Source organism: Rahnella sp. RcJ3 (genome assembly GCF_009498575.1).
Taxonomy (GTDB): Bacteria; Pseudomonadota; Gammaproteobacteria; order Enterobacterales; family Enterobacteriaceae; genus Rahnella; species Rahnella aceris.
Genome location: NZ_QSNX01000001.1, coordinates 1 through 57,420, shown reverse-complemented (window position 1 = coordinate 57,420; position 57,420 = coordinate 1). Strand labels below are relative to the sequence as shown.

The 57,420-nt window shown below is 52.1% G+C and carries 56 protein-coding genes (1 of these 56 only partly in view); 20 read left to right on the top strand and 36 right to left on the bottom strand.

Going from position 1 to position 57,420, the window contains the following annotated elements:
* The 4 genes from sbcC to DXU84_RS00265 form a co-directional block, all read left to right on the top strand.
* Window positions 1-643, top strand: partial view of an exonuclease subunit SbcC gene (gene sbcC / locus DXU84_RS00280; protein ID WP_153374564.1) — the 3' portion only. It extends 2,606 nt beyond the left edge of the window; 643 of the gene's 3,249 nt are visible here — the last part of the coding sequence; its start codon lies beyond the left edge, outside the window; the stop codon is at window positions 641-643.
* Window positions 644-882: 239 nt separating this feature from the next.
* Window positions 883-1,896, top strand: a complete 1,014-nt coding sequence (locus DXU84_RS00275) for an ABC transporter substrate-binding protein (RefSeq protein ID WP_037036793.1) — start codon at window positions 883-885, stop codon at window positions 1,894-1,896.
* A gap of 11 nt (window positions 1,897-1,907) precedes the next feature.
* Window positions 1,908-2,672 carry an ABC transporter permease gene (locus tag DXU84_RS00270; RefSeq protein ID WP_037036792.1) on the top strand — a complete coding sequence of 255 codons (765 nt, stop codon included), beginning with the start codon at window positions 1,908-1,910 and terminating at the stop codon, window positions 2,670-2,672.
* Window positions 2,669-3,490 carry an ABC transporter ATP-binding protein gene (locus DXU84_RS00265; protein WP_037036791.1) on the top strand — a complete coding sequence of 274 codons (822 nt, stop codon included), beginning with the start codon at window positions 2,669-2,671 and terminating at the stop codon, window positions 3,488-3,490. Before DXU84_RS00270 ends, DXU84_RS00265 begins: the two co-directional genes overlap by 4 nt.
* On the opposite strand, the gene DXU84_RS00260 is transcribed toward DXU84_RS00265, so the two are convergent.
* Both DXU84_RS00260 and DXU84_RS00255 read right to left on the bottom strand, forming a co-directional pair.
* A complete protein-coding gene (locus tag DXU84_RS00260) occupies window positions 3,487-4,572 on the bottom strand; it encodes an AraC family transcriptional regulator (RefSeq protein WP_119261899.1) in 1,086 nt (361 codons plus the stop codon). The two genes, DXU84_RS00265 and DXU84_RS00260, sit on opposite strands and share 4 nt — an antisense overlap.
* Before the next feature lie 184 nt (window positions 4,573-4,756).
* Window positions 4,757-5,767 (bottom strand): phosphotransferase enzyme family protein, encoded by a 1,011-nt coding sequence (locus DXU84_RS00255; RefSeq protein ID WP_112198706.1) that lies wholly within the window; start codon window positions 5,765-5,767, stop codon window positions 4,757-4,759.
* 278 nt (window positions 5,768-6,045) lie between these two features.
* On the opposite strand from DXU84_RS00255, the gene DXU84_RS00250 reads away from it, so the two are divergent.
* A complete protein-coding gene (locus DXU84_RS00250) occupies window positions 6,046-7,359 on the top strand; it encodes an aspartate aminotransferase family protein (RefSeq protein WP_153374562.1) in 1,314 nt (437 codons plus the stop codon).
* Window positions 7,360-7,426: 67 nt separating this feature from the next.
* Here the strand turns inward: DXU84_RS00250 and mak are convergent, their stop codons facing one another.
* Window positions 7,427-8,347, bottom strand: coding sequence for a fructokinase (gene mak, locus DXU84_RS00245; protein WP_013576686.1), 921 nt, complete (start codon window positions 8,345-8,347; stop codon window positions 7,427-7,429).
* Window positions 8,348-8,556: 209 nt separating this feature from the next.
* Between mak and rdgC the strand changes: the two genes are divergently transcribed.
* Complete coding sequence (rdgC, locus tag DXU84_RS00240) at window positions 8,557-9,471, top strand: recombination-associated protein RdgC (protein WP_112151734.1); 915 nt, start codon at window positions 8,557-8,559, stop codon at window positions 9,469-9,471.
* A gap of 58 nt (window positions 9,472-9,529) precedes the next feature.
* On the opposite strand, the gene ppnP is transcribed toward rdgC, so the two are convergent.
* The 8 genes from ppnP to DXU84_RS00200 all read right to left on the bottom strand — a co-directional run bounded on the left by ppnP (window position 9,530) and on the right by DXU84_RS00200 (window position 16,646).
* Window positions 9,530-9,820 carry a pyrimidine/purine nucleoside phosphorylase gene (ppnP, locus tag DXU84_RS00235; RefSeq protein ID WP_013576688.1) on the bottom strand — a complete coding sequence of 97 codons (291 nt, stop codon included), beginning with the start codon at window positions 9,818-9,820 and terminating at the stop codon, window positions 9,530-9,532.
* A 179-nt stretch (window positions 9,821-9,999) separates the two neighbouring features.
* Window positions 10,000-10,677 carry an AroM family protein gene (locus DXU84_RS00230; RefSeq protein WP_013576689.1) on the bottom strand — a complete coding sequence of 226 codons (678 nt, stop codon included), beginning with the start codon at window positions 10,675-10,677 and terminating at the stop codon, window positions 10,000-10,002.
* A gap of 4 nt (window positions 10,678-10,681) precedes the next feature.
* Window positions 10,682-11,611, bottom strand: a complete 930-nt coding sequence (locus DXU84_RS00225; RefSeq protein ID WP_153374558.1) for a DUF1177 domain-containing protein — start codon at window positions 11,609-11,611, stop codon at window positions 10,682-10,684.
* 135 nt (window positions 11,612-11,746) lie between these two features.
* A complete protein-coding gene (locus DXU84_RS00220; RefSeq protein WP_037036782.1) occupies window positions 11,747-13,324 on the bottom strand; it encodes an OPT/YSL family transporter in 1,578 nt (525 codons plus the stop codon).
* 76 nt (window positions 13,325-13,400) lie between these two features.
* The gene (locus DXU84_RS00215) at window positions 13,401-14,183 is read right to left on the bottom strand and encodes an IclR family transcriptional regulator (protein WP_037036780.1); all 783 of its coding nucleotides are present in this window, start codon (window positions 14,181-14,183) and stop codon (window positions 13,401-13,403) included.
* 548 nt (window positions 14,184-14,731) lie between these two features.
* A complete protein-coding gene (gene aroL, locus DXU84_RS00210) occupies window positions 14,732-15,256 on the bottom strand; it encodes a shikimate kinase AroL (protein ID WP_013576694.1) in 525 nt (174 codons plus the stop codon).
* Between the two features lie 275 nt (window positions 15,257-15,531).
* Entirely contained in the window at window positions 15,532-16,110 is a 579-nt protein-coding gene (locus tag DXU84_RS00205; RefSeq protein WP_013576695.1) for a class I SAM-dependent methyltransferase, read from the bottom strand.
* 260 nt (window positions 16,111-16,370) lie between these two features.
* A complete protein-coding gene (locus DXU84_RS00200) occupies window positions 16,371-16,646 on the bottom strand; it encodes a DUF1471 domain-containing protein (RefSeq protein WP_013576696.1) in 276 nt (91 codons plus the stop codon).
* Between the two features lie 394 nt (window positions 16,647-17,040).
* On the opposite strand from DXU84_RS00200, the gene DXU84_RS00195 reads away from it, so the two are divergent.
* Entirely contained in the window at window positions 17,041-17,961 is a 921-nt protein-coding gene (locus DXU84_RS00195; RefSeq protein WP_013576697.1) for a DUF808 domain-containing protein, read from the top strand.
* A gap of 56 nt (window positions 17,962-18,017) precedes the next feature.
* Here DXU84_RS00195 and DXU84_RS00190 read toward each other — a convergent pair whose 3' ends face one another.
* Window positions 18,018-18,788 (bottom strand): class I SAM-dependent methyltransferase, encoded by a 771-nt coding sequence (locus tag DXU84_RS00190; RefSeq protein ID WP_013576698.1) that lies wholly within the window; start codon window positions 18,786-18,788, stop codon window positions 18,018-18,020.
* A gap of 138 nt (window positions 18,789-18,926) precedes the next feature.
* On the opposite strand from DXU84_RS00190, the gene DXU84_RS00185 reads away from it, so the two are divergent.
* From DXU84_RS00185 to sseA, 3 genes are all read left to right on the top strand, one after another.
* Window positions 18,927-19,718, top strand: a complete 792-nt coding sequence (locus DXU84_RS00185) for a helix-turn-helix transcriptional regulator (RefSeq protein WP_126125085.1) — start codon at window positions 18,927-18,929, stop codon at window positions 19,716-19,718.
* 292 nt (window positions 19,719-20,010) lie between these two features.
* Window positions 20,011-20,559, top strand: coding sequence for a GNAT family N-acetyltransferase (locus tag DXU84_RS00180; RefSeq protein WP_013576700.1), 549 nt, complete (start codon window positions 20,011-20,013; stop codon window positions 20,557-20,559).
* Window positions 20,560-20,593: 34 nt separating this feature from the next.
* On the top strand, window positions 20,594-21,439 hold the full coding sequence (gene sseA / locus DXU84_RS00175; protein ID WP_153374556.1) for a 3-mercaptopyruvate sulfurtransferase: 846 nt from the start codon (window positions 20,594-20,596) through the stop codon (window positions 21,437-21,439).
* Window positions 21,440-21,485: 46 nt separating this feature from the next.
* Here sseA and DXU84_RS00170 read toward each other — a convergent pair whose 3' ends face one another.
* The 6 genes from DXU84_RS00170 to purL form a co-directional block, all read right to left on the bottom strand.
* A complete protein-coding gene (locus DXU84_RS00170; protein WP_153374554.1) occupies window positions 21,486-22,292 on the bottom strand; it encodes a phosphate/phosphite/phosphonate ABC transporter substrate-binding protein in 807 nt (268 codons plus the stop codon).
* Between the two features lie 12 nt (window positions 22,293-22,304).
* Window positions 22,305-23,312, bottom strand: a complete 1,008-nt coding sequence (locus DXU84_RS00165) for a fatty acid desaturase (RefSeq protein ID WP_153374552.1) — start codon at window positions 23,310-23,312, stop codon at window positions 22,305-22,307.
* A gap of 100 nt (window positions 23,313-23,412) precedes the next feature.
* Window positions 23,413-24,714 (bottom strand): bifunctional glucose-1-phosphatase/inositol phosphatase, encoded by a 1,302-nt coding sequence (gene agp / locus DXU84_RS00160; RefSeq protein ID WP_370461698.1) that lies wholly within the window; start codon window positions 24,712-24,714, stop codon window positions 23,413-23,415.
* 170 nt (window positions 24,715-24,884) lie between these two features.
* A complete protein-coding gene (pagP, locus tag DXU84_RS00155) occupies window positions 24,885-25,505 on the bottom strand; it encodes a lipid IV(A) palmitoyltransferase PagP (protein ID WP_013576705.1) in 621 nt (206 codons plus the stop codon).
* Between the two features lie 196 nt (window positions 25,506-25,701).
* Complete coding sequence (gene pagP, locus DXU84_RS00150; protein ID WP_013576706.1) at window positions 25,702-26,325, bottom strand: lipid IV(A) palmitoyltransferase PagP; 624 nt, start codon at window positions 26,323-26,325, stop codon at window positions 25,702-25,704.
* A 275-nt stretch (window positions 26,326-26,600) separates the two neighbouring features.
* The gene (purL, locus tag DXU84_RS00145) at window positions 26,601-30,494 is read right to left on the bottom strand and encodes a phosphoribosylformylglycinamidine synthase (protein ID WP_370461709.1); all 3,894 of its coding nucleotides are present in this window, start codon (window positions 30,492-30,494) and stop codon (window positions 26,601-26,603) included.
* A 275-nt stretch (window positions 30,495-30,769) separates the two neighbouring features.
* On the opposite strand from purL, the gene mltF reads away from it, so the two are divergent.
* On the top strand, window positions 30,770-32,230 hold the full coding sequence (mltF, locus tag DXU84_RS00140; RefSeq protein ID WP_013576708.1) for a membrane-bound lytic murein transglycosylase MltF: 1,461 nt from the start codon (window positions 30,770-30,772) through the stop codon (window positions 32,228-32,230).
* A gap of 18 nt (window positions 32,231-32,248) precedes the next feature.
* Here the strand turns inward: mltF and tadA are convergent, their stop codons facing one another.
* Genes tadA through murQ form a run of 4 tightly spaced genes read right to left on the bottom strand, consistent with a single transcriptional unit; the run spans window position 32,249 to window position 35,798 of the window.
* Window positions 32,249-32,806, bottom strand: coding sequence for a tRNA adenosine(34) deaminase TadA (gene tadA / locus DXU84_RS00135; protein ID WP_015690318.1), 558 nt, complete (start codon window positions 32,804-32,806; stop codon window positions 32,249-32,251).
* A 41-nt stretch (window positions 32,807-32,847) separates the two neighbouring features.
* Complete coding sequence (gene yfhb / locus DXU84_RS00130; RefSeq protein ID WP_013576710.1) at window positions 32,848-33,486, bottom strand: phosphatidylglycerophosphatase C; 639 nt, start codon at window positions 33,484-33,486, stop codon at window positions 32,848-32,850.
* A 4-nt stretch (window positions 33,487-33,490) separates the two neighbouring features.
* Window positions 33,491-34,864 (bottom strand): PTS transporter subunit EIIC, encoded by a 1,374-nt coding sequence (locus DXU84_RS00125; RefSeq protein ID WP_037037465.1) that lies wholly within the window; start codon window positions 34,862-34,864, stop codon window positions 33,491-33,493.
* 28 nt (window positions 34,865-34,892) lie between these two features.
* Entirely contained in the window at window positions 34,893-35,798 is a 906-nt protein-coding gene (gene murQ / locus DXU84_RS00120) for an N-acetylmuramic acid 6-phosphate etherase (RefSeq protein WP_013576712.1), read from the bottom strand.
* Window positions 35,799-35,941: 143 nt separating this feature from the next.
* Between murQ and DXU84_RS00115 the strand changes: the two genes are divergently transcribed.
* A complete protein-coding gene (locus tag DXU84_RS00115; RefSeq protein ID WP_037036757.1) occupies window positions 35,942-36,790 on the top strand; it encodes a MurR/RpiR family transcriptional regulator in 849 nt (282 codons plus the stop codon).
* A gap of 113 nt (window positions 36,791-36,903) precedes the next feature.
* On the top strand, window positions 36,904-37,158 hold the full coding sequence (locus tag DXU84_RS00110) for a YfhL family 4Fe-4S dicluster ferredoxin (protein WP_013576714.1): 255 nt from the start codon (window positions 36,904-36,906) through the stop codon (window positions 37,156-37,158).
* Between the two features lie 34 nt (window positions 37,159-37,192).
* Here DXU84_RS00110 and acpS read toward each other — a convergent pair whose 3' ends face one another.
* From acpS to lepA, 7 genes are all read right to left on the bottom strand, one after another.
* Window positions 37,193-37,573 (bottom strand): holo-ACP synthase, encoded by a 381-nt coding sequence (gene acpS / locus DXU84_RS00105; RefSeq protein ID WP_013576715.1) that lies wholly within the window; start codon window positions 37,571-37,573, stop codon window positions 37,193-37,195.
* Window positions 37,573-38,304, bottom strand: coding sequence for a pyridoxine 5'-phosphate synthase (pdxJ, locus tag DXU84_RS00100; RefSeq protein ID WP_013576716.1), 732 nt, complete (start codon window positions 38,302-38,304; stop codon window positions 37,573-37,575). The genes acpS and pdxJ overlap by 1 nt, the downstream gene beginning before the upstream one ends.
* Before the next feature lie 103 nt (window positions 38,305-38,407).
* On the bottom strand, window positions 38,408-39,145 hold the full coding sequence (recO, locus tag DXU84_RS00095; RefSeq protein WP_013576717.1) for a DNA repair protein RecO: 738 nt from the start codon (window positions 39,143-39,145) through the stop codon (window positions 38,408-38,410).
* Between the two features lie 11 nt (window positions 39,146-39,156).
* The gene (gene era / locus DXU84_RS00090; RefSeq protein WP_013576718.1) at window positions 39,157-40,062 is read right to left on the bottom strand and encodes a GTPase Era; all 906 of its coding nucleotides are present in this window, start codon (window positions 40,060-40,062) and stop codon (window positions 39,157-39,159) included.
* Complete coding sequence (gene rnc / locus DXU84_RS00085; protein WP_015698392.1) at window positions 40,059-40,739, bottom strand: ribonuclease III; 681 nt, start codon at window positions 40,737-40,739, stop codon at window positions 40,059-40,061. The genes era and rnc overlap by 4 nt, the downstream gene beginning before the upstream one ends.
* Before the next feature lie 211 nt (window positions 40,740-40,950).
* Window positions 40,951-41,928, bottom strand: coding sequence for a signal peptidase I (gene lepB, locus DXU84_RS00080; protein WP_013576720.1), 978 nt, complete (start codon window positions 41,926-41,928; stop codon window positions 40,951-40,953).
* A gap of 28 nt (window positions 41,929-41,956) precedes the next feature.
* Window positions 41,957-43,756 carry a translation elongation factor 4 gene (gene lepA, locus DXU84_RS00075; protein ID WP_037036754.1) on the bottom strand — a complete coding sequence of 600 codons (1,800 nt, stop codon included), beginning with the start codon at window positions 43,754-43,756 and terminating at the stop codon, window positions 41,957-41,959.
* Between the two features lie 424 nt (window positions 43,757-44,180).
* Here lepA and DXU84_RS00070 point away from each other — a divergent pair, with 424 nt between their 5' ends.
* Window positions 44,181-44,999, top strand: a complete 819-nt coding sequence (locus DXU84_RS00070; protein ID WP_112151743.1) for a hypothetical protein — start codon at window positions 44,181-44,183, stop codon at window positions 44,997-44,999.
* A gap of 60 nt (window positions 45,000-45,059) precedes the next feature.
* Here the strand turns inward: DXU84_RS00070 and rseC are convergent, their stop codons facing one another.
* Genes rseC through rpoE form a run of 4 tightly spaced genes read right to left on the bottom strand, consistent with a single transcriptional unit; the run spans window position 45,060 to window position 47,788 of the window.
* A complete protein-coding gene (rseC, locus tag DXU84_RS00065) occupies window positions 45,060-45,536 on the bottom strand; it encodes a SoxR-reducing system protein RseC (RefSeq protein WP_037036752.1) in 477 nt (158 codons plus the stop codon).
* Between the two features lie 48 nt (window positions 45,537-45,584).
* Entirely contained in the window at window positions 45,585-46,535 is a 951-nt protein-coding gene (gene rseB, locus DXU84_RS00060) for a sigma-E factor regulatory protein RseB (RefSeq protein WP_013576724.1), read from the bottom strand.
* Entirely contained in the window at window positions 46,535-47,182 is a 648-nt protein-coding gene (gene rseA / locus DXU84_RS00055) for an anti-sigma-E factor RseA (RefSeq protein WP_126125089.1), read from the bottom strand. Before rseA ends, rseB begins: the two co-directional genes overlap by 1 nt.
* A 30-nt stretch (window positions 47,183-47,212) precedes the next feature.
* Window positions 47,213-47,788: an RNA polymerase sigma factor RpoE gene (gene rpoE / locus DXU84_RS00050; RefSeq protein ID WP_013576726.1), complete on the bottom strand. Its 576-nt coding sequence runs from the start codon at window positions 47,786-47,788 to the stop codon at window positions 47,213-47,215.
* A 214-nt stretch (window positions 47,789-48,002) separates the two neighbouring features.
* Between rpoE and nadB the strand changes: the two genes are divergently transcribed.
* Window positions 48,003-49,604, top strand: a complete 1,602-nt coding sequence (gene nadB, locus DXU84_RS00045) for an L-aspartate oxidase (protein ID WP_015690322.1) — start codon at window positions 48,003-48,005, stop codon at window positions 49,602-49,604.
* 63 nt (window positions 49,605-49,667) lie between these two features.
* Here the strand turns inward: nadB and DXU84_RS00040 are convergent, their stop codons facing one another.
* Window positions 49,668-50,327 carry a tRNA1(Val) (adenine(37)-N6)-methyltransferase gene (locus DXU84_RS00040; RefSeq protein ID WP_228388936.1) on the bottom strand — a complete coding sequence of 220 codons (660 nt, stop codon included), beginning with the start codon at window positions 50,325-50,327 and terminating at the stop codon, window positions 49,668-49,670.
* 243 nt (window positions 50,328-50,570) lie between these two features.
* Between DXU84_RS00040 and srmB the strand changes: the two genes are divergently transcribed.
* A complete protein-coding gene (srmB, locus tag DXU84_RS00035) occupies window positions 50,571-51,899 on the top strand; it encodes an ATP-dependent RNA helicase SrmB (RefSeq protein ID WP_013576729.1) in 1,329 nt (442 codons plus the stop codon).
* A 92-nt stretch (window positions 51,900-51,991) separates the two neighbouring features.
* On the opposite strand, the gene grcA is transcribed toward srmB, so the two are convergent.
* Window positions 51,992-52,375: an autonomous glycyl radical cofactor GrcA gene (gene grcA / locus DXU84_RS00030; RefSeq protein ID WP_013576730.1), complete on the bottom strand. Its 384-nt coding sequence runs from the start codon at window positions 52,373-52,375 to the stop codon at window positions 51,992-51,994.
* Between the two features lie 339 nt (window positions 52,376-52,714).
* Between grcA and ung the strand changes: the two genes are divergently transcribed.
* Window positions 52,715-53,395, top strand: a complete 681-nt coding sequence (ung, locus tag DXU84_RS00025; RefSeq protein WP_112150831.1) for a uracil-DNA glycosylase — start codon at window positions 52,715-52,717, stop codon at window positions 53,393-53,395.
* Between the two features lie 60 nt (window positions 53,396-53,455).
* Here the strand turns inward: ung and grpE are convergent, their stop codons facing one another.
* A complete protein-coding gene (grpE, locus tag DXU84_RS00020; protein ID WP_013576732.1) occupies window positions 53,456-54,043 on the bottom strand; it encodes a nucleotide exchange factor GrpE in 588 nt (195 codons plus the stop codon).
* Between the two features lie 137 nt (window positions 54,044-54,180).
* On the opposite strand from grpE, the gene nadK reads away from it, so the two are divergent.
* The 3 genes from nadK (at window position 54,181) to bamE (ending at window position 57,274) form a co-directional block, all read left to right on the top strand.
* Window positions 54,181-55,059 (top strand): NAD(+) kinase, encoded by an 879-nt coding sequence (gene nadK, locus DXU84_RS00015; protein ID WP_013576733.1) that lies wholly within the window; start codon window positions 54,181-54,183, stop codon window positions 55,057-55,059.
* 96 nt (window positions 55,060-55,155) lie between these two features.
* Complete coding sequence (gene recN, locus DXU84_RS00010) at window positions 55,156-56,817, top strand: DNA repair protein RecN (RefSeq protein ID WP_194286502.1); 1,662 nt, start codon at window positions 55,156-55,158, stop codon at window positions 56,815-56,817.
* Between the two features lie 112 nt (window positions 56,818-56,929).
* A complete protein-coding gene (gene bamE / locus DXU84_RS00005; RefSeq protein WP_015690323.1) occupies window positions 56,930-57,274 on the top strand; it encodes an outer membrane protein assembly factor BamE in 345 nt (114 codons plus the stop codon).
* Window positions 57,275-57,420 lie beyond the last annotated feature (146 nt).

Here is a 57,420-nt window from a genome sequence, read left to right as displayed (position 1 = left end):
GCTGGCACAACAACTGAAAGTCCTGCAACAACGTCTGGGCGAAGTGAAAAATCAGCTGGAAAGCGACAAGCAACGCCACCATGGTCAGCAGACGCTGATTGCACAGATTGCGCAGGCGCAGCGAACCTGTGATGACTGGGGTTATCTCAACCAGATGATTGGCTCCAGCGACGGCGCGAAATTCCGTAAATTCGCGCAGGGTCTGACGCTCGATCATCTGGTGTATCTGGCCAACCGCCAGCTGGAAAAATTGCACGGACGTTATCTGTTGCAGCGCAAAACCAGCGATGCGCTGGAACTGCAAGTGGTCGATACCTGGCAGGCCGATGCCGTGCGCGATACCCGCACGCTATCCGGCGGCGAAAGCTTCCTGGTCAGCCTGGCACTGGCCCTGGCGCTGTCCGATCTGGTCAGCGATAAAACCCGTATCGACTCGCTGTTCCTCGACGAAGGTTTCGGTACGCTCGATGCCGACACGCTGGATACCGCGCTGGATGCGCTCGACAGCCTGAATGCCTCGGGTAAAACCATCGGCGTGATCAGCCATGTCGAAGCAATGAAAGACCGCATTCCGGTACAAATCAAAGTCACCAAAGTGAATGGTCTGGGCATCAGCCGCCTGAGCAGTGAATTTAAAGTCTGATCCCTCGCCACTGCCGGGCAGGTTGCTAGATAAATTGCTAGCTGCATGCCCTGCGGTGGATCCTTTTTGTGAAAGCGTGCACAAAAATCGCACCAGTTCAGTGCGCGCTTTTTCCTCAACCTGCTGAATTTACGTTTATTCCCGCTGCCGGAACGAACTGGCACGCCCTGTGCTTAACGTTATGTATACAAGTTGCAGTACAAGTTGCAACGTCCTCATAACCGCTTAGGGAACCGCCAATGAAAAACATCAAACCTGAAGTTGATAAAAAACGTCGCCAGCTGATGAAATGGCTCGCCATTACCGGCGGAGTGTCCACCCTTGGCGGAATGATCCCGACGTCAGTTTTTGCAGCCGACGACGATGAAATTCGTATTGGTTACTGGCCGATTGTCGGTGGTTTGCCGCTGTATGTGGCACTGGAACAGGGCTTTTTTAAACAAGCCGGGCTGAATGTGAAAGGCGTTAAATTCGCCAGTGCCCAGCAAATTGTCGAAGGGATGATCACCGGCAGGATCCACGGCTGCGCCAACGGCACGGCAACCGGCGCGCTGGGACTCGGGGCGATCACCTCACCGGGTCTGTTCAAAATTATCTGTTCTAACCCGTCAAACCATACGCTGGTGTTAGATGAATTTCTGGTGCCGCTCAACAGCCCGGCAAAAGCTATCAGTGACCTGAAAGGCAAGAAAATCGCCTGCGGTCCGGGGATCCAGAACGTCACGATGGCGAAAATTATTCTGGAGAAAAATGGCTTCACTAATCCGTCAGTCATTGAACTGCCGGTCGGACAACACGCGCCTGCTCTGGCCGCCGGGCAAATTGACGGCGTATATACGCTCGAACCGACCGGCACTGTCGGACGCATGAAAAACCTTTCGCGCACACTCGAAACCGGCGTTATTTCTAAATACGTGCTTGGCAACGCCGACGCCCCGTGGTTCGGCGGCGCAGCGGCACTGAACGCCAGTTTTATCGCCAGCAAGCCGGAAGAAACCAAAAAGTTTATTGCCGCTTATCAGAAAGCGGTGGAATTCATTGCGGCTCACCCTGATAAAGCGCGCGAAAACGTCGCCGGTTACACCAGCATTGAACCGGCGCTGGTCAAAGAAGTGCCGCTGCCGGGCTTCGTGATGTATCCCGATTTGAAAGGCGACAACCTGCAATGGTTCCAGAAGTTTTATGACGTCTTTACGGAAAGAAAAATCTTCAGCAAGCCGGTGGATGTCGCTTCGCTGATCTATCAGGGATAAGGAGAAACAGGATGACTTCACGCTGGTCTTCAAGGTTACTGCCGCTGGTCGGCCCGGTACTGCTGTTTTTATTCTGGCAACTGGCCGTCAGCGCAAAATGGCTGAATCCCGTGCTTCTGCCCTCGCCGGTCGAGACAATCGGCTACATGTTCCAGTCATTTTCCGACGCGTCCATGCGCACCGACATCGGCGCAACCCTTTACCGCACGCTGGTGTCTTTTGCCTTTGCCGCCGTAATTGGCGTGCCGCTGGGCGTAATTTTGGGCAGCAATGAAAAGGTTTACCGCAGCCTGGAATTTTTGATCGACTTCTTCCGCTCCACACCGTCGTCAGCGCTGATCCCGCTGTTTATGCTGATTTTCGGGATTACTGACGCCAACAAAATCGCCATTGCTGCCTTTGCCGCTGTGCTGGTCATCCTGTTCAACAGCGCATACGGCGTGATGAATGCCAAAAAAACGCGCCTGATGGCCGCCAAAGTAATGGGAATTTCCCGCTGGCATATTTTCAAAGACATCATGCTGATGGAAAGCCTGGCACAAACCTTTGTCGGCCTGCGCACCGGCGTGTCGATCGCGCTGGTGATCGTGATCGTCGCCGAAATGTTTATCGGATCAGAAACCGGACTCGGCCACCGGATCATCGATGCCCAGCAGGTGTTTAACATCAAAGATATGTACGCCTCGATCCTGATCACCGGCGCGCTGGGTTATCTGCTCAATCTGGCTTTTTTGCTGATCGAGAAAAAAACCGTCCACTGGAGTAGCAAAGCATGACGCACCCTCTCTCGCTGAACCCTGATTATAAAGGCCCGCAGTTGCCGCAATATGCCACGCGACCGGACACCCATGTGACGATCCGCGGACTGAGCAAGGCGTTTGCCGGACAGCCGCTGTATACCGACCTGAATCTCGACTTACCGCGTGGAAAAATCGTGTCGATCTTCGGGCCGAACGGCTGTGGTAAATCGACCTTAATGAACATGATCGCCGGTCTGATCCCGGTAGATAAAGGCGACATTCTGTTCGACGGCAAAACGCTGGCGCAAACCACCATCGGCTATGTGTTTCAGAACTACCGCGACGCGCTGTTTCCATGGATGAGCGCCCGCGCCAACATCGCCTATCCGCTGATACGCCACGGCATGAGCAAAGCGGATGTGAATGCGCGGGTCGAAGAACTGACGCAGATGTTTGATATCCGTTTCGACCTGAAACGCTATCCGTATGAGCTTTCCGGCGGACAACAGCAAACTGTGTGCATCATGCGGGCGCTGGCGACGCGTCCGGAAGTGATGTTCCTCGATGAGCCTTTCTCGGCGCTGGATTTCGAGATGACGCTGTTTATCCGCGATAAATTACAGGAAGTGCAACTGGCGACCGGCGTCACTATGCTGATTGTTTCGCATGACCTGGAAGATGCGGTATTTCTGGCGGATGAGATTTTACTGCTGACGCGGCGGCCGACGCAGATTGCGGAAATCGTGCCGTTCGACCTGCCGCGCCCGCGAGGGTCGGAAATCATGAGCCACCCGGAATTTATCCGCGTGAAGGCGCACACGCTGGAAGTCTTTAAACGGGAGATGGCGCTTTAGCTGGCGGCAGTCTGCCGCCACTGACGCGGGCTGACGCCAAACCAGCGGCGGAAAGCCCGCGAAAAGGCACTGACTTCGGAATACCCTAGCAGCAACGCCATTTCGGAAATCGGCAGTTGTTGCTGTTGCAGATAATGCGTCGCCAGTTCGCAACGGACGTTATCCACCAGTTGGGTAAACGTCAGGTTCTGTTCGCGCAGGCGGCGTTGCAGCGAACTCGGCGACATACCCATTTTTTCGGCCACTTCATCAAGCACCGGCTCGCCGCGTAATAACGCCTGACGTACCCGCGATCGCACGCTGTCGGTGAGCGACTGCTGCGACGGCGCATCCGCATTCAGACGGCGGATCGCATCCTGCATGACCAGCAACAGCGTCTGATCCCGTTCCGGCATCGCCCGCTGTAAATCGCGTTTGACGATCAGCAGGGAATTGTACGGCTGATCGAAATACACCGGCGCATCAAATACTTTGCAGTGTTCATGCCATTGCTGCGGACGCGGATGCTCAAAATGCACCTCACGCGGCGCCCAGTTTTTCCCCAGCCCGTGACGCAATAAATTGAGGATCATCCCCAGCGTCAGTTCCGCATCCTGCCGTCTGCACAGAATGCTGCCGTGCCGCACCTGATAATCGAACCGGTAATGATCCCCCTTATCCACCAGCCGCGTCAGCGTATTGTGCTGATGAAAGGGAAAGGCATTCACTACGTTTTGCAGCGCGGTTTCTGCCGAAGAAGAACATAAACCGATGTAGCCAATCAGCCCTAATGACTGCGGTTTGAACTGTTTCCCGTAATGCAAACCGAAGTTATCACAACCTGACTGCGCCGCCGCTTCTTCCAGAACCTGACAGTAATTAGTCAGCCCGAGACTCAGCGTAGGTTGTTGCAGCAATTCAGGATTGATGTGGCAGATGCCTAGCACACGATCGACATCTGCCCCTTTGGCCTGAATAAAATCGCTCAGGCCGCTGGCGGCTGCGGCCAGCACCCCCCGGTGGCTGTCATTGCTGCGCGTCAGCGCGTTCAGCGCATTGCTGAAACCGGCTCCGGAAGCCGTTGAAGAAAGGCCTGTCTGCATCGTCTTTTACTCCCTTTATGTCGGCAATAAAAAGTGTCGGTGATAAAAGAGAATTGCAAGTTCCGTACCAGCACCTTGCTTCACATCTCCGGGTGATAAACCAATGCAATACAATGAGATAAATTTTCGGCAGTTTTGCCAGCCGCGCCTGCGCCCTGCTACGGCGCCCGCTTTTCGTGCAGCTTCATCCGATCACAAAGGGATGATGCGCCTTCGCCAGATACTCACGGCACAGGCGCAGGCTCTCTTGTTCCCATTCATTGCCAAGGCTTTGCGCCATTTCCGTGGTGGCATGCGATCCGCGCCAGGCCAGCAACTGAATCCGCCGCTGAATAATCAGTGTCGGGATCACCGCCAGATCGGCATCGCTCACGTGACAAATACGTGCGTAACCTTCCAGCCAGTGGCGGACCCACGCCTGCGCCCGCGGATGATGTTCAACAAAACTGATCGCCGCCGCCGCATCATGCAGATACCAGCCCATACCGCAGTCATCAAAATCGATCACCCGGGTTTCACCTTTGTGCAACAGTAAATTCGTCAGGCGCAGATCGGCGTGGATCAGCCCGTAGCGCTGTGCACTCTTGCCGTAACTTTTCAGCACGCTGCCGGTGTGCGCCAGCGTCTCTTCAATCAGCGGGATCCCGGCCGCCGTCATGCCCGGCGCATCCTGCCAGCGGCCCCAGTGACCGTGCGGGCCGACCATGGTATCGCTGTCCCAGATAATACGGCGAAACCCGGCCGGATGCGGCCACTGACGGCTGTGCTGATGCAGGCGCGCAGTCACTTCCCCCAACTGAGCAAACGCCCGCGGATCCACATCCGTGGTTGGCATTTCGCCCTCAATCCAGCGAAAAATCACCACATTGCGGTTTTCAGTTTCGCTCACCGCGACAGTTTGCACAGCGGTACCATCCCGCCCTTTTACTGCCTCAGGCACCTGAATCTCGCTTTCACGCAGCGCATCCAGCCACGCCAGTTCACTCTCTATTTCATCCCGCTGGTGATAGCCCCCGCGGTGAACACGCAGTGCATAACGTTCGCCGTCGGGGCAGCGCAGTAAAAAAGTGGCATTTTCCGACCGGCAGATCAGCGAAAGATGCCCTTGCAGATCAGGGGAATAGCGGCGCAATGCTTCTGTTGCCAGCAGATTCAGGCTGGTGTCATCGAGCATGTCAGATTGTTTTGCAGTCATCAGGTTCCACTCCGTACCGGTTAAATCAAATCGATATTGCGGATAGCCAGAATGGAAGGGGCGCGTTTTCGTCGCTTGACTCAGGAACAGCAAATGTTGACCGCAAAACACGCGTGACGCGCTGACGGCGAAAAGTTGACTGCAACGCACAGCAGTCAGCGCGCTGAGGTCAAGTTTTACCGCTTTCCCCGGCGCATTATCAAATCACCTTCCGCCGTCATGGCATTTTTTTGCACACCGGCAGTGACGTTGAAACCGCCTGTCAGGAGATGACTCTCATGTTGAAAACCAATGCGTTTGATGCCGCCAGCAGCGGCAATATTTCAGCCGACAATCTGGCGATGATAGAACGCCGCCGTCGTTTGCTGGGCCCGGCTTACCAGTTGTTCTACAAGAATCCAGTGCATCTGGTGCGCGGCGAAGGCGTGTGGGTGTATGACGCTGATGGCCGCCGTTATCTCGACGTCTACAACAACGTGCCTTCCGTTGGCCATTGCCATCCTCATGTGCTGGAAGCGCTGGTGCGTCAGGCATCCACGCTGAACACGCACACCCGTTATCTGCATGAAAATGTCCTGAACTTCGCCGAAAAACTGGTGGGCACCATGCCCGCTGAGCTGAGCCAGGTAATGTTCACCTGCACGGGCAGCGAATCTAACGATCTGGCGCTGCGTATCGCCGAAGATTTTACCGGCGGCACCGGCGTTATCGTCACCGAATTCAGCTATCACGGCATGACCAAAGCGATTGCCGGGCTATCGGCCTCGATGGGGCCATACGTTAAAGTGAACGGTGATGCGCGGGTGATTCCGGCACCGGTTCACCACCCGGCTAACCCGGCTGAAGTTGGCAAGCGCTTTGCCAACGACATCCGTGCCGCACTGGCGGATATGGATCGCCATGGCATCAAACCGGCTGCCCTGATGATCGACACCTTCTTCACCAGCGACGGCGGTTTCTTCGATCCGGCCGGTTTTCTGAAAGAAGCCATCGACGTTATTCACGAAGCCGGGGCGTTGTATATCGCCGACGAAGTCCAGCCGGGCTATGGCCGTTCCGGCGAACATATGTGGGGCTTCCAGCGCCACGGCGTGTTGCCAGATATCGTGACGCTCGGCAAACCGATGGGTAACGGACACCCGATGGCGGGCATCACTATTCAGCCGCACATCCTGGAACGCTTCGGCAGTGAATCGAGTTATTTCAATACCTTCGGCGGCAATACCGTGTCTTCTGCGGTCGGGCTGGCGGTGCTGGAAGTCATCGAGCAGGAAAACCTGATTGCCAGTGTCGGGCTGGCGGGTAAAGCCATTCTTGACGGCATCAACGCACTCTCTCAACGCTTCCCGGCGATTGGCAGCGTGCGTGGCGCAGGGCTGTTCGTCAGCGTCGATTTCGTCAACGAAAACGGCGGGCCGGATTCCGTTACCGCGCTGGCGGTGGTCAACGCACTGCGCGAAGAAGGCGTGCTGATTGGCGCCTCCGGCCCGCATGCCAACATTTTGAAGATCCGCCCGCCGCTGGTCTTTACCGCAGAACACAGCCAGATCCTGGTCAATGCGCTGGAAAACGTTCTGAGCAAGATGTTCTGACTGAAGCGGGTTACAAACGGAAAGGGCGCAAAATCTGCGCCCTTGAAGTTGATAAACGGATAATGGCTTACAACGCGAAACGTGATTGCGGCCAAAGCCAGGCAGCGCCGCGTACGCCGCTCGAATCACCGTGTACGGCTTTGAGGATCGGCGTTTCACATTCCCCGCCAAACACCCATTGTTTAATCAGCAGCGGCACCGTCTGATACAAACGATCCACGTTACTCATACCGCCCCCAAAGACAATCACGTCCGGGTCGAGGATATTCACCACGTTCGCCAGCGCCTTGGCCAGACGACGCTCATAACGCCCGAGCGCCTGTTCTGCAGTTTCATCGCCCTGCTCCACCAGCGCAATAATCTCTGCGCCTTTGAGCCGCTGACCGGACAAACGAAAATAGTCTTCTGCAAAACCGGTGCCGGAAACAAAGGTCTCGACGCAGCCTGATTTCCCGCAGTAACACGGGACTTCACGGGCAAACTGCATTTCTTCTTCATCCTGCCACGGCAGCGGGTTATGCCCCCATTCCCCCGCATTGCCGTTGCCGCCCGCATGCGCCGCACCGTGAAGCGCCACACCGGAACCGCAACCGGTACCGATTATCACGGCAAATACGGTGTGACGGCCCGCGCCCGCGCCGTCAGTGGCTTCTGACACCGCCAGGCAATTGGCATCGTTGGCAATATGTACTTCGCGTTTTAACAGCAGCGCCAGATCCTCATCCAGCTGTTGTCCGTTCAGCCAGACCGAGTTGGAATTTTTCACCTTACCGGTAAATGGCGACAAGGTGCCGGGGATCCCCAGCCCCACGCTGCCACGTTGACCTGTGGCTTTTTCGGCGTCCAGCACCAGCCCTTCAATCGCTTTGAGCGTACGTTCGTAGTCATTTCTCGGCGTATCGACCCGTTTGCGAAACAGCTCTTTACCTTCATCAGATAACGCAATGACTTCTATTTTTGTGCCGCCTAAATCAATGCCAATTCGCACGTGTTGCTCTCCTTTTACACTTTGCAGGGTCAGTTTTTTTGAGTTTATTCAGTTTAGAAGCCAGACGCGACTGTCACCAGAATAAGCTGTTATGCAATGTTACAGGGTGCGGCGATTTCTTAACGACGGCTGACGCTCAATTGGTTATCATGCCGCCCTGCATTCATTTATTCAGCGTACCACGAGTGCGCCGGGACAGGGATAACGCCATGTTATGGTTTAAAAATTTGTTAGTTTACCGTTTGAGCCGTGAAGTTTCGTTATCTGCTGACGAAATGGAAAAACAGCTCAGTGCTTTCACCTTTACCCCGTGCGGCAGCCAGGACATGTCGAAAACCGGCTGGGTCTCACCGATGGGTTCCCACGGCGGCGACGCGCTGACGCATGTCAACGGTGGTCAGATCCTGATCTGCGCCCGTAAAGAAGAAAAAATCCTGCCTTCTCCGGTGATTAAACAGGAGTTACAGGCCAAAATTGAGCAGCTCGAAGGTGAACAACACCGCAAGCTGAAAAAGACTGAAAAAGATTCCCTGAAAGATGAAGTGTTGCACAGCCTGATGCCGCGCGCCTTCAGCCGGTTCAGCCAGACATTCATGTGGATTGATACCGTTAACGGCCTGATCATGGTTGACGCCGCCAGCGCCAAGAAAGCCGAAGATATGCTGGCGCTGCTGCGTAAAAGCCTCGGTTCGCTGCCAGTGGTGCCACTGACCATGGAAAGCCCGATCGAACTGACGCTGACCGAATGGGTGCGTTCCGGCGATACCCCTGCCGGTTTTACGCTGCAGGACGAAGCCGAGCTGAAAGCGATTCTGGAGGAAGGCGGCGTGATCCGCTGTAAGAAACAGGTGCTGGTCAGCGATGAAATCGCCACGCATATCGAGAACGGCAAACTGGTGACTAAGCTGGCGGTTGACTGGCAGGAACGTATCGCCGTGGTGCTGGCGGACGACGGCAGCATTAAGCGCCTGAAATTCAGCGACGTCATTCGTGATCAAAACGAAGATATCGACCGCGAAGACTTCGCTGGGCGTTTCGATGCAGATTTCGTGCTGATGACCGGTGAACTGGCAGCGCTGATCCAGAACCTGATCGAGGCATTAGGCGGCGAAGCGCAACGCTAAGACCGGATGCAAAACGTAAAAAAGGCGCTCATGAGCGCCTTTTCTGTGTCTGAAGAACTTATTTAGTCAGATACTTACAGAGGTATGAGGTGGTTTCGCCGACCTGTAAGTTGAATTCACTTTTACCCGGAATGTAGAACGTCTCGCCTGGCTTAAATACCTGCCAGTCCGGTGATCCCGGGATCAACACTTTCAGTGAACCGCTGATCACCGTCATTTCTTCCGGCTTTGCGGTGCCGAAAGTATATTCACCGACGGCCATCACGCCAACACTGGCTGAACCCGTGCTTTCGCTGTCAAAACCAATCGACTTTACTTTCCCGTCAAAATACTCATTATTTTTCAACATAGATTGGCCCTTTGCGATAAATTTCAGAGCCTTCATATTAGGGGCAGAAAGCGCCTTCTGTCACTGATTATTACCGCTTTATCCGCACGAGACGACACCGCCCGCAAAGCGGTAGCGCTGATTTGATTTTACGGCCGCACAGTGCCATTGTGGGTAGCTGTTCGCCCCTCAGTCATACCTCAAACCACCAGTTCCGCCGCCAGTTTTGCCATCAGTACATTCGGTAACAGCACCGGAATATTCAGATATTTTTTCAGCACATCGAGGTGATGGCGGTTAAAACCGATGCAATCAAGCACCACGACTTCCGCACCCTGTTCAGCCAGATGCATCGCCGCGTCCGTCAGCGCCTGATCGTCAGAAAGATACGGGCTGGCAACAGCAAAACAGGGCGCTTTGGCTAATTTTCGCCATTTGTTCGCCTGCTCAACCACCTGGGATTCAACCGGCACCACAATCCCCGCACGATGCTGACCGACTATTGAAGCGATCAACGGTGGAATAATGCGGTCAGGCTCCAGCAGCAGCGCATTGTTAGCATGCAGATGATGAAATTCGCCGGTGCAAAGCAGCAGAATGGTCAGGCAACCCAGGGCTTCCAGTACGTCGATTTTTTCCTGTAATCCGCTTTCCACGCGGTGCGCAGCCATCGTAACCTGCGAACCATCCAGCAGGCGGGTGACCAGTACAGCGTCGCCCTCAGCCGCCGCATAACGCTGCTCTATTTGCTCCCTGCTTAACCCGTCGAGTAAGCCCACATGGGTGACTGACCCGGCCGGCAGATGTTCCATCAGCAGCGGCATAATGTCGCTGCGTGGTGCCTGTCCGATTGTTAACGTCGCAAGGGATGTCATCATCGTGTTACTTCCGGTTTTGCAGGTGACGCAAGCTTCCGTACAGCGACAACAGGAGTTGATATTCATCGGCATCAAAGAACTGACAAGTGCCGCGGCCAAACTCTTTCGCCACTTCAACAGCAAATTTTGCCGCCAGTGCGATATCCACTTCATGACTTGCCCCGGTGCCACAGCCCGGCACAACAGATTCCGCCGTAATAGCCACACCGACCACCGGCACGGTCGTCGCCGTTGACGGTTGCAGAATACTGTTCAGATGATGCACACCGTTGCCGTAAGGCGTGATGTCCTGCGTGGTAATCGGAAAAGTGACCGCCGGTTTGCCGCTGGTCATTTCCATGATGCGCAGCAAATCTTCAGAAACACGCAGGATGTAACCCTCTTTCACCGTCGGTGAAATGGCATAACCCTTGTGATTGATGATGCGGTTGCCTTTGGTGGTGTCGATAGACAGGATCGCGTCCACGCCGTCCACCACTTCGTTGTCGTTCATGGTCACGTCATCAATCGGCGAATCCATAAAATCGACCGGATCATGCGGACGGGTCGGTGCGTTCGGGCAAATGTGGGTAGTGATAATCACATCACCGTCGAGCACATCGCCCTTGCGCTGCATATCAGCCAGTTTAAGTGCGCTGGTGACAGCGGCAATCGCACCATCGCCATCAGAGACCAGACCGATACGCGTCGGACGCGCGCCAATCCCGCCCAGACGACCGATAATCCCAAGCGTGGGTGCCGTGCCGCCACTGCTTTTGCCCTGACTGCCCGGCACAGTGATACGCACAAAATCAGTGCCACCTTTCGGGCCGTCAGCGCGGTGTGTGCTGGCGATAATCCCCGGATAACGGGCGAACAAGTCCACAATGTCCTGACCGCTGACGTGGGAGCTGTCAATCAGTTCGAATACCGTTAATGTCTGTTGCAAACTCATCACTCAGTCCTCTTAAAACATCGCGACCGGCGTATTTCACGCAGTAGCCAAAACGGTCGCGGGTGCTGTTCATCGTGGAACAGTCAGGTGTTTAATGCTGGCTGAACATCAGCCCTGGTGTTGGTGCGGTACTCACTACTTTTTGGCACTGAAGATCGACGTGAAGAAACTGTAAAGCGCGTCACCGGCAATAAAACCTGCCGCCAGCACTTCCATTGGCGTACGCCCTTTTTCACCCCAGATCCGGATAATGATAATGCGCAGCACGATGCCACAGACCACGGCCCATCCGGCCATCACGCTGTTGATCAGCAAACCGGTCGCCAGCAGTACGCCAAGCTGGCGTTTCGGTCCGCCAATCAGCTGAATCAATGCGCCCGGAATCGCCCAGATCAGCAGGCTGTGTGCAATGCCCGGCTGAGCACCGGCCTGAATGGTTTTGGCATAAACCCGCGCCACCGGCGGCACTAAATCCTGGGCGAAGTAACCGTAATGGGCGTACCACACCACCGGAATGGCGATGACAAATGCCAGCAATGCGGCGAATAACTGGATGCGGCGGCCGTAAAGTTCAGCCTGCAAATCTTTGCCGTAACCGCGCAAAATAAATCCGGCTTTCAGATCAAAACCCATATCAGCAAATGCCGGACCGGTAGCGGCGGTAAAGCCCGTCAGGACGCATAACGCCAGCGGTGGGAAACCAATCAGAATACCGATAATTAAGGTAATCAGCGCCACGGCAAAGGCAGGGAACCAGCCGGAGTGCATCGCGGCAATCCCGACAATCAGCTCGTGGAAGAAGGCGGCAAAGGCGGCGTAAATCACGAACGCAATCAGCATACTGACTGACATTTCACTGTACAGGCCGCCCGCCAGCGCCAGCAGTGCCGCGATGGCGATATAACCGAATGCGCCCAGCCCGAGTGCTTTACGCACCTCTTTCGCCGGTTGGGTAAAGGTCGTTTTGGCGTCGGCATGTTTAGCACGCACCACCTGAATCACCTGCAGCAGCGACACCAGCCCCGCGCCGACCATCATGCCGTGAGGAATATACAGCGCGTTGAGGTCCAGCCCGGCGACCGGCTGCGCATAAGCGCGGATCAGCAAGCCAATACCAAACATGCTGAGCGCCCAGATATTGCCGATAAACGCCGTGCCGAAAGCCGCCATCGGGATTTTCAGCATCGCTCCAGCCACACCAACAACCACGCCCGCGACCAGCAGCCAGGCCTGACGCCCGCCGTTATCACCGGCTTTAATCGCTTCAGCCGCCGCAACACCGGGTGGCCAGGCATTGCTGGCCGGGAACACTTTGGTGTCGAACAGGCGATAAAGCAGGTAGGCATCGAGCAACATCGCTGCGGCCACACCGGTAAACATCGGCATGATCAGTTGCGGCTGGCCCATGACATAAGGAATAGCGATCGGCATCAGCAAACTGTTTGCCGCACCAAAGGTCGCAGATGAAATGACGGTTTGCGCCAGATTCTGCGTATGAACAGAACGGTAGCGGTAAAAAGCCTGCATCGGAATGCGTGCCAGTAACATGGCAAACAGCGCGCCTATAATCGAGGTATTCGGCGTAACGCCTAAAGTAGTAATCAGCTGGACACCGATGATTGCGCCTAAAACAGACAACAGAATCATCACGATGAGAGTGCCAATATCCTTTAGCGGATTCTCCTTATTATTCTTTGCAGGTTGATCTGACATAAGGCCCCTGGTGTTGAGCAAGTATTTCACATAGCAAATAATCCGGGTCCGTTATTCGTCATTATCCTGACGGCTGCTACATGGCCGTTTTAGATAAATGCCAATACTCATCACCCAATTTTTCGGCAATTTGCCGGGTTACGGCAATCAGCCCTTCTTTTATTCCTTCCGGAATTTCTTTCCCCTGCGCCGGCGAAGGGAAAGATAAACATAATCCAACGGTTTCATTACGGTGCTTATTAAAAATACTGGTGGCTAAGGTACTTATTCCCAGCAACGTTTCGTTGTTGGCAAATGACACCCCCGTCAGGCGGACATCGGCCAGCCTGGCTAACAAAACCTCCTTGCTCTCAGGCGAATTAGCAGAATTCGCCTGATATTTTCCGCTAAACCGCGCCAGAACCTGATCATCGGTATAGCGCGAAAGGATCGCGCGCCCGATAGCCGTTTCGTGAGCGGGCAAAAGGCTTCCGGCCGGAGTAACCACTTGCAGATACGTTCTGCCGGGAAACATGCGCATCACCATAATGTCGCGCCCTTCCAGCATCGAGATATAACCCGTGCATTGCGTCAGCTGACTGAGTTGCGTCATATACGGCGACGCTAAATCCACCAGCGGGGCCGACAAATAATGGCTGGAGACGGCCAGTAATAATTTTCCGATGCGGTACAGACGGCTGTCCGGGTCACGTTCCAGCAGCCCTTGCGTTTCCATCGTCATCAGCAGACGGGACACCGTACTTTTCGGTAATTTTAAATTTTCGACCACATCACTGAATGACAAACCGGGATGCCCCTGACTAATCCCCTGTTTTGAAAATAATTTCAGTACCGCAGCCGCATTTTCTAATGTGGTCATAAAGGAGTGAGTTCCGGTATATGGAACAAGGTTCCTGTTAAGTTAAATAAAAACTAAAGCTGATACGTGTCAGCGTCAAGTCGTTTATTTTTCACGCACAACACGTCAGGCAAATGAATATGCTTAAAGGAATTCTTAAATAGATGAAATTAAGAGTCAGGCAAGTTAAATGCCGAGTATTAATGAGGTGACGGACGTAAAACTCAGCAGATTATCGTGATTAAATATTGCGCAAAATATACAGGGCGATGGAGGCTTCAATGAGGATGATGGTGATCGACAGGAGGGCAGGCATCACCTTGGCATGCTGATTAAAAAACGACATCAGGGACTTCATCATGGGTTCCATTGTTAGAGGTTAAAGTAATCACCTGAGTTATTATGTTACGCCCACATATACATCAGTACAATACTTAAGCATACGTGATCCCCCTCACATGACATGGCCCGTTTTGTTTACAGCGGATCCTGATTCAAGCTTGAGTCACAACGTGCTGACATAAAAAAACGAGCCACCCGGGCTCGTTTTGTCAGGAGATGAGCGGAATTCAGCGCGCCATCGGCAACGCCAGTGCATCCAAAATCAGATTCACGACAGTCTGCGGCTCCTGAGTTCCGTCGACCACATGATGGGCGGACTCCTGATAAAGCGCTTCGCGCTCATTCAGGACTTCTGTCATTTCTTCAGCGATCGGCTTGCCCGTCAGCGTCGGGCGCTGATCTTCCAGTGGTGCATCTTCCAGACGGTTTGCCAGGGTAGATGCAGGGGAACGCAGATAAATGACCGTACCATTTTCACCCATAAAATCGCGATTTTCCTGGGACAGCACCACGCCTCCCCCTGTGGCAACCACGGTCAGTGGCGAGGAAATGGCTTTTAGTGTCTCAGTTTCACGACGGCGGAAACCTTCCCAGCCTTCGCGCTCAACAATATCTGCCACGCTGAGACCAGAAGCGCACAGTAACGCCAGATCGGTATCGACAAATTTGTAGCCCAGTGCTTTCGCCAGAGCGCTGCCAACCGTCGTTTTACCTGCACCGCGTGCGCCGACCATGAAAATGGTTTGTGTCATTACCGCTATCCTTTATTCCCCGGGAGCCGTTAGCCCGCCTGATGAAAATCCATCATCAATATGAAGTGTGAGTGTCAGAAGTGGGTCATTGCACTGCCCTGCCGATGTACTCGCCAGATAGTACAACAAAAAAGCCTCACTGGCAGATTTTTGTCACCTGCCGGTGAAGCTTCTGTAGCGTTTTATTTACGCCGTTCAGGGCATCATACTGAAAAATCCTTGCTGCGCAATGGCCTGCAATAAGCTTTGCGAGCTCTATCCCCTAAGTGGCTGTATCAGCGAGGTTTACAGATATACACGAGTGCGGGCGGAAAATTCTTCACTACCCGGATTTTTTTCCAGGTGAAGTAACGTGATAACAATTTCTCTGACAGCTGGCTGTACTGGAATAAAACCAGCACGCCGTCTTTATCTTTCAGCTGTTGCCGTGTGGTCTGCAGAATCCTGATGCTGGTACGCAAAGGCATCGACAGCAGCGGCAGGCAGGAAAACACGGCGTCATACTGCGTGCTCATGTGCTCGGCAGAATGCGCCATCACCTGCAAACGACTATCTTTCATCTGATTAAGCTTACGCACAAACGCGGGCTGTATTTCAAAAGCCTCAAGCCTGGCATCTGCCCGCATACGGCTCAGGATGCGGCGGGTCAGAACACCGTCGGCCGCGCCCAGTTCGGCGATAGCCAGCGATGTTGTCCAGTCAATCTGGCTGAGCATCGCATGGCACAACCACGGCGACGAGGGCATCAGCGTCCCCATCGTGCGTGGTGAACTAATAAAATTCTGCAAATAAAAAAACTGATTCTGAATCGAAATCCCGGTGTTCTTAATCGTCATTCTTGCGGCATTTAACATTCAAACGTCCTCCTGGGGATATAGACCCTTATATCATCTTTAAATTCTTAAGAAATGATTAATAAGGGAATAAATCGCCTGAAAGGTTCATATAAAATAAATTACATGGGATGATTCTCAAAATAAATGTGATAAGAAGCGTGATACAGGGAATAGAAAAGGCCAATGTCAGGTGACATTGGCCTTCTCAACTTCATATAACGTCATTGAAACTAATAAGAATCAGACGAATTAAACGACTCGTTTAAAACACCAGATTTTTATTTATACAATTCAACGCTTGCCCGGGTCAGACTTGAATCCCCCGGTGTGTCTGCACCGATCACACGGTAGTGATTTGCACCTTTATCTGAGGCAATCTGGTTCAGCTGGTCATGCAAGCTGCCCGGAACCGTATTCGGCGCGCTCACAGACACAGTGCCCAATGACTGGTAATTACCACTTTGCGCCTGCATTTCTGTAATAGGCGTTGCAGCCAGGGCTGAGAATGAAGCAACAGTAATAGCAACAGCTGTAATTGCAGGTAACAGTTTCATATTACGCACCTTTCTTTCGTTAGTTTCGTTAATTAATGGGGCGGAAGCAATCCGTTGAATTAATTATCGGCGAATCAATGAAAGCGGACGTAATCGAATGTAAAGAAATTCAACCATTGTGGTAAAAATAAGGAGACAACGAAAGTAATCTTTTCAGTCACTCTAACTGCCGGAGAAATAGAGATATTTAATGGAGAAAGTATGGAGAGTTTTCAAAGTTATTTATAACCCGCACAACTTTTGCACAAATCGACGCCGGCATGCAATCACTGTTATGATTATTTTGTATGAATTTTCTGTTGCTGTGATCGCCTGCACTGTCAGGGCTACAGAGTTCGGTTTCCCGTGCGCGCGGAGAACCTTTGCATAATCATAATGATGAAAGGGAGTATTTATGGCGGGTGGTAGTCTTCTGGCCTTAATCGATGATATCGCATCGATTCTTGATGATGTGGCGGCAATGAGTAAAGTCGCTGCGAAAAAAACAGCCAGCGTGCTGGGTGATGATCTGGCGCTGAATGCACAACAGGTCACGGGAGTGAAAGCCGATCGCGAATTGCCGATCGTGTGGGCCGTTGCCAAAGGCTCGATGATCAACAAAGCCATTCTGGTTCCGCTGGCCTTACTGATCAGTGCGTTTATTCCCTGGGCCATCACCCCGTTACTGATGATTGGCGGTGCCTATCTGTGCTACGAGGGTTTCGAAAAAATCGCCCATAAACTGATGCCGGGCGGGCATCATGAAGAAGAAAAACCGGCAGCCGCCGAAATAAAAAATGAAACAGAGGCTAAAACGCACGAAAAAGATAAGGTCAAAGGCGCGGTGCGCACCGACTTTATTCTTTCGGCTGAAATCATCGTAATCTCGCTGGGTATTGTTTCATCGGCGCCGTTCCTTAATCAGGTTACCGTGATGGTGCTGATTGCGGTGGCAATGACTATCGGGGTTTACGGGCTGGTCGGTGCGATAGTCAAAATTGACGACGCAGGTTTGTACCTGAGCAAGCTTGCCGGTGAAAGCAGCATCATGAAAGGTGTACGCGCCTTTGGCCGCGGCATCGTGAATCTCGCCCCCTGGCTGATGAAAATGCTTTCTGTCGTCGGCACCATCGCCATGTTCCTGGTCGGCGGCAGTATCATCAGCCACGGTCTGCCATTTATGCACAGCCTGATTGAGCCTCTGACGCACGGGCACGAAAGCTGGGTGAATACACTGATTACCGGTGCCACTGATTTAGTGGTGGGTCTGATTGTCGGTGCCGCCGTGCTGGCGCTGGTGATGACTGGACAGAAGGTGTTCGGTAAAAAATCATAATGCAGAAACATTGCGCCCTTCCTTATGCCGGAGGGCGCAATTCACCGCTATTCCCTTCAGTTCTTCGATGCCACCAGCATCATGATATCGCTGGTGAATGTGCCGTCAGGCTGGATCTCAAAATGTTTTACCACGTCGTCAGACATCTTTTTTTGCAGCTCGCGGATAGCGACGGCGAAATGTTCAGGCGTGCGCATGCGGGCGATCCAACTGGTGAACTCCAGCGGCAAACGATCTGTCGTCACTTCACGCGCAACCAGCCCGGCTTCAGCCACCATGTTCAGCCATTCGCCTGGTGAATAATTGCAAACATGCGAGGTGTCGCGCAGCACTTCCACGGTTTGCAGATAAATATTCAGCAACGGATGCCCCGGCGACACCACATCCATCATGATAAATTTCCCGCCCGGCTTCAGCACACGCGCCACTTCACGCAGCGCCTGCCCGACATCATGCCAGTGGTGCGCGGAATAGCGGCTGATAATCACATCCGCGCTGCGGTCGTCGAACGGCAGCGATTCCGCCACGCCCTGTTGCACGGTGATATTCGTCAGTTGCTTATCCCGCGCAGCCTGTGCAACCACGTCCAGCATCTGTGACGACAAATCGTAAGCAATCACATTTTTAACCACACCTGCTGCGACAAAGCTGGCGTGTCCTGCCCCACAACCCAGATCAATGACCCGCGCCTCGTTATAGGGTGCCAGCAACCCCGCCAGACGGTGTAAATCAGCGCCCTGCGAGTGAACCGCACTGGTCAGATAATCCTGAGCCTGTGAACCAAACTGCTTATCTACGGCCTGACTGTGAGTATTTTTTGTGTTCATCATTGCTCCTGTCTGTCTTGTTTTTGTAATAAGAATGCGGGTTTCAAATGACCTCAAAATCACTATAGGCATTGTTCTATACGGGTACAATATGAGCGTTTATACTGGTATCAATTACACCCTGTTTAAGTGAATATTATGATTGATAACGCAGAGTCGCTCAGCGGACCGAAAGCGCTGGGCATGTTTTTACGGACTCACCGCGAACGCGTGACGCCGGAAATGGTCGGGCTTCCCGGTTCACCGCGCCGCAGAACCAGCGGTTTGCGCCGCGAAGAACTGGCACAAATCAGCGGGATCAGCGCAACGTGGTATACGTGGATTGAACAGGGGCGCGATGTGTCCATTTCCGCTGCGACCCTTGACAGCCTGGCCAAAGCGCTGCGCATGGAACCTGCGGCACGAGAGTATTTATTCAGTCTGGCGTCGGTGAAAGATCCGCAGGTATTACCCTCTTCCGGCGCACCGGACGCCAGCCTGAAAGAGTGTGTTAGTCAGTTCGCCTGCCCCGGTTATCTGCTCGACAGTAGCTGGAATGTACTGGCGTGGAATCCGCAAGCGGAGGCGTTGTTCAGTGGCTGGCTGGGGGTTGATGAACATCCTAATTTGCTGGATTTTATGTTCCTGCATCCGCTGGCACGCCAGTTGGTCACAAACTGGCCGGAACGCGCCAAACGTGTAGTGGCGGAGTTTCGTGCCGAGACCAGCCATTACGCCCATTCTGAAACAGTCCGTCAGTCGGTAATCAGCCTGCGCGATCGCAGTCACGAGTTCAATCAGTGGTGGTCGCAGCAGGAAGTGCTGGCGCGTGAAGGCGGTGAACGCCGTTTTCATCATCCGCTTCAGGGCGAAATCTGTTACCGGCAACAGACATTTTTCCCTGCCGGATATGCAGAATGTAAGCTGGTGATTCTGGTGCCGGAAGCGTAAAAAACGAGGGTGGCCAGCTTAATGCCGGTCACTTAAGCATTTTTATGAATACAAATTCATTTTTGTGCTTCAAAGGATAATGAAGGAATCAGGCTTATAGCGCTATTTTTCTTCATCGAAGGCCCAAATTCACGGGCCTCATTTCCTTAAGTGACCGGCATTAGGTGGCCAGCTTGCTGTTTTTTCTCGTTTAACTGGCGTTTTCACCAATTGACATACAGATGCCGGATATGTGAGGCTGATTTTTTTGGTTTCCTAAATAATTGGTTTCCTCCATGACAGGATAATGCCCATGATGACTCGCCAGATCTATCAGGATGAAGAATTCGAAATTCGTGTAGCGACCGAACTTGAGGCCGTCACGCATTTAGCGGCGGTTAAAGCCTCCGTGAAGGAAATTGGCGCATGGGAATCCTGGTGTACGGATAAATATTCGCTTGAAGACAGCCGGAAATATCTGGCCGACAGCGAGCAGAAACGCCATCGCGGCGCAGAATTCAATTTCTGTGTATTTGAGCGTTCAGGCGGTAATCTGATTGGCAGTGTGGGCATCAACCGCATCACGCCGGAGTATAAATTCGCCAATCTCGGTTACTGGATCCGCACCGGTTATACCGGCCGCGGACTGGCGACGCTGGCAGCCAGAACGGCGGCGCGCTTTGCGTTTACCGAGCTGGAGCTGACCCGTCTGGAAATCGTGGTAATGGAGGGCAATGACCACAGCCGACGGGTGGCGGAAAAAACGGGCGCGATATCAGAAGGTCTGCACCGCAACCGGCTTTATTATCACGGCCAGCCGCGTGACGCCTGGATGTATTCCCTGATCCCGGGCGATCTCTGAGACTGGTTTCACAAAAAAGATAAGGCAACAGAACATGACTTTTTCTACCCATACCGTATCTACCGACTGGCTGGCGAAGAATCTGAACTCACCGGACGTGGTCATTATCGATTGTCGTAAATCCAAACCGGGCATTACACCGCCCATAGATTTCCACGCAAAATATCTCGAAACGCATATTCCCAATGCGATTTATGTGGAAGTCGACAGCATCTCTGATTGCACGACCGGCCTGCCACACATGATGCCGACAGCGGAAGAATTCGCTGCGTCGATGAGCCGTTTAGGCGTGGCCGATACGCAAACCATCGTCCTTTATGACGAAGGCGATTTATTCTCCGCGCCACGCGTGTGGTGGATGCTGACCAGTTTCGGAGCCAAAAGCGTACGCGTGCTGGATGGCGGTCTGAACGCATGGATTGCCGAAGGTAAGCCGACGCAAAGTGGCGAGCACACCCGCGTGCCCACGACGTTCAACGCCAGACTGGTGCGTCCGGTGGTCGTGAGCGCAGAACAGGTCAAAGACGCCATCGGTAACGTGCAGATTATCGACGCCCGTTCACTGGCGCGTTTCAAAGCCGAGGCACCGGAACCACGTCCCGGGCTGCACGGCGGTCATATTCCCGGCAGCCTGAGTGTTCCCTTTACCGAATTGACGCAGGACGGGCACCTGAAATCGCCGCAGGATCTGAAGGCAACGTTTGAGCGTCTGGGTGTGGATCTGAATAAACCGGTGATCACCAGTTGCGGATCCGGCGTGACGGCCGCCGCACTGGCATTTGGGCTGGATTCTCTGGGTGTTAAAGACGTGCTGCTGTATGACGGTTCGTGGGCTGAATGGGGCGATATTAACGAAGATTTTCCGATCGAAACGCACTGATCCCATGATGCAGAAAAACGACAACCGGGCACCGTGCCCGGTTTTTTTATGTCGTTTTTTGCAATGCAGGCATCAGCTCACTGACGCCAAACGCCTGAGCTAATGCTTTCATCTGGCTGATGACGCGGTAAGCCTGCCGCGGCACTTCGGTAAATCCTTCAATAAGTAAGGGATGACTGATCGGTTCATCCACGATGTCATGTAACGCCTGCCGCAAAATTGCCAGATCCTCCGCAGAGGTCTCCGGAGAAGTAATCAACGGTAAACCCGGTACAGCAGCCGTTTGTCCGATCACCGCCAGCCCGCTGAGGGAGCGGGGTTCGCTACGGCGCAGGAGTTCCAGCGTCACGCAGTCAATTGCCGCGAGGTCGGCGAGATTCTGCTGAACGTAATGAAGCGATTCACGGTGGCTGCCGGTCGCCGTCGCCCGCGAGAAGAATGTCCCGTCTTTGGCCAGCGGTGCGACCAGTGCACGCAGGCTGTTATAACCTGACTGGGAGTCGGTGCTGTTAAACGCCAGCCGCCGGTGACGGAAACCGGCCAGATGCAATCCGGCATCCTCCTCACGCGCCAGCAAAAAACTACGGTAACGGAAACCGTCGCAACCGGGGGCGTGATAACTGAATGTGCCTACCAGCTGAACCTGCGGCAAGCTTTCCATCAGCGGGAAACCGCAGGTCTGGCTGAGCAGTAAATCCGATGCCTGCCAGTGTGAGAATAAATCCTGCGGCCAGTTAAGCCTGTCCGGCGTGGAGGCGAGGCCAAGTTGCCTGAGTTTTTGGCGTAACACTCCGGCGAACGCTTCCACATCAGCGCGAGAAACCGCGTACATCGGCAAAGACATCAGCATCATCTGGCCACTCCGTCAGGGGGTATCCTGCTGATAATCATAGTCGCCTGGCACGGATTGCGCCGGAGATTTCCCGGCGGCAAAAGGATGAGCTTCGACGTCAACGGGTGTCTGCGTGTGGTCACGGAACCACTGGCGATAGCCGTGCACCACAAAACCCCCGCTGCGCTGAATATAGGCTTCGCGGTCAGAGACATAGATCTGGCGCAGCGCATACCATGGCACGCCGGGTAAATCGTGATGCACCAGATGATAATTCAGATTCAGAAACAGTAAACGCCACAAAAAACCGGCTTCATTCAGCGTTGATCTGGCCTGCGGCGCATGCTCTGCGCGATGCTCAAAGAAAGAACGAACTTTGGTCAGACTGAGTGCCGGATAACTTACTGCGAAAATAAAATACAGCGGCGACAGCCCGCGTTGCGCCATCCCGCTGAACACAACCACCAGCAATGCGCCATGTATCAGCCACATCCCCACTGTGCGCCACTCACCGCGTAACACGGCTATCAGCGCGCCGGTCAGCGTACTGACGATATCCAGTAACGGGCCAATGAGCATTCTTCCCGGCAAGGTATTGCGCAGACGGACAACGGCCTTCATGGCGGGCGACAGAGTTTCCCAACTGGCGCGGCTGAAATAATAGGCTTCAGGATCATCGCCGGGCAGCGTCAGATGTTCATTGCGGTGATGTTGCAGATGCGTGTCGCGATACAGGCCATAGGGATACCAGACCGCCAGCGGCAGCGTGCCAATCAGCTGATTCAGCCAGGGTTTGCGGGTCGGATGCCCGTGGATGAGTTCATGTTGCAGCGACATATACCAGGTCGTGAACCAGATAAGCACAGGCGTTGCGAGCCATGGCCCGAGATTATTCCAGAAATACACTGCCGCAAACCAGCCGCTGTAAACCGAGACAATCAGTAGCCAGGTGGGGATTTCCCGCCGCCACCAGAAATGGTACGAACGGAGGGTGATTTTGGCCCGCTGACGGGCGCTGAGGTAAAACGAAGAGGACGCCATAATGTGCCAGAGTCAGGGAACCTGACACATTATCGGGTAACGAATGGATGCCGCTAACTAACTTAAATCACTATCTATTGCCAGCAAGCGGCTAACAGACTCAGCCCTTCATATCTTTTTGCAGTGCCTGAGTAAATTGTTCCATCGGGCAGAAGCCCTGCTTGTCGGTGGTACATCCTTCAATGTGCAGCGTCACACGTTCCGGCGGATTTTTCAGACTCAGCGCCACATTGTTGCGGATCTGACGGGCGGTCGGATAAACGTATTCAATTTTCATCAGATCCTTATCCGCTTTCTTGTCATGCCAGCGCTGGAAGACCACCGTGCCGCTGATAGGCGTCCGCTCGTACTGCCCCGGCAACTGATAATCCTGCGTTTTCAGTGCGGCCAGCAAGGAAGCGATATTCGAATCGTGCCCGACCAGCACCGCCAGTTTTGCCTGTTGCGCGGCTTTCTGATCGGCGGTTGACGCCAGTTTCGGGTCCAGCGCACCGGCAATAAAGGTCAGCAATGGTTTAGCCGCGTTGGCAGCAATCGCCGGCGAGCCGAAAAGTGTTTCGTGATACAGATTTTTGATGGTTTCCAGCTTTGTCCATTGGTCTGGCGTATCAATTTTACCCCAGGCAACATCTTTCATCGGGAAACCTTCGTAGTACTGCAACATGAACGCATCGGTCGCCCCGGTGGCCATACGCAGCGGCCCGGTAATGCCCGGTTCTTTGCCCTGTGTCAGCACCACGTCTGACGGCTGCGAAGCCAGATCGCACTGCTGTTTCTCTTTACAGATTTTACTGTTTTTATAATCGAGGATGCTTTCCAGCAACTGATAGTTCGGCTTGAGACGCTGATTCAATCCCGTCAGACCGCCCTCACCCGCGTGCTGATTAATGGAATTCAGGGTGCTGGTTTTGAAGGTATCGTTCACTTCTGCGGTAATAATCGGGTTAAACACCGGATCCATCTTGCCGATTTCTACGCGGTTAAGCACCGCGACATCGCAGCCGGGAAAAGCGCCGGTGGTGAAGTGTTTCGCGGTATCAATGGTGCGCGGCAAACTGTTGGCGTAGGTAAAGACCTGCGCATTTTCAGGGCACCCGGCGGCAGGCAGCAGTTTGTCTTTCGCCAGCCAGGCACGGAAATAATGCCCCATATGTTCGGAAACCTGACCGCCTTTCGGTGTCAGCAAACCGCCTTCGGTTTTCCATACCGGCCAGGTGTGTGTTGTCGATTCGGCCAGCACATCGCCATAATTGACCAACGGGGCGCGGATACCGTGCCGGCTAAGCACCAGAACCTGTTGCAGTTCTAAATTATCGGACTGGGCGGCCTGAGCGACGGGCAACGTGAGAGGTAAAACGCAGGCAAGTGCAGACAATGCAAAATAACGGGATGCTTTTTTCACGAGTGATCCTCTTGATGAAGTGTTTTGTAGATTCCCTGAAAACAAAAAACACCGCAGAAGCCAACAGATTGATTCCTGCGGTGAATTTTTAGCATAGTGGAATATTCATCAGAAGTGGGGGATCAGGTTCACAACCTGTGTCCGGGCTTTGTACAGTCACAAAAAACGCATCAGAACTGATAACGCAGCCACGCAAAGAACACATTGCCGTTATTGTAGGTTCCCGGAATATACGTCGCCTGGAAGGTCAGTTTGTTATAGCCGACAGAAGCCAGCGGTAAAACAATCGGGATAGGAATATATTCATAATCGTCACGCGCCGTCACCGCCGCGGTATACCCCAGCCCTAAGCGAAAGTTTTTATCTTCTGCTGGCGTCCATATTTTTTCCCAGCCGTAACCGCCGATGGGTTCCCATTTATTGTGGGAATCTTTAAACGCCATAAAATAAATGCCATTCCAGTTACCCTTTTCATCATATCTGGAAATACCATAACCTCCCCCCCACGGACGTTCGTTGTATTTATCGGTTTTCTCTTTATCGTAGGTCAGACGGTTATGCCAGGTGATTACCGGCAGATACAAATCCTGTGCATCAGAATCATTCCAGGTCGTTGATACTTTATCGGTGAAGTCTGACCACACGTTCGCAGCCAGCGATTTGTACTGAATGGTATCGGGATCGCTGACGGGGTTAGTACCACTATTATTAGCTGATGCTGACGCACTCACACTGATGGCGCCAAAAAAAATGATTTCCCTGATAACGTTTCTAATATTAACGATGTGCATTTATTGTTTTAACTCCATGTTGAAGCTCTATCATAACTCCATCATGAATGAAGAATATAAACACGGATAAAACAAAAATACTGTAAATCGTTAATCATCTGAATTTTAAGAAAATGGTTTTCCAATTATCAGATTTTTCCTGAAACCAATACAACATTTCTTACACTCACAAACATTACTTTAAAGACTATTCCTATTAAATTTGCAAACGCAGCCAGCCAAAAAGTACATTCCCCTTAGAATTTGTACCGGGAATATAGGTAGCCTGGAAAGTCAGTCTCGAGTACCCGACAGACACCAGCGGCAGGACTAACGGGAAGGGGACGTAATCATAATTATCTCGCGCCGAGACAGCGGTTATATACCCCGCCCCCAGACGAAATTTTTTATCATCCAGTGGCTGCCATATTTTTTCATAAGCGTAACCGGCCACAGGCTCCCATTTATTAAAGGAGTCTTTAAAGGCCATTGCATAAATCCCGTGCCAGTTTCCTTTTTCATCATAACGTGAAATACCATAACCGCCGCCCCACGGATGTTCATTATACCCATCAATTTGTTTTTGACTGTGTGTATGTCGGTTATGACGCGTTAATACAGGCAGAAAGAGATCCTGCTGCTGAGGTGCCATCCATGTTTCAGCAACATTATTTTTATAGGAATCCCATAAGCCTTTATCATTTTCTTGCGAGGAAACATTCTGCTGCTGAGAATTAATAACATTATCTTGCGCCTTAACATTAATTGAAAGCAATAATGAAAAGGTTAAAAATGCAAAAGCGAATGCTGCGCGATAATTCACGGAATATAAATTTTTCATTGGCGTTAAAGCCCTGTTGAGTTGACCGGGGCAGTATATAACGACAAACACATATAAATAGTTAATCATTAATTAAGCAATGATAAACCACATGAATATAATAAAGTTATTTCATTATAAAACAATGCATTAGAAATTTATGGTCGCGTGTAAACTGAAATTTTCTTTTACACAGAGCCGCTTTGGCTGAAGTTTACTTCTTTGCCGGATACCCGGATACAAAAAATCCGCAGGCTTTCGCACTGCGGATTTTTATTACTGAGGCTTATTAAGCATCAACCAAGCTGTTTACGCGCATTACGGAACATGCGCATCCACGGGCTGTCTTCGCCCCACTCTTCCGGATGCCAGGAGTTGCTGACCGTGCGGAAAACACGCTCCGGGTGCGGCATCATTACAGTGACGCGGCCTGACAGGTTAGTGACCGCGGTGATCCCGTTCGGGGAGCCGTTAGGGTTCGCCGGATAGTTTTCGGTCGCATGACCGTTATTATCCACAAAGCGCAGCGCCACCAGATTGCTGTGCTCGATTTGCGCCAGATGCGCGGCGTCACGGACTTCCACGTGTCCTTCGCCGTGGGAAACCGCGATTGGCATACGTGAACCGGCCATGCCCTGCATAAACATCGACGGGCTGGCCGTCACTTCCACCAGGCTGAAACGCGCTTCGAAGCGGTCAGACAGGTTACGCACGAAGCGTGGCCAATGCTCTGCGCCCGGGATCAGCTCTTTGAGGTTAGACATCATCTGACAACCGTTACACACGCCCAGGGCCAGCGTCTGCGGACGGTGGAAGAATTCTTCAAACTCTTCGCGCACGCGGTCGTTGAACAGGACGGATTTCGCCCAGCCTTCACCCGCACCCAGCACGTCACCGTAAGAGAATCCACCGCACGCTACCAGCGTGTGGAAATCCTGTAAATCACGGCGACCGGCCAGCAGGTCACTCATGTGCACGTCAACCGCATCGAAACCGGCACGGTGGAAAGCAGCAGCCATTTCAACGTGTGAGTTCACACCCTGCTCGCGCAGAACAGCGACTTTCGGACGCGCACCTTTGGCGATGTATGGCGCGGCTACGTCTTCATCCGGAGCGAAAGTCAGTTTGACGTTCAGACCCGGATCGAGATCGTTGGTTTTCGCCTGATGTTCCTGATCGGCACATTCAGGGTTATCGCGCAGGCGCTGCATCTGCCAGGTGGTTTCTGCCCACCAGGTGCGCAGCGTGGTACGGCTTTCGCTGTACACCGGCTTACTGCCGGAAGTGATGAAGAAGCGATCGCCGGTTTCCACGGTACCGAGGTAATGTGTGCAATCCGCCAGACCAAAATCAGCCAGGGTTTTTTCCACCGCTTCACGGTCTGATGCACGAACCTGGATCACGGCGCCCAGTTCTTCGTTGAACAATGCAGCCAGCACATCGTTGCCCAGCGCAGCAATATCTGCAGTCAGGCCGCAATGTCCGGCAAAGGCCATTTCAGCCAGCGTCACCAGCAAACCACCGTCGGAACGGTCATGGTAGGCCAGCAATTTCTGTTCAGATACCAGCGCCTGCATGGCGTTGAAGAAGCCACCCAGTTGCTCTGCGCTGCGAACGTCAGCAGGCGTGTTACCGAGCTGGCGGTAAACCTGTGCCAGCGCTGTCGCGCCCAGTGCGTTATGACCTGCCCCCAGATCCACCAACAGCAATGCGGTGTCACCCTGGTCGGTGCGCAGTTGCGGCGTCACGGTATGGCGGACGTCTTCGACACGGGCAAACGCGGTGATTACCAGCGACAGCGGAGACGTCATCTCGCGTTGTTCGTTACCTTCCTGCCAGCGGGTTTTCATCGACATGGAGTCTTTGCCCACCGGAATAGTAATACCCAGCGCCGGACACAGTTCTTCGCCCACCGCTTTTACAGCCGCGTATAAACCGGCATCTTCGCCCGGGTGACCGGCCGCAGACATCCAGTTAGCTGAAAGCTTAACGCGTTTCAGGCTGCCGATTTCCACCGCAGCAATATTCGTGAGCGCTTCACCAACGGCCATGCGACCAGAGGCAGCGAAGTCCAGCAAGGCAACCGGAGCGCGTTCGCCCAGTGACATCGCTTCGCCGTGGTAGCTGTCGAGGCTGGCGGTGGTGACTGCGCAGTCGGCTACCGGGATCTGCCACGGGCCGACCATCTGGTCGCGCGCGACCATGCCGGTGACGGTGCGGTCGCCGATGGTGATCAGGAAGGTTTTCTCAGCAACGGCTGGCAAATGCAGGACGCGATTTACCGCTTCCGCAATCTGGATGTTTTCCGCATTTAGATCGTCACCTTTCGCTTTCAATGTGGTGACGTCGCGGGTCATTTTTGGCGTTTTACCCAGCAGGACATCCAGCGGCATATCAATTGGCTGGTTGTCGAAATGGCTGTCTTTCAGAGAAAGATGCATTTCTTCGGTGGCTTCACCGATGACCGCGTAAGGTGCTCGTTCACGCTGGCAAATCGCATCGAACTGTTCAAGCTGCGCCGGAGACACCGCCAGCACATAACGTTCCTGTGATTCGTTACACCAGACCTCCAGCGGGCTCATGCCCGGTTCGTCGTTCAGGATGTCACGAAGCTGGAAACGACCGCCACGGTTGCCATCGCTGACCAGTTCCGGCATGGCGTTGGATAAACCGCCGGCACCGACATCATGGATAAATAAAATCGGGTTGGCTTCGCCCAGTTGCCAGCAGCGGTCGATCACTTCCTGACAACGGCGTTCCATTTCCGGGTTGTCGCGCTGTACGGAAGCAAAATCCAGATCGGCATCAGACTGACCGGAAGCCATAGAAGACGCCGCGCCGCCCCCCAGACCGATATTCATCGCCGGGCCGCCAAGTACAATCAGTTTCGCGCCAACCGTGATTTCACCTTTCTGCACGTGATCGGCACGGATGTTGCCGATACCGCCCGCCAGCATGATCGGTTTGTGATAACCGCGCAGTTCAGGGCCGTTGTGACTATTGACGTTTTCTTCGTAAGTACGGAAGTAGCCCAGCAACGCCGGACGACCGAATTCGTTGTTAAATGCTGCGCCGCCCAGCGGGCCATCGGTCATGATATCCAGCGCGGTAACGATACGATCCGGCTTACCGAAATCTTCTTCCCACGGCTGTTCGAAACCAGGAATACGCAGGTTTGACACGGAGAAACCGACCAGACCGGCTTTCGGTTTCGCGCCGCGACCGGTTGCACCTTCGTCACGGATTTCACCGCCGGAACCTGTGGCCGCACCCGGCCACGGAGAGATCGCCGTCGGGTGGTTATGGGTTTCGACCTTCATCAGGATATGCGCCTGCTCCTGATGGAAATCGTACAGACCGTCTTTCGCATCGGCGTAGAAGCGACCGACCTGCGAACCTTCCATCACGGCGGCGTTATCTTTATACGCGGACAGCACGTGATCGGGAGTGTGTTCGAACGTGTTCTTGATCATCTTAAACAGGGATTTCGGCTGCGTTTCGCCGTCGATAATCCAGTCTGCGTTGAAGATTTTGTGACGGCAGTGTTCTGAGTTTGCCTGTGCGAACATATACAGTTCGATGTCCGTCGGGTTGCGCCCCAACGACGTAAAGGCATCCATCAGATAATCAATTTCGTCCTGAGCCAGTGCCAGACCTAATTTGGTGTTGGCGGCTTCCAGAGCGCCACGGCCAACGCCCAGGATATCCACATGCTGCACCGGGGCCGGCTGATGCTGCGCAAACAGCGCGCTGGCGTCTTCCAGATGACCAAAGACAGTTTCCATCATGCGGTCATGCAGTAATGCGCCCAGTTCATTCCACTGTGGTTCGGTCAGTTGCGGCGCCTGCACATAAAATGCCAGACCGCGTTCCAGACGTACAACCTGCGACAAGCCGCAATTGTGTGCAATATCGGTAGCTTTGGAAGACCACGGAGAAATGGTGCCAGGGCGCGGGGTAACCAGCAGTAAACGACCAGAAGGAGCGTGTTCAGCGAGAGAAGGACCGTATTTCAGGAGGCGTTGTAACTTGGTTTGTTCGTCCGAACTCAGCGGCGCGCTGACATCGGCAAAATGTACATATTCGGCGTAGATATCGCTGACCGGAAGACGGGCTTCCTGACAACGGGACAACAATTTGTTAATGCGAAAAGCCGACAAAGCGGGCGAACCACGCAGTATTTCCATAATCACAGATCTCTCGTCTTCGAAGACACTGACCACAGTGCTTCTTTGGGCGCAACAGGGGGAAAACGCGGGCTATTATAAAGAAAGCTGACGCCCGACGAAACCGTTTGCGCAGGGAAACTTGATATTCATTTATAGCCCCACATATTTTACGGATATCATGAATAAAGTTGCAGACTGCCGTTTTGTTGAGCAAAATGCGTCAGCACTGGGGATATAGCCATACTAACTGCACAGCATAGCGTAAAAAAACAAGAGCGCCGCAGCGAGATAACTATTTGACGCGACTAAAAATTAATTATGTTCTGATGGGGATCGCCGCCCTGTTACTGGCGCTGGCTTTATGGCCGGCAGTCCCGTGGCACAGAGGTGAAGGCGACCAACTGGATCAAATAAAATCCCGTGGAGAATTGCGCGTAAGCACGCTCAATTCTCCACTGACTTTTATGAACTCCCCGGAAGGCAATCTCGGTTTCGATTACGAACTGGCTAAACGCTTTGCAGATTATCTGGGCGTGCAGCTGGTCGTGACACAGCACACCACCATTGAGAGCATGTTCGACGATCTGGATCATGATAATACTGACATGCTGGCTTCCGGTCTGGTGTACAACAATGAGCGGCTGAAAAACTACCGTGCTGGCCCGGAATACTATTCCGTTTCCCAGCAACTGGTTTACCGGCAGGGATCAGTGCGCCCGAAAAGCTTCGCAGACATCAAAGGCTCGCTGGTGGTGTCTGCTGGCAGCGCGCATATCGCCACACTGGAAGCCGCCAGCAAAAAGTATCCCGACCTCGCATGGACCACGACCGATAAGATGTCACCACGCGATCTGTTGCAGCAAGTCGAGAACGGTAAACTTGATTATACGCTGGGCGATTCGGTGACCATCGCCCTGATGCAGCGTGTTTATCCGCGTCTTGCGGTGGCTTTTGATGCGACTGACGACGAACCTGTGACCTGGTACTACCGCAAACAACCTGATGACGACAGCCTTTCTGCCGCCATGCTGGACTTTTTCAGCCAGATTTCAGAAGACGGCACCCTGGAAAAGCTGGAAGAGAAATATCTCGGGCACGTGGGCGATTTTGATTACGTTGATACCCGGACTTTCCTCAATGCCATCGACAGTACGCTGCCGGATTTACAGCCGCTGTTCGAAAAGTATGCCGGGAATATTGACTGGCGTTTACTGGCGGCTATCGCCTATCAGGAGTCCCACTGGGATCCGCAGGCAAAATCCCCGACCGGTGTACGGGGTGTGATGATGCTGACCCGCGCTACCGCTGGCGGGTTGAATGTCGACGACCGGACTGATGCCGAACAAAGCATTCGTGGCGGTGCCCAGTATCTGTCGCATCTGATGGATAAAATGCCGGAATCTGTTCCGCAGGATGAACGGATCTGGTTTGCGCTGGCAGCCTATAACATGGGTTACGGCCATATGCTGGATGCCCGCAAACTGACGGCGCAACAGAAAGCCAATCCGGACAGCTGGGCAGATGTGAAACAGCGTCTGCCGATGCTGAATCAGAAACGCTTCTTTAGCCGGACGACTTACGGTTATGCACGCGGTACACAGGCATATAACTATGTGGAGAATATCCGTCGTTATCAGCTGAGTCTGGTGGGATATCTGATGGAAAAGGAAAAACAGCAGGCACAGAAAGCGGCCTTGCAGGCTCAGTTAGGTCAGGGATATCCGGTGGTGAATGCGCAGGAAGCGCTGGCACCGTAAGACTGGCAGGCCTGTTTCTCAGGCCTGATCATCTGCCGCATCACCGGCCTGCGCGGCACGCTCTGCCAGTCGCAGCGCTTTTTTCTGGCTGCGGCGAAAACGAAAAAATGCACTCAGTTGTTCCGAACACGCTTCTGCCAGCACACCCGCCGTAATCTCCACCTGATGATTCATGCCCGGATGGCGCAATACATCGAGCAAAGAGCCCGCTGCGCCGGTTTTGGCATCAGCGGCACCATACACCACGCGACGGATCCGGCTGTGGATCATCGCCCCCGCGCACATAACACAAGGTTCCAGCGTAACGTACAATGTGGCATTGAGCAGACGATAATTTTGCACGGCGTTGCCGCCCTGACGTAATGCCATGATTTCGGCATGCGCTGTCGGATCATGATGGCCGATAGACCGGTTCCAGCCTTCACCAATCACCTGATTGTCTAAAACCAGTACCGCCCCCACAGGCACTTCACCCTCATCCTGCGCTTTCAGCGCCAGATTCATAGCCTGTCGCATCCAGTGTTCATCATCATTCATTATTGCCAACTCTGCGTCTGCCACTTCAACCTCAATCATTTTTTACCGGCAGACATTTTATCTGAATTTTGCGCTGGCGGTTATTCCAGTTGCTGTAACTCGCCCTGTTTACTGACGCGAAAACGATGCTCACAAAAGAACAACAACGGATTGTCCTGTTTGCTGTCGCTGTATCCGCTGTAAAGTTTAAGCGGTGAGCCAATGCGGCTTTCGAGTTGCACGACTTTCTCTTCACCCAGACAACGCAAGGGCAGCACCCATCCGCCTTTGCCACGGGCGATCCGGCTGCCGACCAGACGAACCTGCGGCAAAAACAGGGACGTATTATAGACCTGCTGCACCAGATTTTCCGGCGACCCGGTGATCAGCCAGACTTCGGTATCCTCGCTGTCGAGATATTCACGCAGCCTGCGCTGCACCACCGGAAACTCCACCACTTTCTCGCGAAACGCAGCGACAAATTGCAGCTCCAGTGCTTTCAGACGCGCTTCACCGTGGCCGAAAGTAATCGACCACAGCAACAGGCTCATGGGCCAGCGCGCGGCGCGCCCGTGAATAAACAGTCCGATTCCCACCAGCGGCAGAACCGGCACGACTAAAATCAGATTCTGCGGCATCCGCCTGAGCAAAAACCGCAGAAAGCTACCGAACATATCCTGCTGGTGCAGGGTGCCATCAAGATCAAAAAAGACCACCCGCCGATCAGGCTTCGTACTCAATCCGCTACTCCTCGGGATCGTTGAACCCCATCAACCAGGTAAAAATAAAACCAGCCAATACCGTAATGACTAAACCCGTCAGATACAACATCACTTTGCCGGAAATAATGGTCAGCGCCAGTGGCAGCCCGGAAATACCAAACGTGATAACTGTCGCGACTTTCCAGTAACAGATTAGCGCACCACCGACGGCTCCGCCCAGACACGCACCAATAAAAGGGCGGCCGAGCGGCAGCGTAACACCGAATATCAGCGGTTCACCGATGCCGAGAATGCCCACCGGTAGCGCCCCTTTAATCACTTTTTTCAGCCGCGGGTTTCGGGTTTTAATATAAACTGCGATTGCCGCTCCCACCTGCCCCACACCGGCCATGGCTAAAATCGGCAGCAGCGGATTAGAACCATGTGCCTGGATCAGCTCAACGTGGATCGGCACCAGCCCCTGATGCAGACCGGATAACACCAGCGGCAGAAATGTCCCTGCCAGCACCGCGCCCACCAGTAATCCGCCTTTATCAATAGCGATATTAACGCCATGTGCGATGCCGTCAGAGATATAGCCACCGATCGGCTGAAGGATGACAATCGCCAGTGTCGCAGTGATAAGTGTAGTAATCAGTGGATTGAGGATCAGTTCGACCGACTCCGGCAGCCACTGACGCAACCTTTTCTCCAGCCAGCACATCAGCGCAACGACCAGCAATACTGCGATCACACCGCCGCGACCGGGCTGTAAAGCTTCACCAAACAGGGTAATTTGCGCCAGTGCAGGGCTGGAGAGAATCCCCGCCATTACGCCGCCCATGGCCTGAGAACCGCCGAAAACGCGCGCCGCATTCACGCCAACTAAAATATTCATGATGGCAAACACAGCGCCACCAAAAATCGCCAGCAAGCCAAGCACATTAGGATAATCAAGGGCAATGGAACCGGCGATATCCGGCCGCTTGAGCAGATTGATAATGCCCATAATCAACCCCGAGGCGATAAATGCCGGGATCAGCGGGATAAATACATCAGCCAGTTTGCGCAGCGCCCCACTCATCGGCGCAGAGTATTTTGTTTTGGCGCTGGCTTTATTGCGGGCAATCTCGCTTTCATCACCTGGCGAACTCACCGTCCCGGCAGGATTAAGCAACAGACGCATCGCATCCACCACTTTTGCCGCCGCGCCAGGGCCGACAATGAACTGATGCTGGTCACCCTGCTTCAGGTAACCTTTGATACCTTCAAGCGTTTTCAGGCTGGTCAGATCCAGCCGATTATCGTCGTGCACTTCCACACGCACGCGAGTCATGCAGTTTTCCAGTTTGCTGATATTCCGTTCGCCGCCGACACCCTGCAGAATCTGGGAAGCCAGCCGCTGCGTTTTATCCATTGCCATCGCCATGCTCAACTCCTTGAGGTTAATCAGCCAGTGCGGCGCGCAGGAATCCGTTATGTTGCACCAGTCGTGCTTTCGCCTGTGATGCATCAATACCAGCCAGTAGCATGAGAATAGCCGGTTTAACGTCAAAATCAGTCTGAGACAGCGCCAGCTCAGCATCATGGCGTGCCGCGCCCGTGGCCTCGACAACGATCCGGCAGGCACGATCGACCAGTTTGACGTTGGTCGCTTTCACGTCGACCATCAGGTTCTGATAAACCTTGCCACTTTTGACCATCGCCCCGGTTGAAATCATATTCAGCACCAGCTTCTGCGCCGTGCCGGATTTCAAACGCGTTGAACCGGTCAGCGCTTCCGGCCCTACAACCGGAGAAATCGCGATGCTGGCTTCGCGCGCAATCGGAGAATCCGGGTTACAGGAAATCGCTACTGTGGCGCAGCCCATTTCTGTGGCATAGCGCAAAGCACCAATGACATAAGGCGTACGTCCGCTCGCAGCTAATCCGACAACGGTGTCCTGAGCCTTCAGATTCAGATTCTTTAAATCTTCAACACCCAGCGCTTCGCTGTCTTCCGCCCCTTCCACCGCTTTAAGCAGCGCGCCCGGCCCACCGGCAATTAACCCGACAACCATACCGTGCGGAACGCCAAACGTCGGCGGGCATTCAGACGCATCAAGAACGCCGAGGCGGCCACTGGTACCGGCACCGAGATAAATCAGACGCCCGCCAGCCTGAAATGACGCAGCGGCTTTATCGATAGCCAAGGCAATCTGCGGCAGAACCTTGTTGATGGCTTCCGGCACTTTGCGGTCTTCCTGATTAAAACAGGCCACCAGTTCCAGCGTAGACATCTCATCTAAATTCATCGTATCCGGATTTCGGCTTTCTGAAACCAGTGCCCCTAAATTAAGATCTGTGTTCATGCTTCTCTCCTGAATTTTTAATTCAAATTTATTACTCAATATTTGAATATATTATTCATCAATGCGAGGAATATTTGCTATTTTAGATAACATAATCCGTAAAATGTGATGCAAGTATTCAGACACACCGGGATAAATCCTCCATGAGTTGTATGATCCGTATCCGCCAGCTTTATCCGACGCTGGCGCAAAATGACCGAAAACTGGCTGATTTTCTACTGGCTCAGCCGGAGAAAGCGCGTCATATGAGTTCGCAGAAACTGGCTGAAATAGCGGGTGTCAGCCAGTCTGGCGTGGTGAAATTTGCCCAAAAACTTGGCTATAAAGGCTTCCCCGCGCTGAAACTCGCAATGAGTGAATCCCTGGCATCACCGGAAAACAGTGAGCCGGTGACGGTGCATAATCAGATTTTAAGCACCGACAGCCTGCATGTTGTGGGGGAGAAATTACTGGCAGAGAAACAGTCGGCGCTTCGCGCAACACTGGATATTAACAGCGAACCGCGTCTGCAAATTGCGTTGTCGATGCTCACCGGTGCCCGAAAAATTGTGCTGAGCGGTATTGGCGCATCCGGATTAGTGGCGAAGGATCTGGCGTATAAGTTGCTGAAAATCGGGGTCACGGCCATTGCCGAATCCGATACTCATGTCCTGGTTGCTACCGTGCAGGCGCTGTCGAAAGAAGATTTATTGCTGGCGATTTCCTTCAGCGGTGAACGGAACGAAATCAATCTCGCGGCAAAAGTCGCCCGCGAGAGTGGTGCAAAGGTCCTGGCCATTACCGGGTTTTCACCTAATACCCTGCAACAACAGGCAGACCATTGTTTGTATACAGTGGCAGAATTACCCGCGACCCGCGGCGCAGCGCTCTCGGCCACCACGGCGCAATATTCCCTGACTGATTTGCTGTTTGTCGCGCTGGTTCAACAGGATACAGCGCACGCGCCGGAGAGGATCCGCCACAGCGAAGAACTGGTGAAAAAGCTGATTTGATCAGGATCATTGGGGGCGTGGAAAGGCATGAATGCAGAACCTACACCAGCGCAATTCTGCTATACTGCGCGCCCTGATTATTGACCTGTTTATTGAACATAAGAGAAAACGTCATGGCCCTGCTGATCACACACAAATGCATTAATTGCGATATGTGCGAACCGGAGTGCCCGAATCAGGCGATCTCGATGGGCAATGAGATTTACGAAATTGACAGCGATCGGTGTACGGAATGCGTCGGACATTATGATAAACCAACCTGTCAGAGCGTCTGCCCGATCGACAATACCATCATCATCAATCCGCAACACACCGAAACCAACGAACAGCTTTGGGATAAATTTGTGGCATTGCATCACACGCTGTAATCATGCCGTGATGCAATGCCAAAAATAAGTAGTATTAGTTTTCTATGATTACAGTGGCACAGGCATAACGCCTTTCATCCGCCAGGGTAACATGAACCGATTTCACACCCATCTCGGCCGCCATTTCCGCCGCGCGGGCATGGAAAACCAGACCTGGTTTCCCCAGCACATCATTGACGACTTCAAATTGCTCAAACGCCAGACCGTTGCGGATACCGGTTCCCAGCGCTTTAGCCGCGGCTTCCTTGACAGCAAACCGCTTCGCCAGAAATCGGACCGGTTGCTGATGTTGCTCATAAACCGCCCATTCATTCGCGCACAAAATACGCTTCGCCAGACGGTCGCCACTGCGTTCAATCACCGCTTCGATACGGGAAATTTCAACGATATCCGTACCTAAACCTAAAATACTCATTACCGGCGCGCTTCCCGCATCAGGTTTTTCATTTCACGTACTGCACAAGATAATCCGTCGATAACAGCCTGACCGATAATCGCATGGCCGATATTCAGCTCATGCATTTCAGGCAATGCGGCGATCGGCTGCACGTTGTGGTATGTCAGACCGTGGCCGGCATTCACTTTCAGACCTTTACCGGCTGCATATGCCGCGCCCTGTTTAATGCGCTCCAGCTCGGCCTGACGTTCAAGGTCAGTTTTCGCTTCAGCATAAGCACCGGTATGAATTTCGATATAAGGCGCCCCCACAGCAACAGCAGCATCAATCTGGCGCATATCCGGGTCGATAAACAGGGAAACCAGTATGCCCGCTTCGCTGAGACGGCTGACTGCAACGGTCATTTTATCCAACTGACCAGCCACATCCAGCCCCCCTTCGGTCGTCACTTCTTCGCGTTTTTCCGGCACCAGACAGCAGAAATGCGGTAAAACTTCACAGGCAATACCGACCATTTCATCGGTGACAGCCATTTCGAGGTTCATGCGGGTTTGGATAGTCTGACGCAGGAGGCGTACGTCGCGATCGGTGATATGACGGCGATCTTCACGCAGGTGGACGGTGATCCCATCAGCACCAGCCTGCTCAGCGATAAATGCCGCCTGAACCGGATCAGGGTAAGCCGTACCGCGTGCATTACGCAGTGTCGCAATGTGATCAATATTAACGCCCAACAGCAACTCAGCCATAACAGCTCCAGATTTAAGAATGAATTGATTTATGAATGGAACAAAAAGCTAATTTCTGCAGTTTACACCCTTGAGAGTGGCGGCGTGTAGCCCGGAGTCCGAATTAGCTGGAAGAATTGTCAGAAGGTGAGACAGGTTTTTTGACCTGAAACTGGCGGAAGAGCTCGCGGCTTTTCAGGGGTTTGCCGCCAAGATAAGGTTTCAGCGCCATACGGGTAAAACGCTTGGCAGCCCGCAGCGTTGAGACATCCGGGAATTCACGGCTGGCCAGTGCTTTCAAATCTCTGCCGGTGAAACTGGAATTATCAATCACCAGACTGGCGATAAAACCTTTTTCTTCACGGTAACGGTACGTCATGGTGTCACTGACTTCTTCACCGCTGCCTGCGCAATGCAGGAAATCCACGCCGTAACCCAGATGATGTAAAAGAGAGAGTTCGAACTGACGCAACGCATACTCAGGAGAACCGCTGGCACTGGCGAGATTTTGCAGACAATTGAGATAATCGAAGAACAACGAAGAGTAATTAGCTTCCTGCTCAAGCACCCGAGAAACGAGTTCATTGACGTACAGACCGCTGTAAAGCATCAGACCAGAAAGGGGAAGTGCCAGGGAGACCGGTTCAGCATTACGCAAGGTTTTCACTTCGCCCCGCCCGCTCCAGCGAACCAGTAAAGGCGTAAAAGGCTGCAAGCAGCCTTTTAAATTGGACCGGCGACCACGCGCACCTTTAGCCAGTATGCGAACCCGCCCTTGTCCCTCAGTGAACAGATCCAGCATTAAGCTGGTTTCACTGTAAGGTCGCCCATGCAAAACAAATGCGCGTTGCCAGCCTTCCATAGGCGCGGACCTTATAAGTCGTCTACATAACCCAGACTGCGCAACGCACGTTCGTCGTCTGCCCAGCCGGATTTGACCTTAACCCACAACTCAAGATGGACTTTCGCTTCAAACATGTTTTCCATGTCATGGCGGGCTTCAATACCAATCGTCTTGATTTTAGAGCCTTTATTGCCGATAACCATTTTCTTCTGGCCTTCACGTTCTACCAGAATCAGGCCATTGATGTCGTACCCACCCCGTTCATTGCTGACAAAGCGTTCGATTTCAACGGTCACAGAATACGGCAGCTCTTCGCCCAGGAAACGCATCAGTTTTTCACGGATGATTTCAGAAGCCATAAAGCGCTGTGAACGGTCAGTAATGTAATCTTCCGGGAAGTGATGAACCGCTTCCGGCAGACGTTTACGCACCAGAGCCGCGATAGTATCAACATTCGTTCCTTTCTCTGCAGAGATAGGCACGATATCGACGAAGTTCATCTGCTCACTAAGGAATTGCAAATGTGGCAACAACTTAGATTTGTCGGTGACGTTATCAATCTTGTTGATCGCCAGCAGAACCGGTGATTTCAAATCACGCAGTTTGTTAACCACCATTTCGTCATCCGGAGTCCAGTGAGTGCCTTCAACAACGAAGATCACCAGTTCAACATCACCGATTGAGCTGCTTGCAGCACGGTTCATCAGACGGTTGATGGCCCGTTTTTCTTCAATATGCAGCCCCGGGGTATCCACGTAAATGGCCTGATAGGGTCCTTCGGTATGGATACCCATGATACGGTGACGCGTGGTTTGCGGTTTGCGGGAAGTAATGGAGATTTTTTGCCCCAATAATTCATTCAGCAAGGTAGATTTGCCGACGTTAGGACGGCCTACGATTGCAACAAAACCACAGTAATTCTTTTCTTCGCTCATTCAAGCTCCAGCTGTATCAGCGCTTGTTCCGCTGCCGCCTGCTCGGCTTTACGGCGACTTGAACCGGTTCCTACAACCGGCTGGCTCAAGCCACTGACCTGGCAGTGGATGGTAAACTCCTGATCGTGCGCTTCACCGCGAACCTGCACAACCAGATAAGAAGGCAACGGCAGATGGCGACCTTGCAAAAACTCCTGTAAACGGGTTTTTGGGTCTTTCTGCTTATCACCGGGACTGATTTCGTCTAAACGACTACGGTACCAATCGAGAATCAGCTTTTCGACGGTCTGGATATCACTGTCCAGAAACACGCCGCCAATGAGTGCCTCCACCGTATCCGCAAGAATCGACTCGCGGCGGAAACCACCACTTTTCAATTCGCCCGGCCCTAAGCGTAAGCATTCGCCGAGATCGAATTCACGCGCCATTTCCGCCAGCGTATTTCCACGTACTAACGTGGCACGCATGCGACTCATATCGCCCTCGTCTACGCGAGGAAAACGATGATACAGCGCGTTAGCAATGACATAACTAAGAATTGAGTCACCCAGGAACTCTAAACGCTCATTGTGTTTACTGCTTGCGCTGCGGTGAGTCAGTGCCTGCAATAAAAGCTCCTGCTGTTGAAAAGTGTAGCCCAGCTTCCGCTGAAGCCTGTTTATTACGATGGGATTCATGAGTTACCAATAGACTAAGAATGCGTCAAAAACTTCAGCATACGGAACAGGCCTGCTTCGCCCTAAGCCAATCCAAAGCTGTTTCGTTTGCAGTGGCTCCCTCTGTTCGTCTTAAATTAAAATTTAAAATCAGGGGAGCCAACTTTTATCGCCCGAAAGGATATTCTACAACGAGTGGAAATATAATGCTGCGCTAATAGGCATCATTAAATTAATGAATTCCACCAATACGGCTTAAACGAACACCGGTAGGCCATTCACCTTCCTGTTTTTTAAAGCTCATCCAAATTGCAGAAGCTCTACCCACTAAATTCTGTTCCGGCACAAAACCCCAATAACGGCTGTCAGCGCTATTATCACGGTTATCACCCATCATGAAATAATGGCCAGCCGGCACCACCCATGTCCCCAGTGGCTGACCCGGTTGCTGATAATAAGCCCCCAGTTGGTCACGTGCACCTGGCACGGTCAGAATACGATGCGTCACATTGCCCAGCGTTTCATTGCGCTGTACAAGACGGATACCGTCTTGCGGCACGTTAGCGGACGGCGGCGTTTCAAAGAAACCACTGCTCGCTTCGCCGCCCGAAGACTGACCAAAAGTCTGCACGAAATCACTGGCAACACCGGAATCATATGTCACAGCCAGCGCGGTGCTGCAATTTTTGCCCGTTTCGCAAGCAGGCTGCACGGTCACCTGCTTGCTGAACGGATCGTAAGTCACCCGGTCACCGGGCAAGCCTACCAGGCGTTTAATATAGTCCACGCTCGGGTTTTGCGGATATTTAAATACCACCACATCACCACGTTTCGGTTCACCGGTTGAGATCAGCTTGGTTTGAGTAATGGGATCTTTCAGGCCGTAGGCATATTTCTCAACCACGATGAAATCACCAATAAGCAGCGTCGGCATCATCGAGCCAGACGGGATCTGGAAAGGTTCATAAATAAATGAACGCACCACAAACACAACTAACAAGACAGGGAATACCGAAGCACAGGTTTCCACCCAGCCCGGTTGCTTCGCCACTTTGTTCAGCGTTGAATCGTCAACAGCACCACCCGTTTCAGCCTTAATTTTAGCAACTTTAGCCCGGCGTGCGGGTGCCAGCTTGAAACGATCAAGGCACCAGATAATCCCTGACACCAGCGTTGCAACCGCCAGAATCAGGGCAAACATGTTAGCCATGCATACTCCCTACGACTCAATAAAGGATTTACTTGCTGTCTTTGCCCACGTGAAGAATGGCCAGGAACGCTTCTTGTGGTAACTCAACATTACCCACTTGTTTCATGCGTTTCTTACCATCTTTCTGTTTCTGCAAGAGTTTCTTCTTACGGCTGACGTCGCCGCCATAACATTTGGCGAGAACGTTTTTACGTAATTGCTTCACGGTTGAACGGGCAATGATGTGAGCACCAATCGCCGCCTGGATAGCAATATCGAACTGCTGACGCGGGATCAGTTCCTGCATCTTCTCAACCAGCTGGCGTCCACGGAACTGGGAATTACCACGGTGAGTGATCAGCGCCAGTGCATCCACACGGTCGCCGTTGATTAGAACATCAACACGTACCATGTCAGAAGTCTGAAAACGTTTGAAATTGTAATCAAGCGACGCATAACCGCGTGACGTTGACTTCAGACGGTCGAAGAAATCGAGTACCACTTCCGCCATCGGGATTTCATAAGTCAGTGCGACCTGATTACCGTGGTAAACCATGTTGGTCTGGACACCACGTTTCTCAATACACAAAGTAATCACGCTACCCAGATATTCCTGTGGCATCAGCATGTGACACTCAGCGATAGGCTCACGCAGTTCCAGAATGTTATTCAGGGCAGGCAGTTTAGACGGACTGTCTACATAGACAGTTTCATTGCCGGTCGTCAGAACTTCATAAACTACTGTCGGCGCTGTGGTGATCAGATCCAGATCGTATTCACGTTCCAGACGTTCCTGAATGATTTCCATGTGCAGCAGCCCCAGGAAGCCACAACGGAAACCGAAGCCCAGCGCGGTAGAACTTTCTGGTTCGTAGAACAGGGATGCATCGTTAAGGCTAAGCTTGCCTAACGCATCACGGAAGTTTTCATAATCATCGGAGCTGACCGGGAACAGGCCAGCGTAAACCTGAGGTTTCACTTTCTTGAAACCCGGCAGCGCTTTGTCAGCAGGCTGACGAGCCAGAGTCAGGGTGTCCCCCACTGGTGCGCCGAGGATATCTTTAATCGCGCATACCAGCCAGCCGACCTCACCGCAGTTCAGAATGTCTTTATCGACACGCTTAGGCGTGAAAATACCCAGGCGATCGGCGTTATAAACCTGCCCGGTACTCATCACTTTAATTTTGTCGCCCTTTCTCATGGTGCCATTTTTGATACGCACCAGAGAAACAACGCCGAGATAGTTATCGAACCATGAATCGATGATCAACGCCTGAAGTGGCGCCTCAGGATCACCTTCCGGCGGTGGTACATCACGCACCAGACGCTCCAGCACTTCTGGCACACCGACACCGGTTTTCGCGGAACAACGAACAGCATCCGTGGCATCGATACCCACGATGTCTTCGATTTCCTGCGCTGCACGATCAGGATCGGCGGCCGGTAAGTCGATTTTGTTCAGAACCGGCACGACCTCCAGATCCATTTCCATCGCGGTATAGCAGTTTGCCAGCGTCTGGGCTTCAACACCCTGACCAGCATCCACCACTAATAATGCGCCTTCGCAGGCAGCGAGAGAGCGGGATACTTCATAGGAAAAGTCAACGTGCCCCGGCGTGTCGATAAAGTTCAGGTGATAAACCTGACCATCTTTTGCTTTGTAGTCGAGCGTCACGCTTTGCGCTTTGATGGTGATGCCGCGTTCACGCTCAAGATCCATTGAGTCGAGGACCTGCGCTTCCATTTCACGGTCGGCTAAGCCACCGCAAATTTGAATAATACGGTCTGACAGCGTCGACTTACCGTGGTCAATGTGGGCAATAATGGAGAAATTTCGTATATGCTTCATTATAAAAGTTTTTCTACCTTGGTATTTCTGAATCATTCGCCATGAACATACAGCGACGGTTTGTAGGTTGGCTGTCTTTCGCCTAAGTCGCAGCATTCTACATGCCAGCACCATGAAAACCTAGTCTCCGCACACCCTAACTCCAGATTATGCGAGCTTTCTCAGGATGAAATCCCCACATTTTCATTTGTTTTCATTACCGGAGCGTCTGTGTGCTTCCTAGGTTTGTCTCAGTCCGGTATTCCATGTATGGGCTTCCTGCCTTTTGGTTTTAGGAAAATCCCCATATACAGAAACGCGTATTGAAACTTAATATATTGTTATAAAAGAAATTACATAATTTCTAACTCATAAAGTTCTCATTCAACTTCTTCCACAAATATCTTTTTTATTTTTAATTCAATCCGGTCACAAGGTTATCAATATGATCAATGAAGGGCGGCTGCTCAGTCAGCATGGCTTTGCCAAAGCCAACTCTTGGATCACTCTGGTCCTGTCTGTGTTGTTGTTGATCGGCGGCGCAGTGCAAATTGCATTTTTGCTGGCCTTTGGCCACACCGCTGAGGGGCTGCATACCGTAATTTTGTCCGCTCTGCTCAGTATTGCCCTGGGGGTGGTGCTCATTCTGCTGCGACGTCTGATACGACCCAATCAATTCTATCAGCTTCATGAAAATGGAATTTTAGTTATAAGCCAAACGGATAAAAAAAATCGTTTTATTCCTTTTGACCGCATCATGGATATATATCGATTCAGAACCGGAAAATACACCCGTCGTATTTTAAATACGATGATCTTCCGTGAGGGAAATAGCAAAACCTGGCATCGTATTACGCCAAACATTGCCAATTCTGAAAGATTAATTGAAGTCATTAAAAACGAACACCTGATGTATCGCGGCCCATGGGCCCTAAACAGGCTGGCTCAGGGGGGAGATATTCTTTTTACATATCTGGTGAATCCACATTGCGGGTGGAAAAGATTTATCGGCGCTAACCTTCTGGCGCTGAACGAAAAAAAGATACATCTGAGCGCGTTGATGTTAACCACCGACGAAGGGAAAATAGTGCCTGTTGAGGATATTCAGTTTATCAGTGGCGGCAGCAACAGCCCGTTAATACGTCTGCTCGATAAACACGGCCGCATCCTTTTCTCTGTAGAGTATACATCGCTTTCTAGCGCAGATCTTTTCATCGCATTGATCGAGCATATGATCCAAAACCGTATACCGGTCAGAAACTAAAAAAATGCCACAGGGTTAGCGAACACTGTGGCATTTTTAAGCACTGTAGGATGCAGAAAGTTAAGAAGGGAGTTTGCTTTCAACCGAATAACGGAAAGCATCAGGAGGCAAACCCACCTGCAAGATGACTGGCTGGTAACCTGCTTTTCCATCGACTTTCGCAGCCAGGGCTTTAGCAATCAGGAAACCTAATCCACCACCCAACACCGCACCAATAACCGCGTATACATCTGCTTTCAGCAAGGCCTGCAACGCACCACCACCCGCAATCACACCAAAGAGCGGCGTCATATAAACCAGCAACGCCGAGCGCAACAGGCTTCCTTCCGGTATCCCCAGTTCAACTTTCTGACCAGGTGCAAGAGGCTCGTTAACGCTGACCTGAAGATTATGTTCAGTCTGCGGCCCTAACTCATTCAATACGCGAGCGCCACACCCTGAACGTGAATGGCAACTACTGCAACCCGCCTGTGTTTCACAACGCAACGTCGCAATACCGTCTTTCCACGACACCACCGTGGCCCATTCTTTCATCATGTAATCACCCTGTATTTCTATTGCGAAGGCAGTTTTTCTGATTAAAAGCTACTTTTCTGAGAAAACGATGCTATCGGCAACACGTTTGGCAGTCGAAGGAGGAAGCTCACCGACGACCGTAATTTCATTGCCATTGCGTATTTCAGTCTGCACAGTTCTGCGCCCTTGCCTGATCAACTGCTCAGAAGGGCCATTAGTTGTTGCACTGACATTGACAGAGAAACTGAACAATCCGTCAGTGTACAGCCGCGATTCTATCGATACGGGCATATTGGGCAAGTTTCGGCGGCTACTTGCCACCTCTGTCACGCCAGCCGGCAGCCATTTTATTTGCCAGTCAAACTTCACCTGCTCAGACGCAGGTAAAGACAGCACAGGCGGTAAACTGGCTTTTTCGAGATCAGAAAGCGTTCCAACAACTTGTTCTCCCTCATCAAAACTGATCACACGGAACTGCTCAAGCGTTTCACCGTCACGATCCAGTAAATCGACACGCATCGGCAATTTCGTCTGCTCATCGATCCATATGACATAACTGAATCGGGTACCATCGCGGGATACAACTCTGATCACCTGACTCAGGCGATCCGCTGTGCGTGCGCGGCCTACGGCGATAAAATCGTAGTATTTGGTCAGAAGAGAAAAATCGCTGAACACGATGGAAGGCAGGGAATCAACGATATGATCGCCATCCAACGTAAAGGGCTGTAAACCGGTCTCAAAGTAGCTGACGTCTTTTCCACGCTGGACAATTTCACGGCGCGGACCATCCATCAGAACCAGTTGAGCGAGGGAAGTTTGATGAGAAACAGCATGACGATAGCGAAAGGAATCAATCCCTTGCTTCGTAATGTTGATAAAACCCATTTCATAATTCAGCGTCTGGGAAGCTTTGCCCATCTCTTGCAGTAACGCCTCGGAAGAAGAATCTGCCGAGGCGATACTTGGAGTAAGCAGGCTGCCCGCAGCTAAACAAACGGCAAACCAAATTTGCTTCATTACTGCGTTTGCGTTCCTAAAGACTGAGTTCCTGGGACCTGAACAGCGGCTTGCTGAGGAGTAACTGGTTCGAGTTGAAGCTGCTCTGAATGCAAGCGACGCTGCAATTCGTAATCCTGCAACATCGCATTAATGCGCTTACGTTGCTCCTGAACATTCTGTTGCCCGCTGGTGGTATTGCCTTCATTTGGCACGCCGAAGCTCACCGGGGAGGCTTTACCCATCATAGGCAACGTATTGAACGCTGGGGTTTCCGGAGAAGCACCCGATGCGTCAGGCTGGTTATAATGCTGAACGCCAACAATCACAGCAAGTGATACACAAGCAGCCACGCCGACCTGAGTCAACTGACTCGCCCAAGGGCGCACCTTCTGCCAGAATGGCATTTTTTGCCAGGTATGAGGCTGAGGTTGTGATTCGGTTGCTGAACCCGGCACCAGTTTTACCGGCTCATTAGCCAGCGCTGCGGCCACACGGTCTGCGATATCCAGATGCACAACGTTCCCAATATCACCACGTAAGGTATCGCGGATCAAATGATAACTCTGCCAGTCTTGCTGAAGCCTGGTATCTATTGATAACGAACTTAACAGTTCGGTATCAATGGCTTCACCATCCATCAGAGCGGAAAGCTTTTCTTTCTGCATGCCTAAGTATCCTTCCTGTGTCCGTCATCTCTAACGCTGGATGAGCGGTTGAACTTTGTTATCAATTGCTTCCCGGGCACGGAATATACGGGATCTCACCGTACCCACCGGACAATCCATGATGGCGGCTATTTCTTCGTAGCTCAATCCATCCAACTCCCTCAAGGTAATCGCCATACGAAGATCTTCAGGAAGTGCTTCAATAGTACGGAAAACAATCTTCCGTAACTCTTCAGACAACATCAAGTTCTCAGGGTTCGAAATTTCTTTCAGTGCACCGCCACTTTCGAAATTTTCGGCTTCATTCGCGTCGACATCACTGGATGGCGGGCGTCGCCCCTGAGCAACTAAATAGTTTTTCGCTGTGTTGACTGCAATACGATACAGCCAGGTATAAAAAGCACTGTCGCCGCGGAAAGATTCCAGCGCACGATATGCTTTGATAAAAGATTCCTGAACCACATCAGGCACATCACCTTGTGGCACATAGCGGGATACAAGGCTCGCTACCTTATGCTGGTAACGAATAACCAGTAAATTGAACGATTTTTGATCACCCTTCTGGACCCGCTCAACCAGAACCTGATCGGCTAACTGCTCGCTCATCCGAGGTAAAATCTCCCCAAAATCTTCTCCGCGCTTAAAGTCGTACTGCCAGCTTTCATCATTATATTCCTGAGCAAGTACTGCTTGGAGTTCACATGAAACATTAAGTTCCACATCGCCGTTGTTTTTTCTATTGAAGTCTCAAGCCCGTGGCTTTTGCACGGGAGTTTAGGCTAACATGAATTTCCCTCTTCTTCTGCAAACATCATACGTTATGCAACCTTCATCTGAATTTGTTAGCGATGTATTGATAATCGGAAGTGGCGCTGCAGGCCTTTCTTTGGCTTTGCGACTTGCAGACCACTGTCATGTCACTGTTCTCAGTAAAGGCCCGCTCAACGAAGGCTCAACATTTTACGCCCAGGGCGGGATTGCCGCCGTTTTCGACGAAGCAGACAGCATTGCCTCACATGTTGATGACACATTAATTGCCGGTGCGGGCTTATGCGATAAAGAAGCTGTTGAATTTATCGCGAGCAACGCACGTCATTGTGTCCAGTGGTTGATCGACCAGGGCGTACTGTTTGATACCGAAACCAACACAAGCTCAGAAGAACGTTATCATCTGACACGTGAAGGCGGCCACAGCCACCGTAGGATCCTGCATGCTGCTGATGCTACAGGTAAAGAAGTAGAGACTACGCTGGTTGGGAAAGCAAGGGCACACGCCAATATTTGCGTGAAAGAACGCTATAATGCCGTTGATTTAATTACCTCAAGCAAGCTTGGATTGCCGGGGACACAACGCGTCGTTGGCGCGTATGTCTGGAACCGCGATAAAGAGCACGTTGAAACGCTCCGTGCCAAGGCCGTTGTACTGGCCACGGGGGGCGCAGCCAAGGTCTATCAATACACGACCAATCCGGATATCTCTTCCGGCGATGGCGTCGCCATGGCGTGGCGTGCAGGCTGCCGTGTTGCCAATCTTGAATTCAACCAGTTTCACCCGACGTGCCTCTATCACCCTCAGGCACGTAACTTTCTGCTGACGGAAGCACTGCGCGGCGAAGGTGCCCTGCTCAAACGCCCGGATGGCACCCGTTTTATGCCGGATTTCGATGAACGAGGAGAACTGGCACCGCGCGATGTGGTGGCACGGGCCATCGACCATGAAATGAAGCGTCTTGGCGCCGACTGCATGTATCTCGATATCAGCCATCGCCCGCCGGAATTCATTAAGCATCATTTCCCGATGATTGATGAAAAGCTGCAATCACTGGGTATTGATCTGACCAAAGAGGCGATCCCGATTGTTCCGGCTGCGCATTACACCTGCGGTGGCGTAATGGTTGATCAGCACGGGCGCACCGATCTCGATGGTTTGTATGCGATTGGCGAAGTCAGTTATACCGGCCTGCATGGCGCTAATCGTCTGGCCTCTAACTCACTGCTGGAATGCGTGGTTTATGGCTGGTCGGCAGCAGAAGATATAATTAAACGTCTGCCGCATGCCAAACTGGCGACAAATATTCCGCAATGGGATGAAAGCCGGGTGGATAATTCCGATGAGCAGGTGGTCATTCAGCATAACTGGCATGAATTGCGGCTGTTTATGTGGGATTACGTAGGGATTGTGCGCACGACAAAACGTCTGGAGCGCGCGTTGCGCCGCATCATGACGCTGCAACAGGAAATTGACGAGTATTATGCCAACTTCCGTATTTCCAATAATTTGCTGGAATTGAGAAATCTGGTGCTGGTTGCCGAGTTGATCGTCCGCAGTGCCCTGGAACGCAAAGAGAGTCGAGGACTGCATTTCACGCTGGACTATCCTGATCTACAGGAAAATCCGCAGCCGACCATTTTGCAGCCGTAATATTTGCAGCAATGGTATCGGGAAAGTGCGAAGGAACGCACTTTTTGAAAGCCCAGCCATCCACTAATAATTCAGATAAAAATCAGTAATCAGCGCACAGAATGCTTCACTGTAAACGCCTTCCGATTTCCGCAGTGCCAGTTCCTCGTCAACCCTTTCAGCTGATTGCCTTGATAAGGTCAGCACTAGCCGGTTAAGCGGTTTTCCCGGTCGGTCGCGTACGGCCATCCGCCGTGCGCTGAACCAGCCTTTTCGGTGAGCCAGAGTTTCAAACGCCAGCCCGATGTCGTACGGCAAAACAACACTAAACAATCCCTCTGGCGTAAGCAGCTTATTTGCGCATTCAAGCAATGCATCGTGCGTCAGAGTTTCGGTGTAACGGGCGGCATTTCGGGCTTCATCGCGACAGGCGACAGCCGATTCAAAGTAAGGTGGATTACTCACAATCAGATCGTATTCAGCCTGATGTTCGCCGGCATAAACATTAATGTCCTGCGCATACACCGCCAGCCTTTGCGCCCAAACTGAGTTGCGGAAATTCTCCTCAGCCTGCGCCGCTGCGGAAGGTTCGAGTTCGACGGCATCAATAACAGTTTGAGCATTACTGCGTTGCGCCAGCATCATGGCAATCAGGCCGCTGCCGCAGCCAATATCAAGAACACGTCGTGCATGGCTAACCGGCGCCGTGGCACCGAGCAGGACACCATCGGTACCGACTTTCATCGCGCATCGGTCATGTGCAACGAAAAACTGCTTAAAGGTAAATCCATTACGCCGTAAAGGGTTTGCGGAACTGACTACTTTTGTCACTAATTTCACCGTAATTACGCCAGCCAACAGGCCTGTAAACGAAAACTGTCGTAGCATAGGGCAAAGAGAAGCAGAGTAAAAGCCACGCAAACCGCTTAAATAGGTGAAGATCGCGTCTAACACGTCTATAATCGGCGCCCCAAGTAGAGGTAGACCATGACTGTAACCACTTTTTCCGAACTCGAACTCGATGAACGCCTGATTGAAGCCCTTGGCGACAAAGGCTATAGCCGTCCTACTGTCATTCAGGCAGAGGCCATTCCGCCAGCAATGGACGGACGCGATGTGTTGGGTTCGGCTCCTACCGGCACCGGCAAAACAGCGGCATTCCTGCTGCCTGCATTGCAGCATTTGCTGGATTTCCCGCGTAAGAAATCTGGTCCGCCACGAATTCTGATCCTCACGCCAACCCGTGAACTTGCTATGCAGGTTGCTGAGCAGGCGCGTGAGTTAGCCAAACATACCGAACTGGATATCGCCACCATCACCGGCGGTGTGGCTTATATGAACCACGCCGAAGTGTTCAGCGAAAACCAGGACATCGTTGTTGCGACCACCGGTCGTTTGCTGCAATACATTAAAGAAGAAAACTTTGACTGCCGCGCAATCGAAACGCTGATCCTCGACGAAGCCGACCGCATGCTGGACATGGGTTTTGCTCAGGACATCGAAACGATTTCCGCCGAAGCACGCTGGCGCAAACAGACGTTGCTGTTCTCCGCAACGCTGGAAGGGGAAGCCATCCGTGAATTCGCAGAACGCATCCTGACTGAGCCGGTGGAAATCGAAGCTGACCCGTCACGCCGCGAACGCAAAAAAATCCTGCAATGGTATTATCGTGCCGACGATCTGGCGCATAAAACCCGGATGCTCATCCATTTGCTGAAACAGGAAGATGTCACTAAATCCGTGATCTTTGTGCGTAAACGCGAGCGTGTGCATGAGCTGGTTGCGTGGTTGCGCGAAGCAGGGATTAACTCCTGTTATCTTGAAGGCGAAATGGTGCAGGTGAAACGTACCGAAGCCGTCAAACGTATGGTTGAAGACCGCGTTAACGTCCTCGTTGCGACCGACATTGCTGCCCGTGGCCTGGATATCAACGACATCAGCCATGTCTTCAACTTTGACCTGCCGCTGACCGCTGATATTTATCTGCACCGTATCGGCCGTACCGGTCGTGCTGGTCGTAAAGGGACCGCGATTTCTTTCGTGGAAGCGCATGACCATCTGCTGCTCGGCAAGATCGGCCGTTACCTTAACGAGCCGTTGAAAGCACGCGTACTGGACGAGTTCCGTCCAAAAACGAAAGCACCGAGCGAGAAAGTCACCGGTAAGCCGTCGAAAAAAGTGCTGGCGAAACGTAAAGAGAAGCAGAAAGCGGCGCAGGAAAAATCGAAGGTGAAAGTTAAAGTTCGCCATCGTGACAGCAAAAACGTCGGCAAACGCCGTGTTAAACCTGACGCTGTAAAAGACGCTGCTAAATAAACATCAGCCTGATTTGATGCAAAGAAAAACCGCCCTGAAGGCGGTTTTTTTATATCCATGAAACTGCTGGAATCTTAAAAGCTCGGAAGCGATTACAGACTTTCGGTGAAAGTACGGGTAATCACGTCACGCTGCTGCTCAGCAGTCAGTGAGTTAAAGCGCACCGCATAACCAGACACACGAATGGTCAGCTGCGGGTATTTTTCAGGATGCTTAACCGCATCTTCCAGAGTTTCACGGCGCAATACGTTAACGTTCAGGTGCTGACCCCCTTCCACACGTACAGTCGGTTGAATTTCCATTGGTACTTCACGGTATTCAAACTGGCCAAGCTCGCTGACAGCAACGATCTGGTCTTCCGCAAAACCCGCTTTTGCACATACGCAGCGCGCTTCCGCTTTTTCATCATCCAGCAGCCAGAAAGAGTTTTTCAGCGCTTCGTTGTTGCTTTTAGTAATTTGGATCCCGGTGATCATATGTTGCCTCCATTGTTGGCTACGATACTGTTAATTGATTGGTGTAAGGTGTGAACGACAACCTGTTTTCCTGTTGTCAGATATAACAGCAGAACACCCCGCATTCTTTGATAAATATCAATCTTTTCCTTGTGGGCATTTCTTACCCTCAGCATATTTATGTTTTATATCAATTTTTCCAAGGCACTGGATTAAATTATTTTTGTAAATTATCAACAATTTTTGCATAGAACGTTAAGTCGCAGATAAACATCAGCAAAAGCGCGTGCGGGTTTAACTCATCGGAATGAGCAGGTAAGCTACTGCCAGTTTAAAATTATCATCAAAAGGAGAGCGTCAATGTCCACCACTCTCACCTGGCATGACGTCATTGGTCAGGAAAAAGAACAACCTTACTTCGTTGATACACTGAAGTTTGTCGCGGCTGAACGCGCTGCGGGCAAAACGATTTATCCGCCGCAACAGGATGTGTTTAATGCATTCCGCTCTACCGAACTGGCAGACGTCAAAGTCGTGATTTTGGGGCAGGACCCTTATCATGGTCCCAATCAGGCTCATGGTTTATCGTTCTCTGTTCGCCCGGGCATTCCGGCACCACCTTCATTAGTGAATATGTATAAAGAGCTGGCCACCGATATTCCAGGCTTCGAACGACCCACTCACGGCTATTTGCAGAGCTGGGCAGATCAGGGCGTCCTGTTGCTCAATACCGTGCTGACTGTCGAAGGTGGTCAGGCGCATTCACATGCCAAACTGGGCTGGGAAACGTTCACTGATAAGGTCATCGCAGCGTTGAATGAAAATCGTGATGGGATCGTCTTTTTACTCTGGGGTTCCCATGCGCAGAAAAAAGGCAATATTATCGATCGCAATCGTCATCATGTATTGAAAGCACCGCACCCTTCTCCGCTTTCTGCCCACCGGGGTTTCCTGGGGTGTAAGCACTTCTCGCAGGCGAATGCCTTACTGGTGCAGCAATGTCTGGCACCAATTGACTGGGTGCCCAGATTGCCGGAATAACAAAAAAAGAGGCACCCGCAAAGGTGCCTCTTCCATTATGTCAGTCTGCTTAAAACAGAATCAGGCTTTGGCTTTAGAAACCGCAACCATTGCCGGGCGCAAAAGACGGCCGTTCAGCGTATAACCCTTCTGCATCACCATCATTACGTGATTAGGTTCCAGCTCGTCGGATTCCATCATAGTCATCGCCTGGTGCAGTTCAGGATTGAATGGCACGTGGATATCAGCCACCACTTCCATACCGAACTTGCGAACAGCATCCAGCAGGGATTTCAGGGTCAGCTCGACGCCTTCAATCAGACCCGCCAGTTCTGAATTCGATTTATCAGCCAGATCCAGCGCACGTTCCAGATTATCGATTACCGGCAACAATTCGCCAGAGAATTTCTCCAGAGCGAATTTATGCGCTTTCTCTATATCCTGCTCGGTACGACGGCGGATATTTTCCACTTCCGCTTTCGCACGCAGCAAGCTGTCACGCTCACGCTGCTGGAGTTCTTTCAGCTGCGCTTCCAGTTCAGCAATACGTTCATCGCGCGGGTCAACGACATCTGCCGCCTGAGTTTCCGCTTCCGTATGCAGCTCTTGTTCCTGATTCAGTTCTTCAGAGACTTGCTCGTCAGGTGTCTTATGTTCTTTACTACTCATGAATCTCTCCGCGTTTTAGCATTAATCTTGCTAGTTGGCTTATTATGGGGATCAAAACCGGGGTTTCAAGGTTTGGTTTTTAATGAAACCGGTCATAATGCAGGAGTCATCACACCCTGCTGAGGATAACCACAGCGATGAATAAAAAATTTGAGTGCATTGGGATTGTCGGACACCCTCGCCATCCTTCCGCACTTGCCACCCATGAAATGCTTTACCACTGGTTAATCTCAAAAGGTTATCAGGTGATCGTCGAACGTCAGGTGGCACAAGATTTAGCCCTGGAAGGCGCACAAACGGGCAGTCTGGCTGAGATCGGCAAGCTGGCGGATTTAGCCGTGGTCGTCGGCGGTGACGGCAATATGCTGGGTGCGGCGCGCGTTCTGGCCCGCTATGACATAAAAGTCATCGGCATCAACCGGGGTAATCTTGGCTTTCTTACCGATCTGGATCCGGATAACGCTTTGCAGCAACTCGATGACGTTCTGCAGGGTGAATACATCAGCGAGCAACGCTTCCTGCTGGAAGCCATGGTGCGCTGCAAGGACCAGCAATGTCGCGTCAGTACCGCCATCAATGAAGTCGTCCTTCATCCGGGAAAAGTCGCGCACATGATTGAATTTGAAGTCTATATTGATGACAAATTCGCTTTTTCCCAGCGCTCCGATGGTCTGATTATCTCGACACCAACCGGTTCTACCGCATATTCACTCTCAGGCGGCGGTCCGATCCTGACGCCGACGTTAGAAGCTATCGCACTGGTGCCGATGTTCCCACATACCCTTTCGGCACGCCCGCTGGTTATCAACAGCAGCAGCACGATTTGTCTGCGGTTTTCGCATATGAGCAATGACCTTGAAATCAGCTGCGACAGCCAGATCGCTCTGCCGATTCAGCCGGGCGAAGAAGTGGTTATCCGTCGCAGTGAGTTTCATCTGAATCTGATCCATCCGAAAGACTACAGTTATTTCAATACATTAAGCACAAAACTTGGATGGTCAAAAAAACTCTTCTGATCTGATAAAAATAATTCGCCAGCCCCTTTACTGTATATAAAACCAGTTTATACTGTATGTAATTACAGGTCTGTTGTTATGTACAGGAAGGTGATCATGCTGGCGCAATTAACTATCAGTAACTTTGCCATTGTCCGTGAATTAGAAATCGATTTTCATGCAGGTATGACGGCCATCACCGGTGAAACCGGTGCCGGTAAGTCCATCGCGATTGATGCGCTTGGGCTTTGTCTGGGCAATCGTGCCGATGGCAGCATGGTGCGTCTCGGTGCCAGCCGTGCAGATATCTGCGCGCGATTCACCTTAGCGGATACCCCTTCGGCGAAACACTGGCTGGCTGAAAATCAGCTTGATGAAGGGCTGGATTGCCTGTTGCGCCGGACGATCAGCAACGATGGCCGTTCGCGTGGCTTTATAAACGGCACGCCCGTTCCCCTGTCACAGCTCCGTGAACTGGGCCAGCATTTGATCCAAATTCACGGACAACACGCCCATCAGCTTCTGCTCAAACCTGAGCATCAGAAAGCTTTACTCGATGCTTATTCGGATCAGCCCTTACTGCTGTCTGAGATGCGCAAAGCTTACCAAAACTGGCATCAGAGCTGCCGCCAGCTGGCACAATATCAACAGCAGATGAGTGAGCGAGAATCACGCCGCCAGTTGTTACAATACCAGTTGAAAGAGCTGAATGAATTTGCTCCTCAGGCAGGTGAGTACGAGCAAATTGATGAAGAATACAAACGTCTGGCTAACAGCGGGCAACTGCTTTCACTCAGCCAAAATGCGCTCTATTTGCTGGCTGATGGTGAAGAACAGAATATTATCAGTCTGCTCTATAGCGCCCGCAATCAGCTTACTGAACTCGCAGAACTCGACAGCAAAATGAATGATCTTATCGTCATGCTTGATGACGCGTCCATTCAGGTCAGCGAGGCCAGCGATGAATTACGCCATTACAGCGAACGCCTGGACATGGATCCAAACCGTCTATTCGAGCTGGAGCAGCGTTTGTCGCGCCAGATGAATCTGGCCCGTAAACATCACGTCAGCGCTGAAGATCTTCCTGAACTGCATCGTCAGTTGCTTGAGGAACAGCAGGAACTGGATGATCAGGAAACCAATCAGGCAGAGCTGAGTGAAGCGGTGCAACGCCATTACCAACAAGCCGTCGCGGTTGCTGAACAACTGCACGAAAAACGTCAGTATTTTGCTGATGAGCTAACGCATCTGATCACCCAAAGTATGCAGGCACTTTCCATGCCACACGGTAAATTTAAAATTCAGGTTCAGTTCGAACCAGAACATTTAAATATGGAAGGCGCAGACCGTCTCGAATTCCAGGTCACCACCAACCCGGGGCAGCCGCTTCAGGCTCTCGCAAAAGTAGCTTCCGGTGGCGAATTATCGCGTATTGCGCTGGCTATCCAGGTTATCACGGCACAGAAAATGGAAACTCCGGCGCTGATCTTTGATGAAGTGGATGTCGGTATCAGTGGCCCGACGGCTGCGATCGTTGGCCGCCTGTTGCGTCAGTTAGGCGAATCAACGCAAGTTATGTGCGTCACTCACTTACCTCAGGTTGCAGGTTGTGGTCATCAGCATTATTTTGTCAGCAAAGAAACTGATGGTGAAGTGACTGAAACCCAAATGAATCGCCTTGATAAAAAGGCGCGTTTGCAGGAACTGGCACGTCTGCTGGGCGGAAGTGAAGTGACCCGAAACACGCTGGCCAACGCAAAAGAGTTACTCGCAGCGTAAAAAGCTCAACTTTTTTACAGTTCAGCGGTCATACAGGTGCCCCGCAAAGGTTTCAAACTGATGAAAGGTCTATTATCATCGGCATCTTATGCCCTAAAGGAATGTAATGACTATGCGCTGTAAAACGCTAACTGCCGCCGCTGTAGCTCTTGTAATGCTTACTGCGGGCTGTTCCACTCTGGAAAAGGTGGTTTATCGGCCTGACATCAATCAGGGGAACTACTTGTCTCCTGCTGATGTTCAAAAAATTCATACCGGTATGACTAAACAACAAGTTGCTTATGTTCTCGGCACGCCGATGCTACACGACCCGTTTGGCAGTAATGTTTGGTATTACGTGTTCCGTCAGGAACCAGGCCATGAAGGTATCACTCAGCAGACTTTAACGCTGACCTTCAACGAGTCTGATACGCTGACCAACATCGACAACAAACCTAAGTTGAGCGATCAAAAGTAAATCGCCCGGTGTGATGGTCTCTGGTTACCGCCAAAAATCATCTTTCAGGGTAAAAAAATAAGGCGCCTGAGGCTAATGCCGATCGTTTAAGGATCAGTTGACCGATCCGGTGGCTCGTGTAAAAAGGGTTCATGCTCATCATGGAC

Excerpts from the sequence above, each read along its gene's own strand:
- rnc (WP_015698392.1), bottom strand. The coding sequence starts at position 40,739 with ATGAATCCCATCGTAATAAACAGGCTTCAGCGGAAGCTGGGCTACACT.
- pdxJ (WP_013576716.1), bottom strand. The coding sequence starts at position 38,304 with ATGGCTGAGTTGCTGTTGGGCGTTAATATTGATCACATTGCGACACTG.
- DXU84_RS00170 (WP_153374554.1), bottom strand. The coding sequence starts at position 22,292 with ATGATGCTGATGTCTTTGCCGATGTACGCGGTTTCTCGCGCTGATGTG.
- DXU84_RS00250 (WP_153374562.1), top strand. The coding sequence starts at position 6,046 with ATGTTGAAAACCAATGCGTTTGATGCCGCCAGCAGCGGCAATATTTCA.
- DXU84_RS00185 (WP_126125085.1), top strand. The coding sequence starts at position 18,927 with ATGATTGATAACGCAGAGTCGCTCAGCGGACCGAAAGCGCTGGGCATG.
- rpoE (WP_013576726.1), bottom strand. The coding sequence starts at position 47,788 with ATGAGCGAGCAGTTAGCCGATCAGGTTCTGGTTGAGCGGGTCCAGAAG.
- DXU84_RS00270 (WP_037036792.1), top strand. The coding sequence starts at position 1,908 with ATGACTTCACGCTGGTCTTCAAGGTTACTGCCGCTGGTCGGCCCGGTA.
- DXU84_RS00070 (WP_112151743.1), top strand. The coding sequence starts at position 44,181 with ATGATCAATGAAGGGCGGCTGCTCAGTCAGCATGGCTTTGCCAAAGCC.
- DXU84_RS00195 (WP_013576697.1), top strand. The coding sequence starts at position 17,041 with ATGGCGGGTGGTAGTCTTCTGGCCTTAATCGATGATATCGCATCGATT.
- ppnP (WP_013576688.1), bottom strand. The coding sequence starts at position 9,820 with ATGTTGAAAAATAATGAGTATTTTGACGGGAAAGTAAAGTCGATTGGT.
- DXU84_RS00215 (WP_037036780.1), bottom strand. The coding sequence starts at position 14,183 with ATGACCACATTAGAAAATGCGGCTGCGGTACTGAAATTATTTTCAAAA.
- era (WP_013576718.1), bottom strand. The coding sequence starts at position 40,062 with ATGAGCGAAGAAAAGAATTACTGTGGTTTTGTTGCAATCGTAGGCCGT.
- grcA (WP_013576730.1), bottom strand. The coding sequence starts at position 52,375 with ATGATCACCGGGATCCAAATTACTAAAAGCAACAACGAAGCGCTGAAA.
- DXU84_RS00225 (WP_153374558.1), bottom strand. The coding sequence starts at position 11,611 with ATGAGTTTGCAACAGACATTAACGGTATTCGAACTGATTGACAGCTCC.
- recN (WP_194286502.1), top strand. The coding sequence starts at position 55,156 with ATGCTGGCGCAATTAACTATCAGTAACTTTGCCATTGTCCGTGAATTA.
- nadB (WP_015690322.1), top strand. The coding sequence starts at position 48,003 with ATGCAACCTTCATCTGAATTTGTTAGCGATGTATTGATAATCGGAAGT.
- rseA (WP_126125089.1), bottom strand. The coding sequence starts at position 47,182 with ATGCAGAAAGAAAAGCTTTCCGCTCTGATGGATGGTGAAGCCATTGAT.
- murQ (WP_013576712.1), bottom strand. The coding sequence starts at position 35,798 with ATGAACACAGATCTTAATTTAGGGGCACTGGTTTCAGAAAGCCGAAAT.
- srmB (WP_013576729.1), top strand. The coding sequence starts at position 50,571 with ATGACTGTAACCACTTTTTCCGAACTCGAACTCGATGAACGCCTGATT.
- DXU84_RS00230 (WP_013576689.1), bottom strand. The coding sequence starts at position 10,677 with ATGATGACATCCCTTGCGACGTTAACAATCGGACAGGCACCACGCAGC.
- DXU84_RS00180 (WP_013576700.1), top strand. The coding sequence starts at position 20,011 with ATGATGACTCGCCAGATCTATCAGGATGAAGAATTCGAAATTCGTGTA.
- recO (WP_013576717.1), bottom strand. The coding sequence starts at position 39,145 with ATGGAAGGCTGGCAACGCGCATTTGTTTTGCATGGGCGACCTTACAGT.
- aroL (WP_013576694.1), bottom strand. The coding sequence starts at position 15,256 with ATGACACAAACCATTTTCATGGTCGGCGCACGCGGTGCAGGTAAAACG.
- rseB (WP_013576724.1), bottom strand. The coding sequence starts at position 46,535 with ATGAAGCAAATTTGGTTTGCCGTTTGTTTAGCTGCGGGCAGCCTGCTT.
- DXU84_RS00190 (WP_013576698.1), bottom strand. The coding sequence starts at position 18,788 with ATGAACACAAAAAATACTCACAGTCAGGCCGTAGATAAGCAGTTTGGT.
- nadK (WP_013576733.1), top strand. The coding sequence starts at position 54,181 with ATGAATAAAAAATTTGAGTGCATTGGGATTGTCGGACACCCTCGCCAT.
- pagP (WP_013576706.1), bottom strand. The coding sequence starts at position 26,325 with ATGAAAAATTTATATTCCGTGAATTATCGCGCAGCATTCGCTTTTGCA.
- DXU84_RS00110 (WP_013576714.1), top strand. The coding sequence starts at position 36,904 with ATGGCCCTGCTGATCACACACAAATGCATTAATTGCGATATGTGCGAA.
- DXU84_RS00220 (WP_037036782.1), bottom strand. The coding sequence starts at position 13,324 with ATGTCAGATCAACCTGCAAAGAATAATAAGGAGAATCCGCTAAAGGAT.
- DXU84_RS00200 (WP_013576696.1), bottom strand. The coding sequence starts at position 16,646 with ATGAAACTGTTACCTGCAATTACAGCTGTTGCTATTACTGTTGCTTCA.
- grpE (WP_013576732.1), bottom strand. The coding sequence starts at position 54,043 with ATGAGTAGTAAAGAACATAAGACACCTGACGAGCAAGTCTCTGAAGAA.
- DXU84_RS00265 (WP_037036791.1), top strand. The coding sequence starts at position 2,669 with ATGACGCACCCTCTCTCGCTGAACCCTGATTATAAAGGCCCGCAGTTG.
- pagP (WP_013576705.1), bottom strand. The coding sequence starts at position 25,505 with ATGCACATCGTTAATATTAGAAACGTTATCAGGGAAATCATTTTTTTT.
- DXU84_RS00205 (WP_013576695.1), bottom strand. The coding sequence starts at position 16,110 with ATGTTAAATGCCGCAAGAATGACGATTAAGAACACCGGGATTTCGATT.
- DXU84_RS00275 (WP_037036793.1), top strand. The coding sequence starts at position 883 with ATGAAAAACATCAAACCTGAAGTTGATAAAAAACGTCGCCAGCTGATG.
- lepB (WP_013576720.1), bottom strand. The coding sequence starts at position 41,928 with ATGGCTAACATGTTTGCCCTGATTCTGGCGGTTGCAACGCTGGTGTCA.
- DXU84_RS00165 (WP_153374552.1), bottom strand. The coding sequence starts at position 23,312 with ATGGCGTCCTCTTCGTTTTACCTCAGCGCCCGTCAGCGGGCCAAAATC.
- DXU84_RS00255 (WP_112198706.1), bottom strand. The coding sequence starts at position 5,767 with ATGACTGCAAAACAATCTGACATGCTCGATGACACCAGCCTGAATCTG.
- tadA (WP_015690318.1), bottom strand. The coding sequence starts at position 32,806 with ATGATTGAGGTTGAAGTGGCAGACGCAGAGTTGGCAATAATGAATGAT.
- lepA (WP_037036754.1), bottom strand. The coding sequence starts at position 43,756 with ATGAAGCATATACGAAATTTCTCCATTATTGCCCACATTGACCACGGT.
- ung (WP_112150831.1), top strand. The coding sequence starts at position 52,715 with ATGTCCACCACTCTCACCTGGCATGACGTCATTGGTCAGGAAAAAGAA.
- DXU84_RS00115 (WP_037036757.1), top strand. The coding sequence starts at position 35,942 with ATGAGTTGTATGATCCGTATCCGCCAGCTTTATCCGACGCTGGCGCAA.
- DXU84_RS00260 (WP_119261899.1), bottom strand. The coding sequence starts at position 4,572 with ATGCAGACAGGCCTTTCTTCAACGGCTTCCGGAGCCGGTTTCAGCAAT.
- DXU84_RS00125 (WP_037037465.1), bottom strand. The coding sequence starts at position 34,864 with ATGGATAAAACGCAGCGGCTGGCTTCCCAGATTCTGCAGGGTGTCGGC.
- acpS (WP_013576715.1), bottom strand. The coding sequence starts at position 37,573 with ATGAGTATTTTAGGTTTAGGTACGGATATCGTTGAAATTTCCCGTATC.
- sseA (WP_153374556.1), top strand. The coding sequence starts at position 20,594 with ATGACTTTTTCTACCCATACCGTATCTACCGACTGGCTGGCGAAGAAT.
- DXU84_RS00040 (WP_228388936.1), bottom strand. The coding sequence starts at position 50,327 with ATGAAAGTCGGTACCGATGGTGTCCTGCTCGGTGCCACGGCGCCGGTT.
- bamE (WP_015690323.1), top strand. The coding sequence starts at position 56,930 with ATGCGCTGTAAAACGCTAACTGCCGCCGCTGTAGCTCTTGTAATGCTT.
- rseC (WP_037036752.1), bottom strand. The coding sequence starts at position 45,536 with ATGATGAAAGAATGGGCCACGGTGGTGTCGTGGAAAGACGGTATTGCG.
- rdgC (WP_112151734.1), top strand. The coding sequence starts at position 8,557 with ATGTTATGGTTTAAAAATTTGTTAGTTTACCGTTTGAGCCGTGAAGTT.